General features: G+C 32.8%; 48 protein-coding genes and 1 pseudogene (1 of these 49 running past the window's edge). 28 read left to right on the forward strand and 21 right to left on the reverse strand.

What is annotated here, in order from left to right; translation table 11 throughout:
* Window positions 1–556: pseudogene (locus tag AC2A1C_RS06110) on the forward strand (hypothetical protein); the annotation flags it as partial.
* Between the two features lie 53 nt (window positions 557–609).
* Window positions 610–3,156, forward strand: coding sequence for a phosphoenolpyruvate carboxylase (locus tag AC2A1C_RS06115; protein ID WP_484024384.1), 2,547 nt, complete (start codon window positions 610–612; stop codon window positions 3,154–3,156).
* Between the two features lie 117 nt (window positions 3,157–3,273).
* Here AC2A1C_RS06115 and AC2A1C_RS06120 read toward each other — a convergent pair whose 3' ends face one another.
* Window positions 3,274–4,455 (reverse strand): acyl-CoA dehydrogenase family protein, encoded by a 1,182-nt coding sequence (locus AC2A1C_RS06120; protein WP_484024386.1) that lies wholly within the window; start codon window positions 4,453–4,455, stop codon window positions 3,274–3,276.
* Between the two features lie 80 nt (window positions 4,456–4,535).
* Here AC2A1C_RS06120 and AC2A1C_RS06125 point away from each other — a divergent pair, with 80 nt between their 5' ends.
* Window positions 4,536–4,892: a hypothetical protein gene (locus AC2A1C_RS06125; protein ID WP_484024387.1), complete on the forward strand. Its 357-nt coding sequence runs from the start codon at window positions 4,536–4,538 to the stop codon at window positions 4,890–4,892.
* A 4-nt stretch (window positions 4,893–4,896) separates the two neighbouring features.
* Here AC2A1C_RS06125 and AC2A1C_RS06130 read toward each other — a convergent pair whose 3' ends face one another.
* Together AC2A1C_RS06130 and AC2A1C_RS06135 are read right to left on the reverse strand one after the other, a co-directional pair.
* The gene (locus tag AC2A1C_RS06130) at window positions 4,897–5,664 is read right to left on the reverse strand and encodes an NUDIX hydrolase (RefSeq protein WP_484024389.1); all 768 of its coding nucleotides are present in this window, start codon (window positions 5,662–5,664) and stop codon (window positions 4,897–4,899) included.
* Window positions 5,665–5,694: 30 nt separating this feature from the next.
* Window positions 5,695–6,795: an MFS transporter gene (locus AC2A1C_RS06135; RefSeq protein ID WP_484024391.1), complete on the reverse strand. Its 1,101-nt coding sequence runs from the start codon at window positions 6,793–6,795 to the stop codon at window positions 5,695–5,697.
* A gap of 253 nt (window positions 6,796–7,048) precedes the next feature.
* Here AC2A1C_RS06135 and AC2A1C_RS06140 point away from each other — a divergent pair, with 253 nt between their 5' ends.
* From AC2A1C_RS06140 to AC2A1C_RS06180, 9 genes are read left to right on the forward strand one after another with little or no spacing between them, the layout of a single operon-like run.
* A complete protein-coding gene (locus tag AC2A1C_RS06140; RefSeq protein WP_484024393.1) occupies window positions 7,049–7,390 on the forward strand; it encodes a TonB-dependent receptor plug domain-containing protein in 342 nt (113 codons plus the stop codon).
* Window positions 7,391–7,402: 12 nt separating this feature from the next.
* Window positions 7,403–9,832, forward strand: coding sequence for a SusC/RagA family TonB-linked outer membrane protein (locus AC2A1C_RS06145; protein WP_484024522.1), 2,430 nt, complete (start codon window positions 7,403–7,405; stop codon window positions 9,830–9,832).
* A gap of 17 nt (window positions 9,833–9,849) precedes the next feature.
* Window positions 9,850–11,313, forward strand: coding sequence for a RagB/SusD family nutrient uptake outer membrane protein (locus AC2A1C_RS06150; RefSeq protein ID WP_484024396.1), 1,464 nt, complete (start codon window positions 9,850–9,852; stop codon window positions 11,311–11,313).
* Window positions 11,313–12,761 (forward strand): glycoside hydrolase family 30 protein, encoded by a 1,449-nt coding sequence (locus tag AC2A1C_RS06155; RefSeq protein ID WP_484024398.1) that lies wholly within the window; start codon window positions 11,313–11,315, stop codon window positions 12,759–12,761. Before AC2A1C_RS06150 ends, AC2A1C_RS06155 begins: the two co-directional genes overlap by 1 nt.
* Before the next feature lie 17 nt (window positions 12,762–12,778).
* Window positions 12,779–15,007 carry a glycoside hydrolase family 3 N-terminal domain-containing protein gene (locus AC2A1C_RS06160; RefSeq protein ID WP_484024400.1) on the forward strand — a complete coding sequence of 743 codons (2,229 nt, stop codon included), beginning with the start codon at window positions 12,779–12,781 and terminating at the stop codon, window positions 15,005–15,007.
* 8 nt (window positions 15,008–15,015) lie between these two features.
* Window positions 15,016–15,486 (forward strand): YdeI/OmpD-associated family protein, encoded by a 471-nt coding sequence (locus AC2A1C_RS06165; RefSeq protein WP_484024402.1) that lies wholly within the window; start codon window positions 15,016–15,018, stop codon window positions 15,484–15,486.
* Window positions 15,486–17,408: a sialate O-acetylesterase gene (locus AC2A1C_RS06170; RefSeq protein WP_484024404.1), complete on the forward strand. Its 1,923-nt coding sequence runs from the start codon at window positions 15,486–15,488 to the stop codon at window positions 17,406–17,408. The genes AC2A1C_RS06165 and AC2A1C_RS06170 overlap by 1 nt, the downstream gene beginning before the upstream one ends.
* A complete protein-coding gene (locus tag AC2A1C_RS06175; protein WP_484024406.1) occupies window positions 17,408–18,223 on the forward strand; it encodes a glycoside hydrolase family 16 protein in 816 nt (271 codons plus the stop codon). The genes AC2A1C_RS06170 and AC2A1C_RS06175 overlap by 1 nt, the downstream gene beginning before the upstream one ends.
* Before the next feature lie 10 nt (window positions 18,224–18,233).
* Window positions 18,234–19,673, forward strand: coding sequence for a glycoside hydrolase family 30 protein (locus AC2A1C_RS06180; protein ID WP_484024408.1), 1,440 nt, complete (start codon window positions 18,234–18,236; stop codon window positions 19,671–19,673).
* Between the two features lie 65 nt (window positions 19,674–19,738).
* On the opposite strand, the gene AC2A1C_RS06185 is transcribed toward AC2A1C_RS06180, so the two are convergent.
* The gene (locus tag AC2A1C_RS06185; RefSeq protein WP_484024410.1) at window positions 19,739–20,230 is read right to left on the reverse strand and encodes a hypothetical protein; all 492 of its coding nucleotides are present in this window, start codon (window positions 20,228–20,230) and stop codon (window positions 19,739–19,741) included.
* A gap of 145 nt (window positions 20,231–20,375) precedes the next feature.
* Between AC2A1C_RS06185 and AC2A1C_RS06190 the strand changes: the two genes are divergently transcribed.
* Entirely contained in the window at window positions 20,376–20,720 is a 345-nt protein-coding gene (locus tag AC2A1C_RS06190) for a hypothetical protein (RefSeq protein ID WP_484024412.1), read from the forward strand.
* A 155-nt stretch (window positions 20,721–20,875) separates the two neighbouring features.
* On the opposite strand, the gene AC2A1C_RS06195 is transcribed toward AC2A1C_RS06190, so the two are convergent.
* The 4 genes from AC2A1C_RS06195 to era all read right to left on the reverse strand — a co-directional run bounded on the left by AC2A1C_RS06195 (window position 20,876) and on the right by era (window position 23,606).
* Window positions 20,876–21,661 (reverse strand): phosphatase PAP2 family protein, encoded by a 786-nt coding sequence (locus AC2A1C_RS06195; protein ID WP_484024414.1) that lies wholly within the window; start codon window positions 21,659–21,661, stop codon window positions 20,876–20,878.
* Between the two features lie 20 nt (window positions 21,662–21,681).
* Window positions 21,682–22,179, reverse strand: a complete 498-nt coding sequence (locus AC2A1C_RS06200) for a hypothetical protein (RefSeq protein ID WP_484024416.1) — start codon at window positions 22,177–22,179, stop codon at window positions 21,682–21,684.
* Window positions 22,180–22,231: 52 nt separating this feature from the next.
* Window positions 22,232–22,663, reverse strand: a complete 432-nt coding sequence (locus AC2A1C_RS06205; protein WP_484024418.1) for a DoxX family protein — start codon at window positions 22,661–22,663, stop codon at window positions 22,232–22,234.
* A 67-nt stretch (window positions 22,664–22,730) separates the two neighbouring features.
* Window positions 22,731–23,606 (reverse strand): GTPase Era, encoded by an 876-nt coding sequence (gene era, locus AC2A1C_RS06210; RefSeq protein WP_484024420.1) that lies wholly within the window; start codon window positions 23,604–23,606, stop codon window positions 22,731–22,733.
* A 236-nt stretch (window positions 23,607–23,842) separates the two neighbouring features.
* Here era and AC2A1C_RS06215 point away from each other — a divergent pair, with 236 nt between their 5' ends.
* Entirely contained in the window at window positions 23,843–25,318 is a 1,476-nt protein-coding gene (locus tag AC2A1C_RS06215) for a T9SS type A sorting domain-containing protein (protein WP_484024422.1), read from the forward strand.
* 62 nt (window positions 25,319–25,380) lie between these two features.
* Window positions 25,381–26,028: a GDSL-type esterase/lipase family protein gene (locus tag AC2A1C_RS06220; RefSeq protein ID WP_484024423.1), complete on the forward strand. Its 648-nt coding sequence runs from the start codon at window positions 25,381–25,383 to the stop codon at window positions 26,026–26,028.
* A gap of 29 nt (window positions 26,029–26,057) precedes the next feature.
* On the opposite strand, the gene AC2A1C_RS06225 is transcribed toward AC2A1C_RS06220, so the two are convergent.
* Window positions 26,058–27,413 (reverse strand): DEAD/DEAH box helicase, encoded by a 1,356-nt coding sequence (locus AC2A1C_RS06225; RefSeq protein WP_484024425.1) that lies wholly within the window; start codon window positions 27,411–27,413, stop codon window positions 26,058–26,060.
* A 123-nt stretch (window positions 27,414–27,536) separates the two neighbouring features.
* Here AC2A1C_RS06225 and AC2A1C_RS06230 point away from each other — a divergent pair, with 123 nt between their 5' ends.
* Together AC2A1C_RS06230 and AC2A1C_RS06235 are read left to right on the forward strand one after the other, a co-directional pair.
* Window positions 27,537–27,884 carry a hypothetical protein gene (locus AC2A1C_RS06230; protein ID WP_484024427.1) on the forward strand — a complete coding sequence of 116 codons (348 nt, stop codon included), beginning with the start codon at window positions 27,537–27,539 and terminating at the stop codon, window positions 27,882–27,884.
* 164 nt (window positions 27,885–28,048) lie between these two features.
* Window positions 28,049–28,954 carry an AraC family transcriptional regulator gene (locus tag AC2A1C_RS06235; RefSeq protein ID WP_484024429.1) on the forward strand — a complete coding sequence of 302 codons (906 nt, stop codon included), beginning with the start codon at window positions 28,049–28,051 and terminating at the stop codon, window positions 28,952–28,954.
* Window positions 28,955–29,119: 165 nt separating this feature from the next.
* On the opposite strand, the gene AC2A1C_RS06240 is transcribed toward AC2A1C_RS06235, so the two are convergent.
* Window positions 29,120–30,046: a malate dehydrogenase gene (locus AC2A1C_RS06240; protein WP_484024431.1), complete on the reverse strand. Its 927-nt coding sequence runs from the start codon at window positions 30,044–30,046 to the stop codon at window positions 29,120–29,122.
* A 106-nt stretch (window positions 30,047–30,152) separates the two neighbouring features.
* Here AC2A1C_RS06240 and AC2A1C_RS06245 point away from each other — a divergent pair, with 106 nt between their 5' ends.
* A complete protein-coding gene (locus tag AC2A1C_RS06245; protein ID WP_484024433.1) occupies window positions 30,153–30,824 on the forward strand; it encodes a TIGR02117 family protein in 672 nt (223 codons plus the stop codon).
* Window positions 30,825–30,826: 2 nt separating this feature from the next.
* Here AC2A1C_RS06245 and AC2A1C_RS06250 read toward each other — a convergent pair whose 3' ends face one another.
* A complete protein-coding gene (locus AC2A1C_RS06250) occupies window positions 30,827–31,840 on the reverse strand; it encodes a nucleoid-associated protein (RefSeq protein ID WP_484024435.1) in 1,014 nt (337 codons plus the stop codon).
* Window positions 31,841–31,902: 62 nt separating this feature from the next.
* Here AC2A1C_RS06250 and AC2A1C_RS06255 point away from each other — a divergent pair, with 62 nt between their 5' ends.
* Entirely contained in the window at window positions 31,903–32,667 is a 765-nt protein-coding gene (locus AC2A1C_RS06255; RefSeq protein ID WP_484024437.1) for an Eco47II family restriction endonuclease, read from the forward strand.
* Here AC2A1C_RS06255 and dcm read toward each other — a convergent pair.
* The 6 genes from dcm to AC2A1C_RS06285 all read right to left on the reverse strand — a co-directional run bounded on the left by dcm (window position 32,643) and on the right by AC2A1C_RS06285 (window position 42,781).
* Window positions 32,643–33,869 carry a DNA (cytosine-5-)-methyltransferase gene (dcm, locus tag AC2A1C_RS06260; RefSeq protein ID WP_484024439.1) on the reverse strand — a complete coding sequence of 409 codons (1,227 nt, stop codon included), beginning with the start codon at window positions 33,867–33,869 and terminating at the stop codon, window positions 32,643–32,645. The two genes, AC2A1C_RS06255 and dcm, sit on opposite strands and share 25 nt — an antisense overlap.
* Before the next feature lie 125 nt (window positions 33,870–33,994).
* Entirely contained in the window at window positions 33,995–35,890 is a 1,896-nt protein-coding gene (gene dnaK / locus AC2A1C_RS06265; protein WP_484024441.1) for a molecular chaperone DnaK, read from the reverse strand.
* A gap of 317 nt (window positions 35,891–36,207) precedes the next feature.
* Window positions 36,208–37,017, reverse strand: coding sequence for a 3-deoxy-8-phosphooctulonate synthase (kdsA, locus tag AC2A1C_RS06270; RefSeq protein WP_484024443.1), 810 nt, complete (start codon window positions 37,015–37,017; stop codon window positions 36,208–36,210).
* A 90-nt stretch (window positions 37,018–37,107) separates the two neighbouring features.
* Entirely contained in the window at window positions 37,108–37,635 is a 528-nt protein-coding gene (locus AC2A1C_RS06275) for a DUF1697 domain-containing protein (RefSeq protein WP_484024445.1), read from the reverse strand.
* Window positions 37,636–37,702: 67 nt separating this feature from the next.
* Window positions 37,703–39,196: a hypothetical protein gene (locus AC2A1C_RS06280; protein ID WP_484024447.1), complete on the reverse strand. Its 1,494-nt coding sequence runs from the start codon at window positions 39,194–39,196 to the stop codon at window positions 37,703–37,705.
* Window positions 39,197–39,280: 84 nt separating this feature from the next.
* Window positions 39,281–42,781 (reverse strand): glycosyltransferase family 117 protein, encoded by a 3,501-nt coding sequence (locus AC2A1C_RS06285; RefSeq protein WP_484024449.1) that lies wholly within the window; start codon window positions 42,779–42,781, stop codon window positions 39,281–39,283.
* Between the two features lie 226 nt (window positions 42,782–43,007).
* Between AC2A1C_RS06285 and AC2A1C_RS06290 the strand changes: the two genes are divergently transcribed.
* Window positions 43,008–44,045 carry a PLP-dependent cysteine synthase family protein gene (locus AC2A1C_RS06290; RefSeq protein WP_484024451.1) on the forward strand — a complete coding sequence of 346 codons (1,038 nt, stop codon included), beginning with the start codon at window positions 43,008–43,010 and terminating at the stop codon, window positions 44,043–44,045.
* A 109-nt stretch (window positions 44,046–44,154) separates the two neighbouring features.
* A complete protein-coding gene (locus tag AC2A1C_RS06295; protein ID WP_484024453.1) occupies window positions 44,155–45,429 on the forward strand; it encodes an aminotransferase class I/II-fold pyridoxal phosphate-dependent enzyme in 1,275 nt (424 codons plus the stop codon).
* A 78-nt stretch (window positions 45,430–45,507) separates the two neighbouring features.
* On the opposite strand, the gene frr is transcribed toward AC2A1C_RS06295, so the two are convergent.
* Complete coding sequence (frr, locus tag AC2A1C_RS06300) at window positions 45,508–46,062, reverse strand: ribosome recycling factor (protein ID WP_484024455.1); 555 nt, start codon at window positions 46,060–46,062, stop codon at window positions 45,508–45,510.
* 98 nt (window positions 46,063–46,160) lie between these two features.
* Window positions 46,161–46,868 carry a UMP kinase gene (pyrH, locus tag AC2A1C_RS06305; protein ID WP_484024457.1) on the reverse strand — a complete coding sequence of 236 codons (708 nt, stop codon included), beginning with the start codon at window positions 46,866–46,868 and terminating at the stop codon, window positions 46,161–46,163.
* Window positions 46,869–47,002: 134 nt separating this feature from the next.
* Between pyrH and porQ the strand changes: the two genes are divergently transcribed.
* From porQ to AC2A1C_RS06335, 6 genes are all read left to right on the forward strand, one after another.
* Window positions 47,003–48,001 (forward strand): type IX secretion system protein PorQ, encoded by a 999-nt coding sequence (porQ, locus tag AC2A1C_RS06310; protein ID WP_484024458.1) that lies wholly within the window; start codon window positions 47,003–47,005, stop codon window positions 47,999–48,001.
* 50 nt (window positions 48,002–48,051) lie between these two features.
* Complete coding sequence (gene cmk / locus AC2A1C_RS06315) at window positions 48,052–48,735, forward strand: (d)CMP kinase (RefSeq protein WP_484024460.1); 684 nt, start codon at window positions 48,052–48,054, stop codon at window positions 48,733–48,735.
* Between the two features lie 79 nt (window positions 48,736–48,814).
* The gene (locus AC2A1C_RS06320; protein WP_484024462.1) at window positions 48,815–49,195 is read left to right on the forward strand and encodes a YtxH domain-containing protein; all 381 of its coding nucleotides are present in this window, start codon (window positions 48,815–48,817) and stop codon (window positions 49,193–49,195) included.
* 75 nt (window positions 49,196–49,270) lie between these two features.
* Window positions 49,271–49,579, forward strand: coding sequence for a phage holin family protein (locus tag AC2A1C_RS06325; RefSeq protein WP_484024464.1), 309 nt, complete (start codon window positions 49,271–49,273; stop codon window positions 49,577–49,579).
* A gap of 3 nt (window positions 49,580–49,582) precedes the next feature.
* Window positions 49,583–50,077 carry a phosphoribosyl-ATP pyrophosphatase gene (locus AC2A1C_RS06330; protein ID WP_484024466.1) on the forward strand — a complete coding sequence of 165 codons (495 nt, stop codon included), beginning with the start codon at window positions 49,583–49,585 and terminating at the stop codon, window positions 50,075–50,077.
* A 97-nt stretch (window positions 50,078–50,174) separates the two neighbouring features.
* Window positions 50,175–50,942: a CHAP domain-containing protein gene (locus tag AC2A1C_RS06335; RefSeq protein WP_484024468.1), complete on the forward strand. Its 768-nt coding sequence runs from the start codon at window positions 50,175–50,177 to the stop codon at window positions 50,940–50,942.
* 51 nt (window positions 50,943–50,993) lie between these two features.
* Here AC2A1C_RS06335 and AC2A1C_RS06340 read toward each other — a convergent pair whose 3' ends face one another.
* Entirely contained in the window at window positions 50,994–51,722 is a 729-nt protein-coding gene (locus AC2A1C_RS06340) for a TrmH family RNA methyltransferase (RefSeq protein ID WP_484024470.1), read from the reverse strand.
* Between AC2A1C_RS06340 and tamL the strand changes: the two genes are divergently transcribed.
* Window positions 51,708–54,290 (forward strand): translocation and assembly module lipoprotein TamL, encoded by a 2,583-nt coding sequence (gene tamL, locus AC2A1C_RS06345; RefSeq protein ID WP_484024472.1) that lies wholly within the window; start codon window positions 51,708–51,710, stop codon window positions 54,288–54,290. The two genes, AC2A1C_RS06340 and tamL, sit on opposite strands and share 15 nt — an antisense overlap.
* Before the next feature lie 128 nt (window positions 54,291–54,418).
* Here the strand turns inward: tamL and AC2A1C_RS06350 are convergent, their stop codons facing one another.
* Window positions 54,419–57,671: the 3' portion of an efflux RND transporter permease subunit gene (locus AC2A1C_RS06350; protein WP_484024474.1), read on the reverse strand. The gene runs 311 nt beyond the window's last position; only the last 3,253 of its 3,564 coding nucleotides appear in the window; the start codon falls outside the window, past its right edge; it ends in the stop codon at window positions 54,419–54,421.

Below are 57,671 nucleotides of genomic sequence, written 5' to 3' on the forward strand. Positions count from 1 at the left end.
TATAGAAGGTTTACCTGGGAAATTATATTGGGATAACGGATTTTTATCTTTCAAAAATGAATTTGAAGTTTTATTTTATCATTTAATATTATATAAAGGAAATTTATTTTCCCTAAAACGAAATTGGGAAGAAGTTCCCAGTCAATTTTATATTGACAAGTACCTGATTCGTAAAAAGGGATTTTTCTCAAAGTTAGATTTTCTTTTTAATGAAAAAATCAAAATATGGTTTTTTCAGAAATGCTTGGATATAGAATTTTTTGTATCAAATAAAGTATACGCTACCCAATTAAAAAACATCCCTCAATCTATATTTATAAACGGAAACCAGACGAGATATATTACTAAAAATGAAAATAATTTTAACACACTTTCTTTTGATTTTGGTAATACAACTATTGATTTGTATAAATCCTTTTTCAGGAGAGGAGTGTTTTATATAAAAGGATTTAAAGAAATTTATTATAAACTATCAGAAAATCAAAAATACTTATTAGAAATAAAATCGGACGGTACAACTTTTAAGTTAGAGCTGACAAAAACGTTTACTTCTTAGAATTTTTTAGAATACAAAATACTTTTAATATTCTAAAATCTTAAATTTGTTCTATGATAAACAACCAAAGAACAGAAAAATTTCGGCAGATTGTAGAGAATAAATTTCAGATTTACAACTCATTGTTCATGAGTTTGCCGTACGATAAAATGACGAATATTGGGATGCTCCTTCCGTTTTTGTATGAAGAAAGTAAGGAAGGATATGAAAAAGAAGGCAAAAGTCCCGAAGAAATTATAGAAACTTTTTTTGCAAAACATACCAATCTGAAAACAGAAGATCAGAAACTGGAGCTTCTTTTCAAAATTGTGCAATATATAGAGAGACAAGTGGTGCTTTTTGATAGTATTGAAGATGCGGCATTCAGCAAGTTGCATTCTGAAAGTGATGCAGGAACTGTAAATCAGCTATACGAAAGAAGTCTTCAGGAACATGAACTGGAAAAAGCTCGTGAAAAACTGAAAGATTTTGCTATAAAAGTGGTTTTTACGGCTCACCCAACTCAATTTTATCCTAATTCTGTTCAGCGGATTATCCATGATTTGAGAACAGCCATTATGGAAGATTCTGTCACGAATATTGATATGCTTTTGCAACAGCTCGGGAAAACTCCTTTTGTAAACAAAGAACGCCCAACTCCTTTAGATGAAGCCATGAGCATCATTTATTATCTGCGTTATGTGTATTATGAAACGATTGGTGAACTTTACAAAAAAATCAAAAATATTTTTGAAACCAAAGATTTTGTTCCGCATCAGGATATTATTCAGTTAGGTTTTTGGCCGGGTGGAGACCGAGACGGAAATCCTTTTGTAACAGCAGAAACTACGCTTCAGGTAGCGGCAGAACTTCGTACCAGTATTCTGAAATGCTATTACGGAAATCTGAAAACATTAAGAAGAAGATTGAGTTTTCGAGGTGTTTCAGCAGTTTTGGAAGATTTGAGCCATGATTTGTATGATGCCATCTTCAAGGAAGAAGTAGAAATTACTTCAGAAGATATCCTAAAAAAACTAGATGCAGCTGATAAAATTTTGACGGAAAACCATAATGGATTATTCAAAAATTTGTTGGATGATTATCGTGATCGGGTGAGAATTTTTGGGACACATTTCGCTACTTTGGATATTCGCCAAGATAGTAGAATTCACCAAAATGTAATTGATGAAATTATTTCCAAAAAATCCGGCTTGGATGTAAATGAGCTTTCCACAGAACAAAAACTGAAATGGATGCTGGAAACCAATATTATCCTAAATCCTGACGAATTTGAAGGCATTACAAATGATACCATAAAAAATGTAATACATGTAAAAACCATTCAAAAAAGAAACGGAGAACGTGGAATGAACCGATACATTATCTCAAATTCCGATGAAGTAAAAGATGTTTTGAATGTTTTTGCTTTGTTCAAAATGTGTGGCTACAAAGATGAAGAAATCAATATGGATATTGTTCCGCTTTTTGAAACGATGGAAGGTCTTGCCAATTCGGAAAATGTAATGCAGGAATTATATCAGCTTCCGGTTTATAAAAAACATTTGGAAAGGCGGGGAAATTACCAAACCATTATGCTTGGATTTTCCGATGGAACCAAAGATGGTGGTTATCTGAAAGCCAATTGGGAAATCTATACTTCTAAAGAAAGGCTTACAAAAATTTCTGAAGAGAATGGTGTAAAAGTAATTTTCTTTGATGGAAGAGGCGGTCCACCAGCAAGAGGAGGCGGAAAAACCCACGATTTCTACGCTTCGCAGGGAAATACAATTGCTAATAACAAAATTGAATTAACGATTCAGGGACAGACCATTACCTCTGTTTTCGGAAATAAAGATCAGGCAAAATATAATTTTGAACAACTTCTTACTGCCGGAATTGAGAATGATATTTTTAAAAGTTCAAAAAAAGATTTGGCTAAAAAAGATCGAGAATTAATCAATGAGCTGGCTGAAATCAGTTTCAGAAAATATTCTGAATTAAAGGCGAATCCGAAATTTGTACCTTATCTTCAGGAAATGAGTACTTTGGAATATTACGGACGAACCAATATCGGAAGCCGCCCATCCAAAAGAGGAGGAGATAATGAACTAAAATTTGAAGATTTGCGGGCAATTCCGTTTGTAGGTTCATGGAGTTTGCTGAAGCAAAATATTCCCGGATTTTATGGTTTCGGAACTGCTTTAGAAGAATTAAAAAAACAAGGAAGATTCCACGAAATAAAAGATTTATATAAAAACTCAGATTTCTTTAAAACGCTCGTACTCAACTCAATGATGAGTATGAACAAAACCTATTTTCCATTGACATATTACATGAAAAACAATGAAAAATTTGGAGAATTCTGGAATATATTGTTTGACGAATTCCAACTTTCTAAAGAAATGATGCTGGAACTTACTGGCTATACAATGCTTCAGGAAGAAGAGCCGCTTTCCAGAAAATCTGTAAAAATCAGGGAGAAAATTGTATTACCGCTTTTAAGCATTCAGCAATATGCCTTAATGAAAATTCAGAAGAATGAGGGAAATAGGGAAGCATACGAAAAATTGGTTATGCGTTCATTATTCGGAAATATCAATGCAAGTAGAAATTCAGCCTAAAAATAACTATCCATAAATGTAGAAACGCGCCAAAAGGCGCGTTCAATTTTATTATTTTCAAAAATTTAAGCATTCTCAAACGTAAGACGTTTGTTTTTATAAATTTTCAAAAATTATTTAAGAAAACGCATTGATTCCCGTTATATCCAATCCGGTAATCAGGAGATGAATATCGTGTGTTCCTTCATAGGTAATTACAGATTCCAGATTGGCAGCGTGACGCATCATCGGAAATTCGCCCATAATTCCCATTCCGCCAAGAATTTGACGGGAATCTCTTGCAATATCTATCGCCATTTTTACATTGTTTCTTTTTGCCATTGAAATCTGAGATGGAGTAGCTTTGTGATCATTCTTAAGATTTCCCAATTGAAGACATAGCAATTGTGCTTTTGTAATTTCTGTTACAAATTCAGCCAATTTTTTCTGTTGAAGCTGATAAGACGCAATTGGTTTTCCAAATTGTTTTCTTTCTTTAGAATATTGTAGAGCAGTACAATAGCAATCAATCGCAGCACCAATTACTCCCCAAGAAATTCCGTAACGAGCAGAATTAAGACAAGAAAGTGGCCCTTTTAATCCGGAAACATTAGGCAAGAGGTTTTCTTTTGGGACTTTTACATTATGAAATACAAGTTCTCCGGTTTTTGAAGCACGAAGACTCCATTTGTTATGAGTTTCAGGAGTAGTAAAACCTTCCATTCCACGTTCCACAATTAGTCCGTGAACTTTTCCTTCTTCATTTTTTGCCCATACTACAGCTATATCACAAAGTGGGGAATTAGTGATCCACATTTTTGCTCCGTTCAATAGATAATGATCTCCCATATCTTTGAAATTAGTCTCCATAGAACCGGGATCAGAACCATGATTGGGCTCTGTTAATCCGAAAGAACCTATAATTTCTCCGGCTGCTAATTTTGGAAGATATTTTCTTTTCTGCTCTTCAGAACCAAACTCATTAATTGGAAACATTACAAGCGAACTTTGTACTGAAGCAGCAGAACGCACAGCCGAATCTCCTCTTTCCAATTCCTGCATAATAAGTCCATAAGAAATCTGATCTAGACCAGAACCTCCATATTCTTCAGGAATGTAAGGTCCCAAAGCTCCGATTTTTCCCAATTCTTTCATCAGATTTGGCAAATCGGTGTGATTTTGAGCAGCTTCATCTATTTTTGGCATCACAAAACTTTCTACCCAATCTCTTACAGATTGACGAATAAGCTTGTGTTCATCGGTAAGTAAAGAATCTATTCCGTAATAATCTGGGATAGAAGTAAGAGGATAATATGACATGAAATTTTTTTGCCTAAAATAAAGTTTTCCGATTAATCAAAAAAATTTATTTTTACGAAAAAGAATCTAAAATGCCATTTATGAAATTTTTTAAATATTTAAAATTCTTAGCTCTTATTGGCTTTATGCTGATCATTAATTGTCAAAATAAAAAAACAACAACAGAAACATGGATGACATTGGATGATTCTACATGGATATTTCAAAATGAAAATGCTGAAAATCCCGAAATAATGAGATTAAAATTTAAAAAAGATGGATATGTTTATGAAGAAAACACTGCTTCAAAATATAAATGGAGTATGTCCGCAGACTATAAAGAGTTTGAAATGGATGGCCATCTATATATGGTAAACGAAATAAGTGCGAGAAAAATGAAAATAACGGATACGAAAAGCGGATCCAAAATTATTTTGTACAAAGAAACTATGGAATAATACTTTAGTAATCCTGAAAATTTATTTCACTTTCTTTGAATTTATAGAGATAAGGCGCTTTATTTGCGGAACCACTATAAAATTTTTCAAGGCGTTCTAATGTATTAAGACTTAGCATTTTTCGTTGGAAATTATTTCTCCTGAATTTTTCTCCTAATACAATTTCATAAAGATTCTGCAAATCATTCATCGTAAATTTTTCCGGCAAAAGATTGTATGCAACAAGCTGTGTATCAATATTTTTTTGAAGATATTTTAGACCAATTTCTATGATCCTTTTATGATCGAAAGCCATTTTGGGTAATTGATCTACGTAAAACCATTCGCAGGTTTCATTAAAGGAATCAGGAAGTGTTTGTACTAAAGTATAGTCAATAAGACTGCAATACCCAACTGTAATAAATCTCTGAAAAATCCAATGATCCGGAGAAACTTCTATTCCTTTATTTTTTAGTAAAATTTGATGTACATTATTTTCGGTTCTGTTTATTCTTCCAAATGTATGAAACTGAGCTAAGAAAAGATTTTTGAGATGAGTACGCTCATAGAGAACTCTTGCTGCAGCCTCCCGAAGATCTTCATCATTGAATACAAAACCTCCCGGAAGTGACCATAAATCCAGATCATGATATTTTAAAAGTAAAACTTTCAGTTTCAATTTCTCTTTATCAAAGCCAAAAATCACACAGTCTACCGAAATATGCGATACAAAATTTTTAGTGTCAATAAGCTCCTGTAGGGATTGCTTATTTTTTGAATCATCTATCTTCATAATATTTCAAAAATAAAAAAAATTATTGTCTCAAAATAAGTCTTTCAAAAAAATAAATGTTAAACCGGATATTAATACCAAAGGAAACGTAGCAAATAAAATAAAATAACGGTCAAGTTCGTATTCAAAAATGTATGACATCCCTATTGAACCAAAAGAACTACCCAAAGAAGAAAATATCACAATAAGAGAAACAAAAATATTGACTTTCTCCTTTTCAATATGTATGAGAAATTTTGAGTTGTAAAGTGGATAAAGAGGTGAGAGAAAAAGTCCAAGAATAGGAAACAATATAAGCAATATCCAAATATTTTCTCCACTATTATTTACCAAAAACTGTGATGCAATCATCAATACAAGGAGTGTAACAAGACAAAATAGAATATAGCGAAACCATAAAAATTTTGCAATAATTTTGCTTGTTAAAAATCTTCCCAAAAAAGAAAAAAGAGCGAGAAATGCACTAGATTGCAAAGCGTAAAACGAATTTACATTCAGATTTTTTTTATAGAATGTAGGAAGCCATGAGTTGAAACATTGTTCCAAGAATACAATAAAAAAGAGAATTATAAAAAATAATATATTTCTCATGGTGAAAATGTTTCCTATTCCCCGAAAATTTTGAAGGCTTTGCGATGCAGTTTCTTCATAATCTGATTTTCGTAATTTAAATAAAGTAAAAACTGATAAAAATGCGATAAACCAAAATCCAAATTTCCAGTAGCTTTCATATTGGCTACTAAGAAGCCATCCAAATCCCAAGTTCACACAAAAAATTCCGATCATAAACGAAGCTTCCACACGATTCATTACTTTAGAAAGTTCTTTTTCTCTTTTAATATTATTCCGGATTATTCCAAAAACTGAAATCTTTGCAATAGCGAAAGATACTCCTATTGCTACAAACCATATTTTGAAAAACCAAAATTCACCAAGAAAAGGGAGCAGTATGCAACAAATAAAAACAACAGAAAGTGATAGCATTAAAGCATTTTTGGTTCCTATTTTATTGATGAAATTGATTGAAAGCAATGAAACTAAAGCAATAGGTATATCTTTAAAAGCCTCTAAAATCCCTAACTTTTGATACGATATATCTGATCCTGAATATTTTAGAATTACAATACCCATACAATTCAATAGCATTGAGAATATAAGAAAAGAGAGTTGCAGAGGATAATAATTTTGGAAATTGTCGGGTATTTTCTTATCCATCATTAAAAAAGTTAATTAATAATTCACAAAATTAGAAGGCACTAATCAAAAATTCATACGTCAAACATAGACAAATAAACGAAAAGTTTAAAAAAATTAAAATATTTTTTGTGTTAAAAAAAAATTAATATCTTTATTGTCTCAAAATGAGATAACATAATTAAACTATATGAACAAAAACTATTCTAAAAGTATCTGCCTTATTGCAGCATTGTATTTCTCAGCAAATATAAATGCACAGGTAAAACAAGATACTGCCGCAAAAGAAAAAAAGATTGAGGAAGTAGTGCTTATTGGTTATGGAGGTGTAAAAAAACAAAACCTAACCAGTGCTGTTTCTACTATTAAGTCTGATGCATTTGATAATAGACCTATTTATAATGTAGGACAAGCATTACAAGGAAATGCTGCTGGTGTAAATGTTGTACAACCATCAGGAAAACCTGGTTCAGCATTGGAAATTAAGATCAGAGGTAATAATTCTGTGAATTCTAGTACTTCTCCTTTATAAGTAGTAGATGGTATTCAGACGTATGATATTTCAGGTATTAATCCAGATGATATTGTGGATATGACCATCTTGAAAGATGGTACAAGTGCGGCGATCTATGGTGTAAATGGAAGTAGTGGGGTAGTAATTATCACTACTAAAAGAGCTAAGGCAAATAAAGGCCAACTTTCTTTTAATGCTTATTTAGGGGTTTCGAAAGTAGTAAAAACTTTGGATGTTTTAAATATAGATCAATATAAATCTCTTTTAAAAGAGATCAATATGTCTAATTATGATACAGCAAATAATCCAAGATATGCAGGGATTGATACAGATTGGCAGAACGAAATCTATCAGACAGGATTTGATCAGAATTATAATGTTGGATATTCTTTTGGAAATGAAAAAGTAAGAGCATATACATCATTTGGATATCAGGGAATTCAAGGAGTAATAAAACCATCTAAGTTTGATAGAATTTCCACTAAAATTAATTTAGATGCTGATTTAGCATCTTGGCTAAAATTAAATGCGTCTTTAAATTATTTTAATACTCAGCTAGCAAATACTTCAGACAACTTAAGTACTGCAAGAGGAGGTGTTGTATTGTCTTCACTGGTTACACCAAGATTTTTACCAGTATATGGAAGCCAGATTAATTTCATTAGTGGAGATACTGCGGTTTATAATACTGATGGAACTGTAAAAGATGGATATAATCCGGGACAGTTTACTCCGAATCCTTTTCAATCTTCATGGGAAAATCCTGTAGCTTATCAATCTTCTACCGATGATACTTCCAAGAACAGATTTATGAGTAATTTGGGGTTTGAAGTAAAATTAATAAAAGGACTTACATGGAAACCTACTATTTCGTATGATGTAACAGATTCTTACCAAACAGTTTTCCAAGATGGATATCAGACTAACTATGGAAGACAAAATAAAGGGATTGGGTTTAGAGAAAATGTAACTAACTCCAATTATAACTTTGAAAATACGTTAAGTTATAATCTCAAAAAAGAGTCACACGATCTATCTTTATTAGGAGGTTTTTCTTTTCAGGAATTTTACTACAAGAGAGACAGATTCAATGGAAGGGAATTTGAATCTGGAATTACTACCTTTAATTATGATTTAGCTAAAACAAAAACTGAAAATCTTCTTAAAGAAAAAAATAGATTTGAATCTTTCTACGGAAGGATTGTCTATACCTATGGAAACAAGTACACAATTATGGGAGTGATGAGAGCAACAGGTGCATCTGCTTTGGCTCCGGGAAATAAATGGGGATTTTTTCCAGGGGTTTCGGCGTCTTGGCTAATATCTAATGAAGATTTCTTAAAAAATAACTCAACTATTTCAGAACTTAAACTGAGAGGAGGTTGGGGTAGAACAGGTAATGTTTCGGGAATCCCTGCCTATTCTCATTTTGATTTGCAAAGGGAATCTTTTCTTGGTTCTGGAGTTTGGAATTATTCTCAAACAGGCAGTAATGATTTGACTTGGGAAACAACAGATGATATCAATTTTGGGGTCGACTTAGGTTTATTAAATAATAGAGTTAAACTGTCTACAGATTTCTTTAAAAGAAAGACTAAAGATTTGTTAATGAAAATTCAACTTATTGCGAATCAAGACATTCTGTATAACACGGGAAGTATGGAAAACAAAGGGATGGAATTCAATATAGATACCAAAAATTTTAAAACTGAAGACTTCACTTGGAATACCAACTTTAATATTTCTTTTTATAAAAACAAAATAATAGATACAGGTTCATATCAGCCATTTATAGATAAAGCCACATTCGAAACAGTAGGAGAAGATGCAGTACGTTTACAAAATGGACAACCTGTAGGTGCTTTCTTCGGATATATGATAGATAAAGTAAACCCCGCGAATGGAGAATTACTATATAAAGATTTGAATGGAAATGGTTATTTTGATACTGGTGACAGAACCACTATTGGTAATCCAAATCCGGATTTTACCTTTGGTTTTTCTAACAATTTTAAATACAAAAATTGGTATTTAGACGTTTTGGTTACAGGCTCTGAAGGAAATGATATTCTAAATGCTTCCAGACTGGATTTAGAACTAATGAGTGATTTCAAAAATCAGTCTACAGCTGTACTCAATCGTTGGACAACGCCGGGACAAATAACTGATGTACCAAAAGCTGGCACACCTACTGCACAACACATATCAGATCGTTTTATAGAAGACGGTTCTTATATAAAGTTAAAAGCAGTAACTTTAGGGTACAATTTCAAGAAATCATTTAAAGGAATTAGTAATTTAAATCTGTATGTAACAGGGCAAAATTTACATACTTGGACTAAGTATTCGGGATTTGACCCAGAAGTAAATTATACAACAACACAAGGTGTTTTAGGAATAGATTACGGAACTTTTCCACAGGTGAGAACATTTATTTTTGGTTTAAAAGCCAGTTTTTAATTCTTTAATTTAAAAAAATGAAACATAATACTAAAATTTTAATTGGTGTATTGGCTTTTACGATGTCAAGCTTTGCACTTACTTCTTGTAACAGGTATTTAGATACAGAACCAATTACAGATAGAGAACAACAAGACGCACAAGGAATTGTGGTAAAAGATGCGGCAGATGCAGAATCTAAAATGAAATCCATCTATTCAGAATTTGGAGGAGAGTATTTTCAGTTAGATTACTTTTTTAACGGAGATGCTCAAACTGATATTGCTTATGCAGGAGCAGATAACGTTCAAAATTTTCAACAGGATGAATACCGTATTTTATCTACCAATACCAATGTAAATAGAGATTGGAATTACCTTTCAGGGATTATCTATAAATGTAACCTATTGATAAATTATATAGATCAGGCTAAAGATCTAAGTTCCACGAGAAAAGCTGAAATTTTAGCAGAAGCTAAAACGATGAGAGCATTGGCTAATTTTCATGGAGTTCAACTTTGGGGAGATTATCCAATTGTTACTAAAGCCTATACATCTGTAGGGTCAGAAAATTTTGATGAAGCCTATTCTCAATTATATCCTACAAGAAAATCAGTTTCTGAGGTGTATGCTTTTATCATTTCAGAATTAGAATCAGTGATTTCTACGGCTCCTGCAAGTTCTAATAAATTTAAGGTGAATAAAGGAGCTATTTTGTCTATGCTAGCAAAAGCCTATGCTACAAAACCAAGCCCAGATTATGCTAAATCTTTACAATATTGTAATCAGGTAATGGCAGAAGGATACTCTTTAGTTCCAACATATGAATTTTTGTTTGATAATGCCCATGAAGGAAACTCAGAGTCTATTTGGGAAGCCAATGGAGAAGGATGGGGAAGTACTATCGGTGCATGGGGAACTTTTATGTTCTATTGTACAGATTGGAAAAAATTCAATACTCCTTCCAATGATTTAGTAAAAACATTTAATGATGAAGGTGATACACAAAGAAAAGCCTCTTCCGTTTGGTTCTCAACTTCTACAGTAAACTGGTCAGATGCTTTTTGGTCTTCCAATAATTACCCTTTCATGTATAAACAAAGAGATACTGATGGTAAACAAAATTTCTATCTTTTCAGATTAGCAGATATATTACTTTTAAAAGCAGAAGCTCAAGCAAAAACTGGAGATGTTTCAGGAGCAGCAACTACAGTTAATTTGGTAAGAAGCAGAGTAGGTTTGGCAGATGTCACTTTTTCTTCCGTTGATGACGCTATCAATAAAATTTTAAAAGAAAGAAAAATGGAATTGGCGTTTGAAGGACACCGTTGGTTTGATTTAAAGAGAACAGGAAAAGCGGTTGAAATTCTTTCTCAACAAAAAGATGGAAATGGAACTGTTCTTTCTTATGCAGGAAATATTAACCAAAATAGATTATTATGGCCGGTTCCACAAGCTCAGATAGATAAGAATTCAAATCTTACTCAAAATTCCGGATATTAATGTTGCATAGACATTCATACAAATTATTATATAAAATTGCTGCACTTTGCGGTGCAGCAATTTTTTCTTTAAATTCTTGCGGAAATAGAAATTCTGCAACTACAGATGAAAATCATATATCGTCCAATAGTATAGAATCTTGGATGACAAAAGCAGATGAATCGGTAAAACTTCAAAAGCAACCGGTAATTAATTTTTCTACCACTTCAAACAATTATCAAAATATTGAAATTGATGATACCAAAAAATTTCAATATATTGACGGATTTGGATTTTCACTTACAGGTGGAAGTGTGCAAGTTATCAATTCTTTGGCTTCGACTAAAAGGCAAGAACTTTTACAGGAGGTTTTTGGAAATTCATCTTCAGCAATTGGTGTAAGCTATCTAAGATTAAGTATTGGAGCATCCGATTTAAACAGCGATGTTTTTTCGTATGACGATATGCCTTCTGGGCAAACAGATCCTACACTTTCGCATTTCAGTATTGCAAAAGATCAGCCTTTAATCAATATGTTGAAGGAAATTTTAGCCATTAATCCCAACATCAAAATCATTGCAACACCATGGTCGCCTCCCGTTTGGATGAAAGACAACGGAAATTCCATCGGTGGAAGTCTGAAACCTGAGTATTATGGAGTGTATGCACAATACTTTGTGAAATACATTAAGGCAATGAAACAAGAGGGAATAAACATAGATGCTATAACCCCTCAAAATGAACCTTTACATCCAGGCAATAATCCCAGTATGTTGATGACTTCGGATCAGCAAAAAGAATTTATAAAAAATTACTTGGGACTGGCTTTTCAGACGGCAGGAATTGCAACCAAAATAGTAACTTACGATCACAATTGCGATAAACCTGATTATCCGATGAACATACTTGCAGATACAGATGCTGCAAAATATGTGGACGGTTCAGCATTTCATTTGTATGCAGGAGATATTTCGGCATTAAGTACCGTAAAAAACGCTTATCCTAATAAAAATCTGTATTTTACAGAACAATGGACAGGTTCTACAGGAACATTTTCAGGAGATTTGCTGTGGCATACCCGAAATGTAATTATTGGCTCCATGCGAAACTGGAGCAAAATTGCTTTGGAATGGAACCTTGCGAATGATGCACAGTATAATCCACATACCAGCGGAGGTTGTACAGAATGTAAAGGAGCCATTACAGTGAACTCATACACAACTTTTACAAAAAATGTTGCTTTTTACATTATAGCCCATGCTTCTAAATTTATTCCTCAAAATTCCGTAAGAATTGCTTCTTCCCAAAATGGGAATTTAAGAAATGTTGCATTCAAAACACCACAAGGAAAAATTGCTCTTATTGTGCTTAATGATGGAAACACCCCGCAAAACTTCAATATCAAATATAATGGAAAAACAGCAACTGCTTCTTTGGATGGAGGTACAGTTGCAACCTATATTTTCTAAAAAATAAACAAAAATTCATGAAAAAATTTCTTCTTTCGATATGTATTGTGAGCTTTAGTTTTTCTGTCTATGCTCAAAAAAGTATAAATGACAAAGTAAATGAATTGCTTTCAAAAATGACTTTGGAAGAAAAAGCAGGACAGCTCAGTCAGCTCAATTCCGATTGGGAAGATCTTACCGGACCCATTTTGCAGAAAAAAGATGAAGATAAAGTAGCACTTATCAAAGCAGGAAAACTGGGATCAATTCTTAATGTACGTTCTGTTGCACAAACAAGAATGCTTCAGGAATATGCCATGCAATCCCGTTTAAAAATTCCTTTGCTTTTTGGGCAGGATGTTATTCATGGATTTAGAACTACGTTTCCTGTAAATTTAGGTCAGGCTGCAACTTGGGACATGAATTTAATTGAAAAATCCGAAAGAATTGCCGCTACTGAAGCCGCAGCTTTTGGAATCCATTGGACATTTGCACCGATGGTAGATATTGCGAGAGATCCGAGATGGGGCAGAGTAATGGAAGGAGCAGGCGAAGACACCTATTTGGGAACTCAAATTTCTAAAGCAAGAGTGAAAGGTTTTCAGGGAAAAGGACTTGGAAATGTGGATGCGGTGATGGCTTGTGCAAAACATTTTGCAGCGTATGGAGCAGCAGTCGGTGGAAGAGATTACAATTCTGTAGATATGAGCTTGAGACAGCTTAACGAAACCTATTTACCACCCTTCAAAGCAGCTGCAGAAGCAGGAGTTGCTACATTTATGAACTCCTTCAATGATATCAACGGAATTCCGGCAACAGGCAACAAATATATTTTGAGAGACCTTCTGAAAGGGAAATGGAACTTTAAAGGTTTTGTGGTTTCAGACTGGGGAAGTATAGACGAAATGGTAGCTCACGGATATGCAAAAAATAATGCAGAAGCCGGAGAAAAAGCAATTTTAGCAGGATCGGATATGGATATGGAAAGCAGAATCTACATGAATGATCTTCCAAAATTAGTGAAAGACGGAAAAGTAGATATAAAATTTGTAGATGATGCGGTAAGAAGAATTTTAACCAAAAAATTTGAATTAGGACTGTTCGATGATCCGTTCAGATTTTGTAATGACGAAAGACAACAACAGCAAACCAATAATGCCGAAAACAGAAAATTCGGAAGAGAATTTGGCTCGAAAAGTATTGTTTTACTAAAAAATAAAGACCATATTTTACCCCTTTCAAAATCTACAAAAACGATAGCTTTAATTGGACCTTTCGGGAAAGAAACCATTCCAATGCACGGTTTTTGGTCAGTTCCTTTTAAAGATGATGCTCAAAGAATTATTACACAATTCGACGGAATTAAAAACCAGTTAGACAAAAATTCGACCTTGCTTTATGCAAAAGGCTGTAATGTGGACGATCAAGACAAATCCATGTTTGCAGAAGCGCTGGAAACTGCAAAAAAAGCGGATGTTGTGATTATGACTTTAGGTGAAGGTCACGCTATGAGTGGAGAAGCAAAAAGTAGAAGTAATATTCATTTCTCCGGAGTTCAGGAAGATTTACTGAAAGAAATTTATAAAACCGGAAAACCGATTGTTCTTATGATAAATGCAGGAAGACCATTGGTTTTTGATTGGGCTGCAGATACCATTCCTACTATTCTTTATACATGGTGGTTAGGAACAGAAGCCGGAAATTCTATTGCAGATGTTTTGTTTGGAAATGTAAATCCCGGTGCAAAAATTACCATGACTTTCCCAAGAACAGAAGGGCAAATTCCTATTTACTACAACCATTACAATACAGGAAGACCAGCTCAAAAATCAACCGACAGAAACTACGTTTCAGCTTATATCGATTTGGATAATGATCCAAAATTTCCTTTCGGTTACGGATTGAGTTATACTACATTTAAATATTCGGATTTTAACTTAAGTTCTGCTAATCTTACAGGAAATCAGACTTTGGATATTAATGTAACTATTTCAAACACTGGAAATTATGATGGGGAAGAAGTAGTACAACTTTATGTAAGAGATTTATATGGAAAAGTGATTCATCCTGTAAAAGAATTAAAAGGCTTCCAGAAAATATCCCTGAAAAAAGGAGAAAGCAAAACCGTGAACTTTAAATTGACTCCGGAAGATTTAAAATTTTATGACGACCAACTCAATTACGACTGGGAAGGAGGAGAGTTTGATGTAATGGTGGGAACCAATTCTCAGGATGTTCAGACCAAAAGAATTACATGGAATAAATAGAATTTACAATGGAAAAACCATTAGTAAATAAAGAATATCTTTTAAAAAAAATACCGGGAAAAGGAGGATGGACGTATGCAGAAATCCCGGAAATAGTGCAAAATAAAAATTCACCATTTGGCTGGGTGAAAGTACGAGGAAGCATAGATGAATATGAAATCAAAAACTATCGTTTGCAACCTATGGGAAACGGAAAACTTTTCCTTCCTGTAAAAGCCGAAATCCGGAAAAAAATAAAAAAAGAAGCAGGAGATATAATAAAAGTGGTCTTATATGAAGATAAAACTCCTTTGGAAATCCCTGAAGAATTAATGCTTTGTCTTAAAGAAGATTCTTTTGTATTTGAGAATTTTTTAAGCCTTAAAGAAAATGAGCAGGAAAAACATATTAAATGGATTTACTCCGCAAAAACTGATGATACCAAAATAAAAAGAATAAACTCTGTGATTGATGATCTATTAAAACTAAAAGAAAAATAATGAAGAAACAACTCATACTTATTATGGTTATAGTTTTTGGAATGACAAAGGCTCATGTTTCCATGCCGTTTTTCTTTTCAGATAATATGGTCTTACAAAGAAACGCCAAAATTCCGGTTTGGGGTTTTGCTAATCCCAATGAAAAAGTTACGGTTAGTTTCAAAAATCAGACAGAGTCGGTAATTGCAAACCAAAACGGAGATTGGAAAATTGTATTGAACGAAGAAAAAGCAGGAGGACCTTTTGAAATGAAAATTTCAGGAGAAAACCAATTGACCATAAAAAATATTTTAATTGGCGATGTTTGGCTGTGTAGCGGACAAAGTAATATGGAATGGACTTTGGCACAAAGTGAAGGCTACGAAAACGAACGCAATCAGAAAGACTTTTCTTTAATTAGGCATATAAAAATTTCTCATCAGATAAATACCACGCCTCAAAATAATACAGAGAAATCAGAATGGAAAATCGCCGATCTGTCTACGGTAGGGGATTTTTCGGGAGTTGCATACTTTTTTGCTAAGAAAATATATGAAAAAACAAAAGTTCCGATTGGTCTTATCAATTCTTCATGGGGTGGAACCAATATAGAAACCTGGATTCCAAGGGAAGCCTTCGAAAATTCTGAAGATTTTAAAAGCATGATTTCCAAAATGCCAAAAATCAGTATAAAAGATTTGGAAAAATTGGCTCTTCAATCGAAAGTAAATCTAATAGAAAATAAGACCCAATCAGGAATTGGTAAATATAAAAAAGAAGAACTTTTAGATTTCGGTTTCGATGAAAATGTAATGAGCAATATCCAAGCTCCTCAAGTTTGGGAAGAACAAATAACAGATTTCGATGGCATTGCTTGGTACAGAAAGACCATAGAACTTACCGCCGAAGATATTCAAAATGATGCACAACTTAGTTTAGGACAGATTGACGATAATGATGTAACCTACTTCAATGGAGTAAAAATAGGAGAAACCAATCAGTTTGATGCAATAAGAAAATACACCATTCCTAAAAATGTATTAAAAATTGGGAAAAATGTAATTGCCATTCAGGTAACCGATACAGGAGGTGGTGGCGGAATTTGGGGAGATCCGGAAAATTTAAAACTAACAACTGCCAAAAACATCCTATCATTAGTCGGAAACTGGAAATTTGCTGTGCAAGAAATTCAAAGTAAAATTAATGAAAACCAATTCCCAAGTCTTTGCTACAACAGCATGATTGCACCTTTGGTTCCCTTTGCTGTTAAAGGTTTTATCTGGTATCAAGGCGAGAGCAATGCAAAAAGAGCAACTGAGTATAAAAAAAGTTTTCCTTTATTGATTAATACTTGGAGAGAAAAATTTGGGAAAGATCTGCCATTTTATTTCGTACAATTAGCAACTTTTACTACAAAAGGAAACAGCAACGAAGGCTGCGATTGGTGTGAACTTCGGGAGGCACAAACCAATACCCTGAAACTGAAAAATACAGGAATGGCAGTAACTACCGACATCGGAAATCCGAAAGACATTCATCCCAGAAACAAAAAAAGCGTAGGAGAGAGGTTGGCAAATTTGGCTTTAAATAATGGTACAAAAAGTCCTGTTTTAAATAATTTTAAAATAGAAGGAAAGAAGGTAGTTGTTTCATTCGCTCCTGAATTTAAGTTAAAAACAACAGATGAATCCGGAAATATAAAAGGTTTTGAATTAGCGGGAAGCGACCAAAAATTTTATCCTACTACAGCCAAAATCATAAATAATAGAGTAGAAGTATATTCGGAGAATGTTACAAATCCTGTTGCAGTACGGTTTGGCTGGAAAGGTGATGATTCTGATTGCAATCTCTTTACAGAAGACGGACTGCCTGTTTCACCTTTCAGAACAGATGATTTCAAAACCATCACGAAAGATGAAAAATATAAAATTGTGATTGAATAATGCTTCCAAAGAAATCGACATATAAAAATATAGGATTAGGACTTTCAATGGCAATACTCACATTGTCAGGCTGTAATTCCGTTTCGCAAATAAAAGATGGGAAAAAGTTGGTTTGGAGTGATGAGTTCAACTATAAAGGTTTGCCCGATTCCTCAAAATGGAATTACGATGTAGGTGGAGACGGTTATGGAAATAATGAAGCACAGTTTTATACCAAAAACCGCCTTGAAAATGCCCGAGTAGAAAACGGAAATCTTATCATAGAAGCCCGAAAAGAACATTGGGAGAAAAATAAATATACATCTGCAAGACTTTTAACTCGGGGAAAATATTCCTTTAAATACGGAACGTTAGAAGTGAGGGCAAAACTTCCAAAAGGACGCGGAACCTGGCCTGCAATATGGATGATGAGCGAAAATATGAAAGAATGGCCGGATGATGGAGAATTGGACATTATGGAACATGTAGGTTTTCATCAGGGATTTATTCATGCTTCGGTTCATACCAAAAAATACAATTGGGTGATGAATTCCCAGAAAACGGACACACTCGAAGTAAAAGATGTTTCAGAAAAATTTCACGTCTATAAAGCAGACTGGAGTCCGGAAAAAATAGATATTTATGTAGATAATATTAAATATTTTACTTACGAAAATAAAGAAAAAACCTATGAAGCATGGCCTTTTGACCAACCTTTTTTCCTGATTCTTAATTTAGCAATAGGAGGAAACTGGGGTGGAAAAGAGGGAATAGATGATGCTATATTTCCACAGAAATTTTATATAGATTATGTAAGAGTCTATCAAAATAAATAATAGATTAAATATGAAAAAAATAGTTGTAAGTTGTCTTTTTGTTGGAGTTGTTTTTAATGCAAATGCGCAAAATTATTGGAAGAAAAATGCAGGGAAAACCGCAAAAGTATTTATGACCAATTCTAAAGCCAATGAAAAACTCGCAGATAAAGGAATCATAAAATTTGAAAAAATGGATCAACCGAAAGAAGTGGATGCCTGTATTTTTGTAGATCCGGATTTTAAATATCAAAAATTAGTAGGAATAGGAGGAGCGATTACTGATGCAGCTGCAGAAACATTGTACAAACTGCCCCAAAATAAGCAAAAAGAAATATTAGAAGCCTATTACGGAAAAAGCGGTTTGGGATATAATGTGGTTCGTACCAACATGAATTCCTGCGATTTTTCAAGCGATTCTTATTCGTATGTGAATGATAATGATGCATCATTGAAATCTTTTTCAGTTGCACACGACGAAAAGTATAAGATTCCGATGATAAAAGAAGCGCAAAAATTAATAGGAAATAATTTCACTTTATTTTTTTCGCCTTGGAGTCCGCCTGCATGGATGAAATCCAACAAAAATATGCTGAAAGGAGGAAGGCTGGAAAATCAATACTACCAGACTTGGGCAGATTATTATGTAAAATTTATCCGCGAATATGAAAAAAGAGGCATCAAAGTTTGGGGATTAACCATCCAAAATGAACCGATGGCAACGCAAACTTGGGAATCTTGTATTTACACTGCTGAAGAAGAAGGAGAATTTCTTAAAAAGAATTTAGGACCAACACTTTGGAAAAATGGGTATAAAGATAAAAAAGTAATCATTTGGGATCACAACCGAGATTTGATTTATCAAAGAGCCACTACTACTTTAAGCGATCCCGAAACTTCAAAATATGCTTCCGGAATTGGCTATCATTGGTACGAAACATGGAATAACAAAACCCAGCTTTTTGACAATTTATCAGAAACCCAGAAAGCATTTCCCAATAAGTTTTTAGCCTTCACAGAAGGTTGCAAAGAAAAGTTTGATTTTTCTAAAATTTATGATGTAAGTTTAGGCGAATTGTACGGCAGAAATATGCTGAATGATTTCAACAAAGGAACCGCATTATGGACAGACTGGAATGTTCTTTTAGACGAAACAGGAGGTCCAAATCATGTTGGGAATTTATGTTTTGCGCCCATTATTGCAGATACAAAAACAGGAGAGGTTCATTACACGTATGAATATTATTACATCGGGCAGGTTTCAAAATTTGTAAAACCCAATGCACAGAGAATCGGAAATTCTTCAAACAGAGCAGATTTGATTTCCACTGCTTTTATGAACGAAAACGGACAGTTAGTAACCGTTATTATGAACGAGTCTGATAAAGACACCGATGTAAACCTTTGGATTGAAGGGATGTCTGCAAAACTTTCTGCACCTGCACATTCTATACAGACTATAATTTTATAGCTTTTTTATATTAACATTTTTATTTTTCTTCAAAGACAATGCAGCTTTTAGAGCTGCATTGTTGATTATAGACCTTTTTCAATTGTTTTGCAATCTACGGCTTTAAGGATATGTCCATTTTCAAATTTTACACTTTTTGCATCGGTATAATTTTCTCCGGTTGCATCGTATTTTCCGATTCCTTCAATCAATTCATCTTTCTTTTTAAGAAACCAAATTTCCCGATTTTTAGAAGAGCCATCAGTTTCAGAGGTATAAGTAATTTTTAATGTATCACCACTCAATAATCCGGAAAATTCTCCTTTAGAATTCTCTTTTCGAGAATTTTTGAAGGACATCTTTCCTGTAATGGTTCCTAAATTATCTTCATAGGATAAAAAAAGCGTGTCATTTTCGGAAATTGCTGCATAACAATTCGTTACAATAGGTTCTGTTGTTGGAGTTGCATTGACACTGGTACTGTCAAAATCAGGTTTTAAAATTGCATCTTGATTGTTTTTCTTTTTGCAACTAACAATAATGCTGACTAATGCAGCAATAAACAAAATTCTTTTCATAAATTTATTTTTCAATTACTGAAATTTGAGCCCAATTTACAAATAAAATAAATTTTAATATTATGTTAAATAAAGAATTTACTATAAAATTTCTAATCGCTGAGAATCCGTTAAAAAAAATTTAATCTTATAAAGTGACGTATAAATGAAGAATAAGCATTTAGTATATATTGGCATTTTTTTAATTTTTATTTGTTGTTCAAAAACGAAGATCAATTCATCGGATCTTGTTGCCAATAATGATGTTTGGATCTTAAGCAGTAAAGATCTCGCAAATCCTGGGAAATTGAAAACAGTTTATTTGAGGTTTAATGAAAATGGATATGCATACGAAGAAAATACAATTTTAAAGTATCCTTATGATTTGCATTGGAGTTCAGAAATTTTTGAATTTAATTATAGTGACTATAAGATACTGGAGTCTTCCAAAAACCGAATAATTATGGTGAATCTGAAAACAGGAATTGAGTTAAATTTACAAAAGAGATAAATGTCCTATAATTTATATTATGTTAAATTGTATTTGTTATCATATTTGATTAACTTACATAAATCATTATTACATCATACTCTTCAAATAAATCTTAAAGGTCTTGAAAACATTGACTCCATTTTGATAAGCATAAATAAACTTTCAAAATTTGTTTAAAAATTTTTTACAAGACCAATTCCAAAATTTCCTTGCTGGTAAAATGGTAAAATCATGGTTTGGCGAGAATTTCTATTTTTAGAATTTAAAATTGAATTTATTTTTGGATATAGCCAATAAGCCAACTCTGTGGATAAAATTCCAAAACCTGCTCCTGCAACAACATCTCCAACCCAATGTTTATTATTGATCGATCTGTAAATCCCTGTAAAAATTGCAAAAGAATATCCGGAAATACTTAACCAAAAATTTATATTTTCATATTCTCTAAACATAAACTGCGCAGATGCAAAAGCTATTGCAGTATGACCGGAAGGAAATGATAAATTATTAGAATTGTCTGGTCTTTCTTCTTTTACAATGTGCTTTAGCGGAATTACTAAGGAAGACGTAATCAGTAAAGACGTTGTATATATAATAGTTCTGACTCTAAAATTGTGCTCTCCTTTTACTCCTAATTCATTAAGACCATATAAAAGAATTGCGGGTGCAAATTGTGTATAGTTATCTAATTTTGTTCTATTGAGCTTATCTTCTAAAACTTCGTATTTTGTTGAAAAATTAAGTTGCTTAAGACCAGAAATCTCCAAACTGGCAAATCCATAGCCTATCAAAATGGCAGGAACAATTAATCTTTTATATTTGAATTTACCATTTTGGGATTCTAAAATTCTCAGACTGTCATTTTTGGAAACATTACTTGAATCAATATTTTGTGCAAAAATGTTACTCCCAAAAGTAACCATCAGTATACATAGTATTTTCCAAAAATATTGAAGCATTTTATTGATTTTTTTTTATTCTATAAATTCAGAATTTCCAGCTTTTGCTTGCATCGTAAGATAGCTTCTTTCGCTTTTTCGATCAAGGAATTGTCATAAAGAGTTAAAGCATATTCTTTGTATTTTTCAATGGCTTTATCATACTGTTTTGTATCTTCAAAATAATATCCCCATTCACGAGCCAGATTGGTTCTATTGACATCGGTAATATTTTCAGCATTTCTAAGCAGTTGTTCCAGTTCTCCGAATCTCTTTTCTTCAGATAAAAGATAAGCATAATTCATATAAGTAGCACCATATTCCGGTGTAAGTTCCAATGCTTGCTTGTAGTGATTTTCTGCAACTCTCGGATTATTTTCCTTGGTTTTATAAATCCATCCAAGGTGATTATGAGCTTTTCCATATTTCGGATCTTCCTCCAAAATACTGTTGAGTACTGCTTTTCCCTCTTCTATCAACTCTTGAGATATAAGATCATCTGCTCTATCAAATTCTGAGTCTAAATAACTGTCATTCATTGTATTAATATATTTAAATTATAAAAAAGCCTTGTTATTAAAAGCATAATTTTTACCAGTGCGAAGTTTCTTTTCGCTTACTGATCATTCCATCTACCGAAAATTTCCCTGATCCGAAGGCTATTATCATCAAATAAATAGAAAGATAAAGCAAACTCATTTCTTGTTTATCAAAACTATCGGAGCTGTTTATTACCAATAACGCAATGGCTGTTGTAAAAAATGTGAAAAATGCTGCCAATCTTGTGAAAAGTCCCAAAATTAAAAATATGGAACAAACAAATTCAGCAAAAACAAAAAGAATCAATGTACTCTTATCTCCTAATCCTAAAAAATTAAAAAACAGGATTTTTTTACCCGAAAGTAGCATCTGAAGTTTTGGATAGCCATGAGAAAGCATAGCGAACCCTATAAAAACTCTCACTAATAAAAGAACTATATTGCAAAAAGCCTTATTAGTTTTTATAGATGTAAGATAGCTCATTTCATCGTATTTTCATCAAATATATAAAATACTTTTCTGAAAAAACGCTTTTATATAGGGATTTATTTTAGCGGTATCCGAAGTTTTTAAGATCTCTTTCATTTTTTCTCCAATCTTTTTTCACTTTTACAAAAAGATTAAGATGAATTTTTTTCCCGAAGAATTTTTCAAGATCCTGCCTTGCTTCTGTTCCCACTTTTTTAATAGCTTCACCTTTGTGCCCAATAATAATACCTTTTTGTGTGTCACGCTCTACATATATAATAGAATCAATAAAGATGATGCCTTCTTTCTCCTTAAACTGTTCTGTTACTACCTCTACAGAATACGGAATTTCTTTTTCATAATTCAGAAGGATTTTTTCACGGACAGCTTCATTTACAAAAAAGCGTTCCGGTTTGTCGGTGAATTGGTCTTTATCGTAATAAGGCGGATTTTCCGGAAGCAGAGATTTTAATTTTGGAAGGATAATATCTGTATTAAAAGAATTAAGGGCAGAAATAGGAAGTATCTCAGCTTTTGGAATTCTTTCATGCCACTCTCCTACTATTTTTTCAAGATTTTCCTGATCGGTTTGGTCTATTTTATTTAAAAGTAAAAGTACAGGAACAGGAATTTTGTTCAGTTTTTCGATTAAAAATTCTGAAGGCTCGGATTTGTCTGTAACGTCTACAATAAAAAGGAAAACATCTGCATCCTGCAAAGAATCTTTTACAAAATCCATCATTTTTTCCTGAAGCACGTATTTCGGATCCAAAACTCCGGGAGTATCAGAAAAAACAATTTGCAAATCGTCTTCATTATAAATACCAAAAATTCTATGACGGGTGGTCTGTGCTTTTTGGGTAACAATTGCCAACTTCTCTCCCATCAGATGATTGAGAAGTGTTGATTTTCCTGCATTGGGTTTTCCGACAATGTTTACAAATCCTGCTTTGTGCATACTTAAATTTATATAAGATGCAAAGTTAAGACTTTTTTATATAAACTCTTAAAGGCAATAAATAACGAGAAAACAGAAAAATACCATAAACATGGTAGTGATTAAAAAAAATATATTTCTTATTTTTAATTTTAAATTCGTAATAAAAACATTTTTTTTATTGATTTTATATTGAAAATCTATCATTTTTAATATGTTTTTCTTAATTTTGACAAATAATTATAAAATTTATATCTATGAAAAAAACTTTATTATTTTTTATCTTTCTAATTATAAGCCATTTTTCTTTTGCACAAAACCAGATTTTACTAAATAAAAACTGGCAAATTAAAGCAGTAGTAGATGGCTTTAATGTAATTGCCGCTCCTGCTGAACCTGAAGTTTATTATATTAATTTCAAGCCTACATCTACATTTTCATTTTTTTCAAGTATTTGTTCCAGTATTTGGGGAAATATTAATTTTAATTCAAATAACCAAGACTTTATAATTACTTCTACAAATAAAAGCTATACAAATTGTGGAAATTCCGAAACCAGTAATTTTGAGAATATTTATTTCCAATTCTTTACTGAAAATGCATCAGGAATAAATAAATTTAATTATTCATTTTCTTCCACATCTACTGGATATAAAATGGTAATTACCAATGCTTCTGGAAAAAAAGTATTTTATACATATAATTTTCCGAAGAGTGAAATATCTTCTTCGAGCTGGACTTTAGAATCTTTAGAAATTTCAGGAACTAACTATACTAAACCAAGTCCTGCTTATTCAGAAGGAAGTTCAAATTTTAAAAGTTCTGAATTTAACACCTCTTATCTTAATAGTACTATGTCTTCAGTAGGATATTTGCAAAACCAAAAATTTCATATTTTAGAAGGAGCTACTACTTTGATTGCTGATGATAATATTGAAGTCAATTACTTTGATTCTCTTTATCACAATAAATTTTTAAGAAATGCATCATATTTCAATAATCCTTTTTCGTATGAAATATCTGGCAATCAACTTGTCATTAGTAATATGAAAGGAGACAAAGCTTTCTATAATAAAACTTCAAATACTGAAGGAACAGCAATTAAGAAAGATTGGTATTTGAGAAGTATGACCTTCAATAATCAGACATATTATCCAACATTGGTTGATAAAAAAGCAAGTTTCGGTAATGATAATTGTACAGTCTATTATTTTAATAGTCTGAACAGTTCTATTTTATATGAAAATGGAAACAAATTTCAAATATACAATACATCTGTTACTTTTATAGATCCATGGGATCAACCTGAAGTTGCAACTTTTAATTCTATTTATTTAGAAAACTTCTTTGGAACTAGAAATAGCGATAACGAAAATGGAATGATGATTGTCCCGAATAATCCTTTCACTTATACCCTTTCAAATGATGGAAAAACACTCACAATAAAAAATAATAAGGGAGATATTGCTGTATATAGTAGTGAATCGCTTTCCACAAATGAAGTTTCAAAATCTTCATTCAAAACTTATCCAAATCCTGCAAATGATGTGATAAACATTTCCGGAAATGAAAAAATAAATTCACTTTCCATTACCGATTCTTCAGGGAAACAAGTTTTGAGCAAGACATTAAATGCAGAGAAAAAAGCATCCTTAAATATTAAGCATCTTTCTCCGGGACTCTATTACCTGACTGTCAATCAAAAAGAAGTTCATAAGATATTAAAACAATAAAAAAACAAAGCCGCTTCACTTTCCTGAAGCGGTTTTTTGTAATTTTATATAAATTTAGTTTTATGAAAAAGCTACTTTCAATACTATTTCTGACAATTTCCATAATCCTTTTTGCACAAGAAAAACCTGCTTTTTGGGATGACATTCAGAATTTTAAAAAATTAAATAAAGATAATCCACCCTCTGAAAATGCTATCCTATTCTTAGGAAGTTCCTCGTTTACAAAATGGACGGATGTTTCGGACTATTTTCCGGGAAAAAATATTGTTAATCGTGGTTTCGGTGGTTCTACACTTTATGATCTCAATTTATACTCCAAAGAGTTATTAGAGCCATATCATCCAAGACAAATTATTATCTATTGCGGTGAAAATGACATTGCTAATCATATAAAACCCAAAATGGTTCTTGATCGTTTTAAAAATTTTTATAAGGAAATACGAAAATATTATCCAAATATTCCTGTAGATTATGTTTCTATGAAATATTCTCCAAGTCGCGAAATATTTTGGCCACAGATAGCAAAGGCAAATAAACTAATTGAACGATACATTTTAAAACAAAAAAATGCTCATTATATAGACATTACTGTAGCAATGCAGGATTCTAATGGAAAAGTACGGAATGATCTTTTCCTCGAAGACATGCTTCATATGAAACCTGAAGGCTACAAAATTTGGGCAGAAGTAATGAATCCATATTTGAAATAATACATAAAAACCTCAGAAATTTCTGAGGTTTATTTTTTTCGTTTGCTTTTTGATTTTGCTTTTTGCTGAGCTCTATTAGCTCCATATTTTTTCGGTGGTTTTCTTTTAGAAGGACCACCTAAGTTTATTTTCTTGTTTTTATCTTTTTTCTCGTGAAAAGCACTTTCTCCTTCATTTAGCTTTACTTTTACAGGGTTTTTCATGGTAATTTCCTCTTTTTCGGAGGCTATTTTCTGTGGATTGATTTTTATATTTTCAGGAAAATCAATTAATGAAAGTTCTTTATCCATCAGCATTTCAATTTCCAAAAGCGGCATTTCTTCTTTTTTGGTAACAAAAGTAATGGCTTTACCGTCTTTATCTGCACGTCCTGTTCTACCGATTCTGTGGATGTATTGTTCCGGAATTTCAGGAACTTCAAAATTGATGACATGGGTAATATCGGAAATATCCAAACCTCTTGCCATTACATCAGTAGTAATTAAACCACGAATCTCCTCACTTCCAAATTTTTTCATCGCTTTGAGACGATAGTTCTGCGACTTATTGGAGTGTATTACATCAAATTCTTCAGGAAAAAGTTCATCTATTTTTGTAAAAAGCAAATCTACATGTCTTTTATTGTTGCAAAAAATTAAAACTTTTGAAAGCTCTGCATCAGTTTTTAATAAATGTTCAAGCAAATTAATTTTTGTATTGAAATTCGCCACTTTGTAAACCGATTGCTCTATTTTTTCTAACGGAGTTCCTGATTTTGCTAATGAAATTTCTACAGGATTTGCAAAATATTCGTCCAACATTTCATCAACAGCTTCTGTCATGGTTGCAGAAAAAAGTATATTTTGTCTTTTTTCTTTCATCATTTCAAAAATATGGGTGAGCTGCGGTCGGAAACCAAGATTCAGCATTTCGTCAAATTCATCAATAACTAATTTCTGAACTTCTTTTAGAGAAATAGCATTATCAATAGCCAAATCCATCACTCTTCCCGGAGTTCCCACAAGAATATCGCAACCATTATCAAAAAGAAGTTTTTGAGTATTGATGTTTTTTCCACCATATACTCCAATTACTCTGGTTGTGATATTTTCTGTAAGTTTTTCTAAAACTTCCGTTACCTGAACCACAAGTTCTCTTGTAGGAACCAAAATCAAAACTGTAGGATTTCCGTTTTTGCTGTATTTCCAGTTTTTCAGTATTGGCAAAAGATAGGCTAATGTCTTTCCTGTTCCGGTTTGTGCAATCCCCATAATATCACGACCGGAAAGTATGGGTTTAAAACTTTTTTCCTGAATTGGTGTGGGTTCAAAAAGTTCCAGATCAGCGAGTATATCAAGGATTTTTTCAGGCAAATCGAAATCAGCAAAGGTGGTTTTATTTATCATCTTTATAAAAAATTAAATGCTTAAAAATCTAAACATTTTTGCAAAGATACGCTTTGTAAATATTTTGAAAGAATAACCATTTGTAAACGGATATTTTGTACCTTTATCAATATTGCTTTACTAATGAATTGTCTTGAGTGTGGTAAAAAAATAATCGGGCGTTCCGATAAAAAATTTTGCAATGATGATTGTAGAAATTCTTACAATAACAAATTGAATAAGGATTCTACCAACCTGATGCGAAATATCAACAATCGTTTGCGCAAAAATTACAGGATTCTTTATGAGCAGAATTTTTTAGAAGGAAAAGCCAAAACTAACCGTTCAAAATTGCTTGCAGAAGGTTTTGACTTTGACTATTTCACCAATATTAAGGTTTACAAAAACGGTGCAGAATACCGATTTATTTATGGAATTGGCTATAAATTTCTTGAAGAAGACTGGATTTTAATTGTAAAAAAGTCTGAATAATTTTCTGCATAATAGAGAAACGGAAAGTTTTACATTTATCGTTTTTGGTACATTTTCAATCAACACTTCACCAAATCTCCACTACCATTATTTCATTTAAAAACAAAAAAGCAATAATGGACAAGTATGAATCAATCATATAATTTATTTTAGTCAAAAAAATAGTGGGAGAAAATATAGAACATATCAAAAGAATAAGAAGAGTTTTAGATTACATAGAAAATAATCTTCAATCAGAATTATCATTGAAAAAAATTGCAGGTGAAGGTTACTACTCTCCTTTTCATTTTCATAGAATTTTTAATGCGATTATTGGAGAAACTCTTCAAGAATTTATTACCAGAAAAAGACTCGAAAAATGTGCATTGCAGTTGTCTAAAAATAAAGATAAACCGCTCGTGGAAATATACATGGAATCCGGTTTTAACAGCCATTCCACTTTCAGCAAAAAATTTAAAAAATTTTATGGTTTATCTCCCACTGCTTTCAGAAAAATATCTCCTGAACATTTTAGCAAGATTTCACCAATCAATAGCAATAATGAACATAATCAGGTAGTTTTTGAGCAATACATTTACAATGTTAAACAAATAGAAAAAATTATGCAAAACGCTAAAATCGAAGTGAAGTTAATGCCCGAAATGCATCTTGCTTCTGTAACAAGCATTGGTGTACAAAATGTAGAAAATGCTTTTAAAAAAGTGATGAATTGGGGAATTTCAAAAAATTTATTTCCGAAAGAAAATGTGAAAATGATTTCGGTTTATCATGACAGTTTTAAAGTGACATCTCCGGATAAAGTTAGAATCAATGCATGTATGTTATTGGACAAGCCTATTAAAAATGAAGGTGAAATTTTTCCTGAAATCCTGCCATCGGGAAAATATATAGTTGGTAATTATTTTATTGGAATTGATGAATTTGAACAAGCATGGAATGGATTATTTCTATGGATGAATGAGAAGGGATACCAATTCAGAAAATCATTTCCTTATGAAATTTATCACACAAATTACAAAGAACATCCGGAAGGGAAAATGAATGTTGATTTTTGTATTCCGATTAATTAAAATGAAGTTTAGAGCTTTTTTGATAAAAAATAGATAGGCACAATTAATATCAAAACCTGATCTAAAAAATTAATTGCAATAAAAGAAAAAAATGAATGATTAATGTATGTAAAAACGAACACGCCTTTAAAAAGGCGTGTTCTTATATTTTATGTTTTAATTAATTTAAAACTTCAAATCTCCGTTTATTTCTCTTACTGCATTTGCAGCAGTGGCAAAACTTTCTTTTTCTGCGTCTGTCAACGGAACATCTACAATTTTTTCAACACCATTTTTCCCAATAATAGCAGGAACTCCGAGGCAAATATCACTTTGCCCATATTCTCCGTCTAACATTAATGAGCAAGGAATCATTTTTTTCTGGTCGCAAACAATAGATTGTACCAATACAGAAACTGCAGCACCTGGAGCATACCAAGCAGAAGTTCCTAATAATTTTGTCAAAGTTGCACCTCCCACTTTTGTTTCTTCCACTACATAATTTTGCTTTTCTTCACTCAAAAATTCTGAAACAGGAACTCCGTTTCTTGTAGCTTTGCTCATTAAAGGAACCATTCCTGTATCGCTGTGAGCCGCAACTACCATTCCATCAACATCAGAAATAGGGCAATCCAATGCTTCTGCCAATCTGTATTTGAAACGTGCAGAATCCAAAGCTCCACCCATTCCGATAATTCTTTCTTTAGGTAATCCCGAAGTTTTGTGAACCAGATATGCCATTGTATCCATCGGATTAGAAACCACAATAATAATAACATCAGGAGAATGTTTTACCAGATTTTCCGTAACTTCTTTTACGATTCCTGCATTGATGCCGATTAATTCCTCTCTTGTCATTCCTGGTTTTCTTGGAATTCCGGAAGTGATAACAGCAACAGCAGAACCGGCTGTTTTAGAATAATCTCCTGTTGTCCCTGAAATTTTGGTGTCAAAACCATTCAAAGAAGCAGTCTGCATCAAATCCATAGCTTTACCTTCGGCAAAACCTTCTTTAATGTCTACTAATACAACTTCTGATGCAAAATTTTTCATCGCAATGTATTCGGCACAACTTGCACCTACTGCTCCTGCTCCTACTACGGTTACTTTCATTTATTTTATTATTTTTAACTTCCTCAAAAATAATCATAATTTATAAAAAATCAAAAAATTAACAAAATTTATAAAAAAGTATTATTTTCGTTAAAAAATGTAAATTATGAAGCGAGTGTTTAGGATTTTATTAAAAAGTATTGGCTGTCTTATATTATTTTTAGCAATTTATTTATTAGCAGCGTTTTTGCTTCCAGTAATTGCCGTTAATTCCGATCATCAAAGTAAACCTGAGATTCCTATATACATATTGACTAATGGTGTACATACCGACATTGTAATGCCCACTAAAACCGAAATGAAAGATTGGAGTCAGGATTTTCCATTTGAAAATATTTCTTCAAAAAAATCAGACTATCAATATACTGCTGTTGGTTGGGGCGACAAAGGTTTTTATCTTAATACTCCAACTTGGGCAGATCTCAAATTTAGCACAGCTTTCAAGGCAGCTTTTTGGTTAAGTGAATCTGCCATCCACGAAACCTACTATCAGCAAATGATGGAAGGTGAAGATTGCAAAAAAATAATGATAAGCAAAGAAGAATATCGTAATCTAATCCATTTTGTCGAAAATTCTTTAAATAAAATGAATGGTAAAAATATTTTTATCCCAACCAAAGCTGTCTATGGTAATAACGACGCTTTTTATGAAGCTAAAGGCAGCTACAATTTATTTTATTCTTGCAACACATGGGCAAATGACGCACTAAAAAGTGCAAATCAAAAAGCTGCATTTTGGACGGTTAGAGATAAGGGAATTTTCAGACATTATGAATAAAACTACTTCTCTTCTTCGAAATAAAGTCTGTAATATTTTCCTTTTTCATCCTGCCCGGTTTCAATAAGTTTCCGATCTCCATGGATGTAAATATGGAAATTTTTGTCTAATTTGATGATGCTTTTAAAATGCCTTTGCTGTTTTTTTACGGCGGCTGTATTGATAGGAAATTCTTCGGAAATGTTAATCTGCATATCCTGTTCGTAATCTGTTTTGAAATTCACAAAACTTTCTATCACATTTTTATCTTCTAATACCTCATTGGTAAATTCTTCAAAATCAAATTGTTCTTTTTCTTTAAAAAAGTTGATTGATTTATTGAGAAAATCTGCCTGATCTGCTTTGGAAACTTCAAATTCCTGCGGAAGCTGTTTGGTGATGTAATCTTTATATACCATCAATGTTTCCTGAGTGTGAAAATATTCGTCGTCACGCTGTTTTACTTTCAGAAAATCTTCAAACCAATAATACATATCTCCATTTTTATTATTGTCTACCACCGAAAGCACATATCCGTTTTCTTTACTGTTATTGTAAATTAAAGCTGCCTTGTCGATTTTATAAAGACTGATTCCCTGATCTTTTTCTATGTCAAATGTTTCATTTTGCGGGAAAATTTTCAGGAAAGATTCTCTTTTTTCAGTTTTGAAAATCCCTATGGAATCTATTTTCCCGGCATCGGTTTCTTCGCCTTCAAAATATACAATAAACAATTCACCTGACTGAACTCTTGGATTTTCGGCAATTTCATAAAGATGTTTGGCGATGTTTTCAGACTCCCATTGGAATTTGGTCTTGTCTTCAAAAATTTCAGAAATAGAACTGTAAACCGGATTATTCACCAAATATGAATCGCTGTAAAACTGATATTGTTCCTCCGTTTTGAAGGCACCTAAAAAATAATTTTCAAGCAATTCTGCCATTCCTTCATCCAACTGCAATTCTTCTTGCGAAAGAATTAAAGATTCACCGTTTATTTTATTTCCTACTCTATGAACTGTAATTTTTGAAAACATTATTTTTTGTTTAGGATTGCAAAAATAAATATTTTATTTTAGCATTGTAAACTTTAAAAAGAATGAAAAATAAATACGTTGATTTCATTTCGGATGAGCATTTTTTAGATTGCATAGCCAATCTTCACAGCGCTTATCTGAAAGCTAAAAATAACATTACAAAAAGGAATTTTTATTCCAATAAAGTTGACACTATAAAACTGACCTTTGATTCAAAATTCAATGATATAGATGAAGAAAGCCTGATACAGGCAGAAATTCTACGGCAAATTGATAAATCTATTAATAATTCTATTGGTACTTTTCACGAACAAATATTAGGAGGAATTGAGGGTTTTGAAGTGGGTAAATTAAGTGGCTTCGATATAAAAGCGAATGATGATACCCTTTTTGCCGATATTAAAAACAAACACAATACAATGAATAGTAGCTCTGCCGAAGCTCTTTTCCAAAAACTGGCAAGATATGCTGATTCTTATAAAAAATCTAAATGTTATTGGGTTCAGATTTTAGCAAAAAATAGCTTTTGCGAACTTTGGAAAGGAGAAATTAATGGTAAAGAATACAGCCACAGTAGGGTTTACAAAATTTCTGGAGATCAATTCTATGCTTTACTTTCAGGACAGGAAGATGCTCTTTTTCAGCTTTATAAAAGTCTTCCAATTGCTATAAAAGATTATCTTAATTCTATTGAAAAAAATGAATCTGCAAAAGAAAATTCGGCATTAAACGAAATTAGATCCGAAACCGAAATTTCTCAAAGAACAATTTTAGACCAAATAACTTTTGAAAATTATGGCTACTATTTGGGTTTTGATAAGTTATAATAGCTATTCAGGAATTTAATAATAGAATACCCCACCTCTTTTCCTAAATTTACAGGAACGGCATTACCAATTTGTTTATACTGTTGTGCAATAGATCCTGCGAATTGCCAATCGTCCGGAAAGGTTTGTATTCTAGCATATTCCCTGACTGTAAACGGTCGTGTTTCTTCGGGATGGCACCTTTCCGTCTGTTTCTGTGCAGGACTACAAGTGAGAGTAAGGCAAGGTTCGTCCCAACCAATTCTTCTCGCAATTCCTGTTTTACCACCACCCAAATGGAAACTTCCACCCATGAATTTTTTCTGAATATCTAAAGGCAAATCTCGCCAGTATCCTTTTTGTGGAACTAACTTCAAAACATCTATTTTACTTTTAGGGTATTTTGCACCCTCAGATTTCGGAACATCACAATCAAATAATTCTCCTTTTTTTAGGGCATCTTTTAAATTATATATTTTTTTGTAAGGTTTTGGATATTCGTATTGTACGTTAATATCTTTTCTAACGCCTACCAAAACCAATCGCTCTCTTTTTTGTGGAACATTAAAATTAATAGCTTTTAAAACTTCTACAGGAACAACATTATATCCGATTTCATCCAATATGGAAATCATTCCTTGAAGTGTTTTTCCGTTGTCGTGGCTAAGTAAACCACGCACATTTTCGCCTATGCAAATTGGAGGATTTACTTCTTTTACCACTCTTGCAAATTCATAAAACAAAGTTCCTCTAGCATCGGCAAGCCCCAGTTTTTTTCCTGCATAACTAAATGCCTGACAAGGAAATCCACCTGTTACCACATCTATTTTATTTTTATATTCGGAAAAATTAAAATCTTTAATATCGCCTTCTAAAACATTCCAATTTGGCCTGTTTCTTCGTAATGTTTGACAAGCCCATTTATCAATCTCATTCAGTGCAGTGCATTTTAATCCTGCTTTTTCCATCCCAACAGCCAAACCTCCTGCTCCTGCAAAAAGTTCTAAAACTGTGTAATCATTGTCCGGTTCTACATAATTCGAGGTAGTTTCTTCTATGTCTCTGTCTAAAAAATATGCAAATAAAGCATCAACATCTGATTTTTTATAAACTCTGTAATTACTTACCGGTTCACGAACAGCAATCAGTTTACCTTCTTTATCCCAACGTCTTAATGTTTCTTTACTTTTACCAATATATTCAGATGTTTCTGATAACGTCATATATTCTTTCATAACCCAATTATCTAACCTTACACAATGGTTACAAATTTAAATTATTTTTTTATTAAAACAAAAATCCCAACTTTTCAGTCGGGATTAAATTTATTGTTTGATTCGCTAAATCTTTACTTCACTTCTTCAAAATCCGCATCTTGTACATCTTCCGTACCTCCTGCATTTCCTGCGTTAGCATCAGCTCCAGGATTTCCCTGAGCTTGTTGTCCTGCTGCATATAATTCTTCTGAAGCTGCCATCCAAGCTGCGTCTAAAGCTTCTGTTTTAGCTTTCACATCATCTGAATTTTTAGCTTCAAAAGCAGTTTTTAATTCTGCGTGAGCACTTTCGATCGCTGCTTTTTTGTCAGCAGAAAGTTTATCTCCAAATTCTTTTAATTGCTTTTCAGTCTGGAAAATTAATCCGTCAGCTTTATTGAAAATTTCAACTTCTTCTTTTCTCTTAGCATCTGCTGCAGAATTTTCCTGAGCTTCTTTTTTCATTCTTTCAATTTCTTCGTCAGAAAGACCTGAAGAAGCCTGTATTTTGATAGACTGCTCTTTTCCTGTTCCTTTATCTTTTGCAGAAACGTGAAGAATACCATTTGCATCAATATCAAATGTTACTTCAATCTGAGGAACTCCTCTTGGTGCAGGTGGAATATCTGTAAGATCAAATCTACCGATTTCTTTATTGTCATTGAACATTGGTCTCTCTCCTTGTCCTACTCTGATGCTTACAGCCGGTTGGTTGTCTGAAGCTGTAGAGAACACCTCAGATTTTTTAGTTGGGATGGTAGTATTCGCCTCAATTAATTTAGTGAAAACAGACCCCATCGTTTCTATACCTAAAGAAAGCGGAGTAACGTCAAGAAGCAATACATCTTTTACATCACCTGTTAATACACCACCTTGAATAGCAGCACCGATAGCTACAACTTCATCAGGATTTACTCCTTTAGATGGTTTTTTACCGAAGAATTTTTCTACTTCTTCCTGAATGATCGGGATTCTTGTAGAACCACCTACCAAAATTACTTCGTCGATATCTGAAGTTGATAAACCTGCATCTTTCAACGCTTTCGCAACTGGTTCCATTGATCTTCTTACCAAATCAGCAGATAATTGCTCGAATTTAGCTTTAGTTAAAGTTTTAACCAAGTGTTTAGGACCTGTAGCTGTAGCTGTAATATAAGGAAGGTTGATTTCAGTTTGTGGAGAAGAAGACAATTCTATTTTTGCTTTTTCAGCAGCTTCTTTCAAACGTTGAAGAGCAATTGCATCAGCTTTTAAATCTACTCCTTCTTCACTTTGAAATTCTGAAGCCATCCAATTAATAATCACGTCATCAAAATCGTCACCTCCTAAATGTGTATCACCATTTGTAGACAATACCTCGAATACACCGTCTCCCAAATCAAGGATAGAAATATCAAAAGTACCACCTCCTAAATCATAAACCGCAATTTTTTGGTCTTTATGGTTTTTATCCAAACCGTAAGCTAATGCAGCAGCAGTTGGCTCGTTGATGATTCTTTCTACTTTAAGACCTGCAATTTCTCCGGCTTCTTTAGTAGCCTGTCTTTGCGCATCGTTAAAGTAAGCAGGAACAGTGATTACCGCTCTCGTTACTTCCTGACCAAGATAATCTTCCGCAGTTTTCTTCATTTTTTGAAGAATCATTGCAGAAATTTCCTGTGGAGTATATTCTCTATCGTCGATTTTTACTTTTACAGTATCATTTGGTCCACTTACTACCTGATAAGGAACTCTGGAAACCTCAGAAGCATCATCTTTAAAATGAGTTCCGATAAATCTTTTGATTGAATAAACTGTTTTTTTAGGGTTAGTTACAGCTTGTCTTTTAGCAGGATCTCCTACTTTTCTTTCTCCATCTTCTGTAAATGCCACAATAGATGGCGTCGTTCTTTTACCTTCTGCATTAGGAATAACAACAGGGTCTTTTCCCTCCATTACAGCAACACAAGAGTTGGTTGTTCCTAAGTCAATTCCAATTATTTTACTCATGATAATGTTATGTATTTTTTTATTTTAAATTAAAACTTATGCTTTCATTTTTTCCAATTTTATACCATAAAGGTAAATATGACAAATTGACACAATAAAAAATAATTTAAAAACAAAAAGCCGGACAAACTCATAAGAGATGAACCGGCTTATTTTTATTTCTAAAATTTATGCTGTACAATTTACATAAATTATATCGAATGTTATTTACTTGATTTCAGGAAAATACATGTACAGTATTTGATGAATTATCTTATTATAACAAGTTTTAAAACGTATTAGGATTATTTGACACCAATACCGATAGATGACAATTATTACAAAATAGCTTCCCTCACTTTTGTCAATTTTCCGAGCAAGTTATCCAGTAAATCTAATTTCAACATATTTGCTCCATCGGATTTTGCATTTTCAGGATTGGGATGGGTTTCGATGAAAATTCCATCGGCTCCCACTGCAATTCCGGCTTTTGCAATAGTTTCAATTAGTTCTGGTCTTCCTCCGGTCACTCCAGAATTCTGATTTGGCTGCTGAAGCGAATGTGTTACATCCAAAATTACTGGAGCGTAATTTCTCATTGTAGGAATTCCTCTAAAATCGACAACCAAATCCGTATATCCAAAAGAATTTCCCCTTTCTATAATGGCAACTTTATTATTTCCGGAATCCCGAACTTTCTGCACTGCAAATTTCATGGATTCGGGGGAAAGAAATTGCCCTTTTTTCAAAGTAACTGCTTTTCCAGTTTCAGCAGCAGCAATCAATAAGTCTGTTTGGCGAACCAAAAAAGCCGGAATTTGTAAAACGTCTACATATTTTGCTGCTAAAGCAGCATGCTCATTTTCATGAATATCTGTAGTTGTAGGAATGTTGAACGTCTCTCCTACTTTTTTTAAAATTTCCAATGCTTTTACATCACCAATTCCCGTAAAAGAATCTACTCTTGAACGATTCGCTTTTTTAAAACTTCCTTTAAAAATATATGGAATCTCATATTTATTAGAAAGTTGAACTATCTTTTCTGCAATTTCCAAAGCCATTTCTTCTCCTTCAATTGCACAAGGTCCCGCAATAAGGAAAAAGTTTCTGGAATCTTTATGATGAATTTTTTCTAAATGTTGTATCATTTTCGTTTTTAATAAATTTATGCAAATATAGAAATAATAAGATGGGTTTTATTTAAAGCTGAACACGCCTTTGTGGCGTGTTCCTACAATTTATTTAAACTTATTGATGATTTTCTCAAAAGTATTGATATTTCTGGAAGTAAATTTGTCTTTCAAATTTTTACGACCAAGAATTTTACCAAATTCCGAATCCAAAGTATTTCCTTTTGGAACTTTCCAATAAAATGCATTTCCAATTATCTGAGCTTTTTCATCTTCTGCTTTTGTTGATTTTTCAAATTCTTCCATCAAGATTTTTTCAGTTCCCGGAAGTGAAATAAAAACATAATTATGAAAACCATCCTCTTTCTCAAAAGGCATTTGCTGAAGCATTTCAGAAATTTCAGATTTACATTTTATGAATAAAAATGCCTCATAACTGAATGCTTCAGACATTTTTTCTTCCAAAACTTTCTTTAACTCGCTTACTGGTTTTTCAGACTGAAAAAGAATATTTCCCGATGCCAAAACTGAACTCACATTCTGCATTTCTGCATTTCTAAAAACATTGCAAACATCCACCATTTTCATGTTGGTTCCTTTTACATTTACACCACGGAGAAAAGCGCAATAGTCCATTGTAATGAGTAATTAGAAATTAGTGATTAGCAATTATTTTTTATTTTTGTTCAGTGTTGATTACTGATTACTTGATTTTTTCATAAAGGTTATAATCTGTTCCGGAAGGCTTCATTTTGTAAATTTTATCCAAAATTTTATTGTCACTTTTCAGATAATCTTTAATTCTAAATTCTTTCAGTAATTTATAATGAGCTTTATAGTATTCCGCATCTTTTCCTTCAAATAAATCTTCATAAGAAAGTAAATATTTGGGCTGCCTATGTTTCACAGTATTAATCCAATAATTTGGTTTGTCTTTTTTTATCTCATTCTGAATTTCTTTATCTACCAAACCAACTTCGTCAATCGCTTTCAAGTGAGAAAAATACGGAACATAACCGGCAGGTTCCAGCAAAATCCATTGCTTTTTATCTTTTTCATACTTATTCAGAAACAAGCCGATACTTCGTCTGTAATTCCATTCACCATTTCCTGATGCAATAGAATGTACAGTCTGAAAAGCCAACATTGGCAAAATATAAAATGCAAATAAAAGCGAAAGCCAAAGGTATTTTCTTTTTTTCTGCTCAAGAACAAATACCAAAACAGGAACGAAAAGGAGAATTTGCGGTACCCAATAATACCAATCGAAATAGCTTTTCTGAGAGATGAAAATAATTTGTTTTACCCATCCAAAAAGAAAAATGATCCAAAGAAAATAATTTCTTGATTTTTTAATCTTCATCAAATAAATAAAACACAAAAATTCAAAAACCAAAACTAAAATGGTAAAAGGATTAAAATCTCCCGGAAGTTTGAGCATTCCCCAATAGTTTCCATAATTTTTAAGGAAATAGATCCAGCTTATTCTTGGTGTAAATTCCTGATCGTATCTTAATTTTTTGGCAAGAATTGTATTATTCACCATTTCATGGAAATAGAACCAGTTGAAACTCATTACAGCCAAAATTCCTAAAAATCCACCTAAAATATAGAACCATTTTATCTTCTTGTTCCAAAAAATATCTACCAGAAAAATTATTCCCAGAAAAATTACAGTATCAATCCTTGTAAATAAAATAAGAATCGGAAAAATAATCTGAGCCCATTTCAAATTTTTTAAAAATCCGAAATACAATAAGCTCATTTCCAGAAAGAAGAGAATTCCGTACTCCATCCCTAAAATTGAAATTTTAATTGCAGGTGGCAAAATCCCGAAAAGAAAAATAAATAAAGCCTGTAATACCGGATTTTTCAAAACCATTTTGGAAAGAAAATAGCTCCCAATGGTAAATAAAGCGGAATTGAAAATCAAGAGAGGTTCAATAAAATTCTCTTTTCCGAAAATTAGATTGAAAAAATAGGAAACAAAAACATACAAATGTGTAGTAGAAGCCGAAATTTTCGTTTCTCCGTTAAATCCTATTACACAGTAATCCAAAAGATTTTGTGCTACCCTCCAAGTGATGAATGCATCTTCCTGAATATGATGGGTAAGAAGAAATAAGAGCTTTACCAGAACCGTAAAAACAACTGCAAATAGAGGAAGATTACGGAATTTTGTATCGTTTTGTTCCAAAACTTAATATTTTAATAAAAAGATTCAGCAAATATAACTCTAAATTCCTACAAGAAAAAACGGGCATTGAAGCCCGTTCTCATTTTATTGTGTTGCTTTTATAATAGCATTGGTAATTTGGTTTTCTTTTTCCGCAGCATACGTAGAATCATAAGGATTCATAACTTCAAAAATATATTGGTAAAATGGCGTTATTTTTTGCACATTCTCAGATTGTTTCATAGCTTTTTCTTTGCCCATCATCTGTAGATCTTTGATGAAGCTATTGAATCTTTTATCTATCGGCTCAATGGATTTTACCAAATAAGAATACGCTTTATCATTTTGTCCGATTTTTTTATAGGCATCTGAAACTGCACCCAAAACAAGAGAATATTCCAGAGGTTTAGTTCTCATTTGTTTTCCAAGATATTTTTGATCTGAAAGCGGAAGACTGGTGTAATAGTCGTATTCTTCAAAAATTCCTTTTTTCAATTCTTCGGCCAGCTTCAGTCCTTTTTGTTCTTGTCCCGAAACAATATATCCGTAAACTATAGAGCTTAATGAACGTGGATCATTATATTTTTTCACAGGAATTTCTCTGGAAGCCAAATCCAGAATTTCTACAGCTTTCTGTTTTTGTCCGGATAAAGCCAGAGCTTCAGCAGCACGACTTGCAGAACTTCTGTAGCCAATAATATTTTGCTGTGCCGTTCCATCAAAATGAACGCTGGTATCTTTAAAATTGCCCCATTTAAAATTTTTGACAATAGTGTACAACTGATCTGCATCTACTCTTCCCATTTCTCCATCTTCACGTTCAGGAGTTTTGATAGGAACTAATTTGTAACTGAATCCTTCAAACTGAAGATAATCGCCCAAGTAAAAAATATTTTCGCTATCGTATATTCCGCCTGAAGAAAAATTGATGGAACGTTTCCAGTCGAAATTTGCGAGAATATCCAGCATCATCAGATTATTCTTAAACATAGAACTGCTTTTGTATGTAATTGGAATATAATCTACAACATTAGGCAGATCTTTTTGGGTAATTATCCCAGCTTTCAGTGCATTAGCTTTGTTTACAGGTAATATAAATTTGGAAACCGGAAGAAAGTTCATTCTTTCATATTTTTCTCCATAAAGCATTTTTAAAATTTCATCCTTTTCTTCAGATTTCATTTTCAGGAACTTCACTGCATCTTTCAATGTCATAGAATCTTGTACAAGATATTTTCTGAATTGTGCAAATGCATCTTCAGGAGCATTTTGATCTTTCAGATTGGCAAAAACATTTTCCCAATCTTCTTTAGTCATCACATAAATCTGATCATTGGTGCCGTCACGATATTCTTCATGTGTTAATTCGGAAGGAACACCCATTGCATTATAAGTTTTTCGTTTTACCTGATCGATATTCCAAGGTGTGGAAATGAGCGTAAAGTTTACTACTTTTACATCATCACGAAAACGTTCCGTTTCTTGTATGCCCCAGATTGGATATGTATCATTATCTCCGTAAACAAATAAAATATTATCTTTTGGTAGCGATTTTAAAGTAGAATAAGCATAATCATAAGCAGCATAACGTTTACTTCTGTCATGCACATTATAATTTTGAAATCCCATCATAAAAGGAATTCCGAGAAGCACTATTCCAAAGGCAAGATTGGCAGCATTGGATTTTACCTTACTTTGTAAAAACCATAAAATAGCAGCAGCTCCCAATCCTATCCAGATCGCAAACGCATAAAAAGAACCTACCATTGCATAATCCCTTTCTCTTACTTCAAAAGGTTTTACGCCGGTATAGAAAACAATTCCTACACTTGTTAAAATAAAAAGAGAAAGGATAGCATAAAATCTTCCGAAATCTTTATTCAATTGGAAGAAAAACCCGATGAGTCCCAAAATAAAAGGCAGAAAGAAAAATTTAACTGTAGATTCGTTATAAAATTTTGATGGAGCTTTATCTACACTTCCTACGTTCATTTCGTCAATAAAAGGAATTCCCGAAATCCAATTTCCGTTAGTGATTTCCATATTTCCTTCCAGATCATTTTGTCTTCCTACGAAATTCCATAATAAGTAACGGAAGAAATAATAACCATTCTGAAAAGTAACGAAATAATCCAAATTCTGAGCAAAAGAAGGTCTTTGAACATTGATTAAATCATATTGACGAATCTGAAGATAATCTTTTGCTTTGATGGAATGATCTTCGTATTTTTTGTGAAGTTCATCAAAAAGCTGTTGTGCTTCCGGGCTGTCTGCAACATCTTCATTTCCATAATTCAATGTAAAATCCGGAGCTCCATACATGGAAATATAATTCTGCATTACATCATTATCTTCACTGAACATTCTCGGGAAAAAACTTACATGATCTTTGCTGAAAATATAATTAAAACGCTCTCCTACTTTTCTGTAAGTTCCTGTTTTTTCATCTTTTTCATAGATGTCACCAAATTTCATCAAACCTTCATCTTTCTTAGTTTTATAGCTTCCGTCTTCATTTTTTTCAATTCCTTTTGCATCAAGAAAAGCAGTATAATTTTGTCCATAAATAGTTGGCCAATCTCCATATTGTTCCCTGTTATAATAATCCAGCATTCCGATAGCGTTATCAGGATCATTCAAATTCATTGGCGGATTTGCATTTGCACGAATCGGGATCACCATCCAACACGAGAATCCGATAATCATATAAACTATTGAAAGAGCAATGGTTTGATAAATATTTTTCTTGGCATTTCTGGCATATTTTATTCCGAAATAGCAAACCGCCACCAAAATCAAAAATGCTATAATAGTTCCTGAATGGAAAGGAAGACCAAGTCCGTTTACCGCAAAAATCTCGATTTTCCCGAAAAGTGACATGATCAATGGGAAAATCACTTTAAAAACAATTGCAAGAATAATTAAAGTAATAAAATTTGCCCAAAGAAAACTTTTCCAAGAAAATTGATAATTTCTGGCATAATAAATAAGACAAACACAAGGTAAAGCCAACATACACATCATATGTACACCTACCGAAAGCCCAATAATAAAAAATAATAAAACAATCCATCTTTCATTATCAGAAGCGTGATATTCGTTTTCCCATTTAGTAATAATCCAAACTAAAAGGGCAATAAACATGGATGCCATTGAATATACCTCTCCTTCAACTGCCGAGAACCAAAAAGTATCTGAAAAAGTAAAACACAAAGCACCAATCAACCCTGAAAATAAAATGGAAATTTCCTGACTTTTTGTGATTTCGTCAAAATCTTTATTTAGCAGCCTTCTCACAAGATGAGTTATCGTCCAAAACAAAAACAGAATGGTAAAAGCACTGAAAAGTGCCGACATAGCATTGATTACTACGGAATAATGATGTCCGTTCCCAAAAGCAAATGTAGCTGCAACTGCCCCCATTAATTGAAACAATGCTGCACCAGGAGCATGGGTTACTTCCAATTTTACTGCGGAAGAAATATATTCTCCACAATCCCAAAAACTGAAATTAGGTTCAATAGTAGAAAGATACGTAAAAAATGCTATAATGAAAACCACCCATCCTAAAACAGTGTTCCATTTTTTAAAAGACCAGTTTCTCATAAAGTGTTAAAAAAATTCAATGTTGCGAAAATAATGCTTTTTAATGGTATAACCCTGATTTTAACATAATTTAAAAATTTTGGTCTGAAATTTGTGATTTCCTACAAGTTACATTGCAAAACAAAGATTGAATAATAGACTATCAATCACAATCTTAACAAAAAAATAATTACTATTTATTTTTTTCGTATTTTTGCAATCGGTTTTTAGAGAAAAATATTAGAAAATGATTAATGTTTACGAGAATATTCTTGGTTTAATCGGGAACACTCCAATGGTAAAACTTAATTCGGTTACCAGTGAAATTCCAGCGACAGTATATGCGAAGCTGGAGTCTTACAATCCCGGTCATTCTACTAAAGACAGGATAGCTTTACACATTATTGAAAATGCAGAAAAAAAAGGATTACTGAAAAAAGATTCAATAATTGTAGAAACAACATCCGGAAATACAGGTTTTTCTATAGCTATGGTTTGTATCATCAAAGGTTATAAATGTATACTTGCTGTAAGCGACAAAACAAAAGCTGAAAAAATTGCATATCTTAAAGCATTAGGAGCAACTGTTTATGTTTGTCCTGCTAATGTAGCTGCGGATGATCCGAGAAGTTATTATGAAGTTGCTAGAAAAATAGCAGAAGAAACTCCAAACTCTGTATACATCAATCAATATTTTAACGAACTGAATATTGATGCTCATTACCAAACAACAGGGCCAGAAATTTGGGAACAAACTGAAGGAAAAATCACCCATCTTTTCGCTTGTACAGGAACTGGAGGAACTCTTTCAGGTTCAGCAAAATTTTTAAAAGAAAAAAATCCGGATATCAAAATTATAGGTGTAGATGCAGATGGTTCTATTTTAAAAGGATATCACGAGACAGGAAAAATCAATAAACTTGATATTCATCCTTATCAAATTGAAGGAATGGGAAAAAATCTGATTCCGACTGCTTTGCTTTTTGATAAAATTGATGAATTTGTAAGAGTAAATGACGAAATGTCTGCATACAGAACTCGTGAGATTGCTTTAAAAGAAGCAATAATGGGAGGCTATACAACAGGAGCTGTAACTCAGGCATTGTTGCAATATGCCAATTCTCATAAATTTACAAAAGATGATGTTGTGGTTCTCATATATCCTGATCATGGTTCTCGCTACATCACCAAAGTTTATAGTGATAAATGGATGGAAGAACAAGGATTCATCAATAATTGTTTTCACAATTACGATGAGGTTTTCAAAACTGAACATATTAAGTAAAAATATTCAATATAAACAAAGCCTTTTGAAGCATGACAAAAGGCTTTTTTAATCATTTATATTTTAATTAAATTTGTCTGTAAATTATAAATAATTCAAACATAAAAAAATGGTAGATATATTTGAAAGAATAAAGCAAAATCCTGGTCCACTTGGACAATTTGCTGATTATGGTGAAGGATATTTTATTTTTCCAAGACTGGAAGGCCCGATTGGTCCAAGAATGAAATTTCAGGGAAAAGAAGTGATCTTTTGGAGTGCAAACGATTATTTGGGACTTTGTAATCATCCTGAAGTTTTAGAAGCTGATGCAAAAGCTGCTGCGGAATACGGAATGTTTTATCCGATGGGAGCAAGAGCAATGTCCGGAGAAACCGATCAGCATTTGGAATTGGAAAGACAGCTTGCAGATTTTGTTCAGAAAGAATCTGCCTATCTTCTAAATTTTGGATATCAGGGAATGCTTTCTACTATTGAAGCATTGGTAAACAGACATGATGTTATAGTATATGATGTAGATTCTCATGCTTGTATTGTAGATGGTGTAAGAATGCATTTCGGAAAAAGTTTTACCTACCGTCACAATGACATGGAAAGCCTTGAAAAAAATCTTCAGAGGGCTACAAAAGTTGCGGAAGAAAACGGAGGTGGAATTCTTGTAATTACAGAAGGTGTTTTTGGAATGCGAGGACAACAAGGAAAATTGAAAGAAATTTGTGCTCTTAAAGAAAAATATAATTTCAGACTTTTAGTAGATGATGCTCATGGTTTTGGAACTCTCGGAAAAACAGGAGCCGGAGCCGGAGAAGAGCAAGGATGTCAGGATCAGATTGATGTTTACTTCTCCACTTTTGCAAAATCTATGGCTGGTTTTGGAGCTTTTATTGCCGGAAACAAAGATGTAATTCGTTTTCTTAAATTTAATCTTCGTTCTCAAATTTTTGCAAAATCTTTGACAATGCCAATGGTAATCGGAGGATTGAAAAGATTAGAACTTCTCAGAACAAGACCGGAAATCAAAGCTAAACTTTGGGAAAATGTAAATAAACTTCAAAACGGTCTATTAGAAAGAGGATTTAATATTGGAGATACCAATACATGTGTTACACCTGTAATGATGCAGGGAACACCTGTAGAAGCTACTCTTTTGGTAAAAGATCTAAGAGAAAATTTTGGAATTTTTACATCAGTTGTAGTATACCCTGTAATTCCAAAAGGAATGATTCTTTTAAGATTAATTCCAACTGCTTCTCATACTGATACAGAAATTAATGAGACTTTATCTGCTTTTGAAGCCATCCATGACAAACTTGTGAACGGCCATTATAAAGCTGCGGCTGAAAAATTATTAGCTGAACAAGGATTAGAATTCAAGCCAATTTAATATTGATTGATCTACTTATAAATAAAAACCCGTTTCAAAATCATATTGAAACGGGTTTTATATTTTTTCATTATTTTATTATACCTTCATAATATCAGTCTCTTTCGCTTTCACATGCTCATCAACTAATTTTACATATTTATCGGTAAGCTCTTGAATATCCGCTTCTACATTTTTTATTAAATCTTCAGAAACTCCATCAAGTTTTTTTAGTTCTTTCATTCCATCTTGTCTTGCATTTCGGATGGTTACTTTTGTTTGTTCACCTTCCGATTTGGCTTGTTTAGAAAGATCCCTTCTTCTTTCTTCTGTTAATGGTGGAACATTCAAAATAATATATTCACCATTATTGGATGGAGCAAATCCTAAATTTGAAATGATAATTGCCTTTTCAATAGCATTAATCGCTGTTCTGTCCCATGGTTGAATAGAAATTGTCATTGCATCCGGAACCGAAACATTCGCCACCTGATTGATTGGTGTCATTGCTCCATAATATTCTACCATCACATCCTGAACCATAGAAGTTGAAGCTCTTCCAGCTCTAATTTTTTGAAATGCATGATCCAAATGTTTTATAGCGGCATCCATTTCCTGTTTTACGGTTTCTACAATAAGATCTAATTCTTCCATTATATATTTAAAATTTGATAGGTTACACATTTTATGAGCAATAAGTCATTAGTAATCAGCAAATACTATTTTTTTATTTAATTGCTCTTTTACTTGTTTTATAAATCTACTAATGTTCCGATCTTTTCTCCCTGAACTAATTTCAGTAGGTTATTTTCCTTATTCATATCGAAAACAATAATAGGCAACTTATTTTCATGGCTTAAAGTAAAGGCTGTCATATCCATCACTTTTAAGTCTTTTTCAAAAACTTCTTCAAAAGTAAGAGAATTATATTTCACGGCATCAGCATTTTTTTCAGGATCACTGTCATAGATTCCATCTACTCTAGTTCCTTTTAAGATAACATCTGCATCAATTTCGATTGCTCTCAAAGTAGCTGCTGTGTCAGTTGTAAAATATGGATTTCCGGTTCCTGCTCCAAAAATCACTACTCTTCCTTTTTCCAAATGTCTCACTGCTCTTCTTTTGATGAAAGGTTCGGCTACTTTATCCATTTCAATAGCGCTTTGCAAGCGGGTTTTAATTCCTGCATCTTCCAAAGCTCCCTGTAAAGCCATACCATTAATTACTGTTGCAAGCATTCCCATATAATCACCCTGAACTCTATCCATTCCTTTTGCTGCACCAGCCAATCCTCTGAAAATATTTCCTCCTCCAATTACAATGGCAACTTCACATCCAAGATCCACTACTTTTTTAATTTCTGCGGCATATTCTTTAAGGCGTTCGTTGTCAATTCCATATTGTCTGTTTCCCATTAATGCCTCTCCACTAAGTTTCAGAAGAATTCTTTTGTATTTCATTTCTACTTTTATAAAAAATATTTGTGCTGCAAATATAAGGAATCACAAATAATTTCGTTAATAGATTTATATTTACAGAGAAAAATTTTATACCCTCTGAAAAAAAATTATTTTTGCAAAGCTAAAGTTTCATTTTGAAGAAGTTTTCCATTTTTTCATTTTTACTCTGCTCTTGGTTTTCATTCGCTCAGGATGGAACTACAGTGTATCCTTTTATGAATATTCCTGTCTCAGCAAGACAAGCTGCTTTAGGAGGAGACGCTGTTTCTATAAGAGATAATGATGTGAGTTTTTCAGGAATCAATCCTGCACTCATGAATTTGGAACAGGATAAAATGCTTTCTATTAATTACGCATCGTATCTTGCAGATTCCAATTACGGCACAATCAGCTATGTAAGAGATTTGCAATACGGGCATTTGCTTTCCATCAATGCACGATATATGGATTATGGAAAAACGCCGAGAACGGATGAAGCCGCCAATATTTCCGGAGAATTCAGTGCAATGGATGCTGCTTTTGGTGTAGGATATGCCTATCAATTCGAAGATGAATGGACAATAGGAACAAATGTAAATTTTGTGACCTCAAAAATTGACACGTATACTTCAATGGCAGTTGCAGCAAGTGCAGGTGTTACCTATCATTTTGAAAAAACCAATGAAACTCTTTCTTTAGTTGCCAGAAATTTTGGATATCAAATCCGTCCTTATAATGGAGTTCGTGAAAAACTTCCTTTCAGAATAGACTTGGGATACACCAAAATTTTGGACGAGTTTCCACTTGCTCTTACTATTACTGCCCATGATCTACAGAAATTTAACATTTCTCAAGATTATAATATTAACGGGCAGGAAGTACGATGGACACGCAAAGCTTTCGATCATCTTTCCTTTGGTGCAGAGATTTTTCCGCAACAATCCTTTAATATTAGGTTTGGCTATAATGTAAAAAGAGGAAATGAGCTTGCTGTTATTGATCAGCGTAGTTTTTCCGGGCTGTCTGCTGGTTTTGGTATCAAAATTTCGTATTTCAAATTTGATTATGCTCATGTTCGTTACCACAATTCTTCCAATGTAAATATGTTTGGACTGACAATGGATTTGATAGAACTTGGCGGAAATCGAAGATAAAATCTGCTTTTCTATTTTTTTCGTTTCAAAAAAATCAGCACTTTTGTGGTATGAAAAATTTGGTGATTGCCATTGACGGATTTTCTTCTACAGGAAAAAGTTCCATTTCTAAAATTATTGCAAAAAAATTGGGTCTTGTTCATCTGGATACCGGAGCTTTATATAGAGGTGTAACTTATTTTGCAATAGAAAATTGCCTTGATAGTAACAATGAAATAGATCTTCTGACTCTTTTTTCAAAATTTGAAAATATTAATCTGGAATTTAGAAATGAAAACGGAGAAATGATTCTCTACCTCAATGACAAAAATATTTCCAAAGAAATCCGTGAACAAAGAGTTTCTGATAACGTAAGCCTCATTGCAAAGCAAAAAGAAGTGCGCGATTTTCTCCTGAATACACAAAGAAAAATGGCAGAAAAAGGAGGTGTGATAATGGACGGAAGAGATATCGGAACCGTAATTCTTCCGGATGCTGATTACAAATTTTTCCTCACAGCCAGTGTAGACGAAAGAGCAAAAAGAAGATTTCTTGAATTGCAGGGAATGGAAATAGAAACAGATCTGAATACAGTAAAAGAAAATCTGATTTCACGAGACAAAATAGACAGTGAAAGAGAAATTGCTCCTTTGAAACAAGCAGAAGATGCTATTTTAATTGATAATACCTTCCTTACCAAAAAAGAAACAATAGATCTTATACTTTCCAAAATCAATACAATTAACAAACTTTAAGATTTATAATTATTTCCTTTGGTATATAAATTGTAACTTTAATTCAACTCTATTTAATAACTTTTAAAAACAAGAGAAAATGTCAAAAAAAAGAAATAATACAGCCGGTGTACTTGCAGGATTATTGGCAGGTGCAGCAGCAGGTGTGGTTTTAGGAATGCTTTATGCTCCTGAAGAAGGAAAAGAAACCAGAAAAAAAATAAAGAAAAAAGCTGAAGATTTCAGAGATCAGGCTGTAGATCAGTACGGAAAAGTGTCTGAAAAGGCAAAAAATCAGTACCAAGATGTGTCTGAAAAAGTAAAAAGCCAATATAACCATCTTTCTGAACAGGTAAAAGAAACTGCTGATAGAGTGGCATCTTCCGTAAAGGAAGGTTATGAAAAATATAAAGATCAGGCTATATCTAAAACGACAGATGTGGTAAAAGATGTAGAAAACGAATTAGATAGCTTACAATAAACCTTTCTTTTAAAAACAATAAAAGGAACTTGTTTCGAGTTCCTTTTTTTTGTACCTTCGAAATTATTCGTATTTATGATTGAGATTCTAAAAGAATACAGCTCCAAAAGACTTGAGCTTTTAAAACTCACTGCAACTGAAAAAACTTCAGTAGGTTCAGGTTTAATTGTTTTTTCGGTTTTAGTTTTCATTGCCCTATCTTTTTTTATACTTCTGCTCAATATAGCGGTTGGTTTTTTTATTGGTCATTACTTAGGAAATTATGGATATGGTTTTCTCATTCTTTCCATTTTTTATTTTGTCATTTTTATTTTTATTCTGATATTCAGAAAAGTCATTATGAAAAGTGTAGCTAACAAAATCATTGAACTTTTAAACGATTAAAAAATGTCTCTACGATACAGCAACCTTACAGAACTTCAAAGAAAAAAAGAACTTTTAAAAAAGGACATTAAAGACCTGGAAAATCTTATTACTTTTGAAAATACTAAAGAAAGTTTGAGCGCTATGACGCATGGATTTACAGATCAATACATTAAGGAAAATATACAGGAAGACGGAACCTCTAAACTTTCTTTGAAAACAGGAAACATTATCAAAGACGTAAGTGCCAAAATAAAAGATAATGTCAATAAAAATTCTGTTGTAGGATTTGCAACCGGTGATACAGGAACTGCTCTTGCAGAAAATGCTATCAAAATAGCACTAGTGGCTTTTGCCGGAAATTATGCTAAAAAAAATCTTGCACATTCCAGTTGGAAGAAAAAAGCTATTGGTTTTGCTATGATCTATATTGCGCCAATTGCTCTGAAATTTGTTCGCCAAAAACTGGAACAATACCAAAAAAATAAAGCTACTTCGAGTTTGGAACAGTTGATTTAACTCTCATTTTTTTAACAAAATTGCGTTAAAAAACCCTAAAAACTTATAGTTAGGTTTTCATAAATTAGTATTCTAAAATTAAAAAACTACTAATCTTATGAAATACCCTAATCGAATTATCAAAAAAGGCGAAAAAGATAAAAAAATAGTAACCGCCGTTCAAAATCAGCTTCTAAAAGTAAACTGTGGTCCGTTAGAAGTAGACGGAGATTTTGGAAATCAAACTTTTGCTTCTGTAAAATTATTTCAATCAAGAAATACCGACATTAATGGTGTTCCTTTGATTGTTGATGGAAAAATTGGCCCTATTACTTGGCAAATTTTATTTAAAGAAAGCGATACTCCTCAAATTGATACTCCTACAAATGATTTATTTAAAGAAGTAATTAAAATCGCAAACTCCCAATTAGGAGTTCGGGAAGATCCACCTAATAGCAATAGAGGAAAAGACGTTGCCAAATTTTTGAAATCGGTAGGATTGGATGCAAACTCAGGTAGTTTTCCTTGGTGTATGGCATTTGTCTACTGGTGCTTTGATGAGGCTTCCAAAAAAATCGGAAAACCTAATCCAATGATAAAAACAGGAGGAGTTTTAAGACAATGGAATGAGACAAAAAATAAGAAAATAAAAAAAGCTGATGCTGTAAACAACCCATCTTTACTAAAACCCGGCTTTGTATTTATCCGAAATTATGGAGGCGGAAAAGGACACACCGGTATTATCACAGCTGTAAATGGTGGCTATATTGAAACTATAGAAGGAAACTCTAATAACAACGGAAGTCGTGAAGGTGTCGGCGTTTTTAAATTGACACGAAAAATAAATTCTATCGAAAACGGTTTTATTGATTTTAAAAGTACATAATCAAGATTTCTATAAAAAAAATACCTGTTTAAAAATTGAGCAGGTATTTTTTTATTTACCCGAAAATATTTGCCCTAAAATAATTCCAGCAGCCATAGAAACATTAAGACTTTCTGTGATTTTTTTGCTTCCGAATCTGGGAATAGTAATTTTTTTATGCAATAATTTTTCGGTTTCGGGACGTATTCCATTTCCTTCGTTTCCTAAAATCAGATTGAATTTTTCAGGAACACCCCAAGAAAAAATATTTTCACCATCCATGTCTGTTCCGATATTTTGATTAGGTGTTGTTTTCAAAAATTCATCCAGATCTTTATATACAATATTCACCCTTGTGAAAGATCCCATGCTTGCTTGTATTACTTTAGGATTATAAAAATCAACAGTATCGTTGCTGCAAATAATTTGTTCAATTCCAAACCAATCGGCAAGACGGATAATTGTACCCATATTTCCGGGATCTTGAATTCCGTCAAGAACAATTTGTCGTGCAACATTTTCTAAAAACTTGTTTTCATAAAGTTCACATATTGCAGCAGAGTCTTTAGGATTTTGCAAAAAACTTATTTTTTTTAAATCTTGATCAGAAATTTTTACTATTTTTTCTTCATTAAAGTCAAGAGAGTCAGGATTTATGGAAAATATTTCTCGAACTTTGAAATGTGTATTAGGAAGCTCTTTTATAATTTTATTACCTTCTACCAAAAACAAGTTGTATTTTTGTCTAAACTTTTTTTTGTCTAAAGACTTTAAAATCTTGATTGTATGAGCTGTAAGCATTTTATAAAATATCTCCAAAAGTATTATTTATTTTTCTCTTCTGCAACCACCTTTATTGTGCTTTTAGCCTGTAGTACAACGAAAAAAGTTCCGGATGGAAACTATCTGCTTACCAAAAACGATTTCAAGTATGAAGGAAAAAAAATTTTCGCCAATGAAATTCCTAATTATGTAAATCAGAAACCTAATAAAAAACAACTTTTTCTTTTACCGATTGGGCTTTGGCTTTACAATGGTTCTAATCCGAAATACGATTCTATTTTAAATGAATATTCTACCTTTCCCAGTGAAATGAGAAATCAGAAACTTCGTGATTCTTTATCTATAAAATCTGGACATCCAGAATATGTTGGAAAAAATATGTTTTTCAGTAGGTTTCGTCACAATTTTGGACAGCCTCCGGTAATTCTAGATCAGGCAAAAACGGAGAACAGTGCCAATTCTATTAGAAAATATTTAGTTTACAGAGGCTATTGGGATACAGAAACTAAATTTACTCATAAATTGGATTCGGCTAATAAAAAAGCTGAAGTTACATATTATATAAATCCAAAAGATGCTACTTATATTGATGGATATTATTATGACATACCAGATCCAGCAATTAAATGGATTTACAAAGAAGATCTTACCAAAAGTCTGATAAAAAATAAGCAAATCCTCGATCAGACTGTTTTGGAAAAAGAAGTAAAAAGAATTAATGATTTGATGAAGGATTATGGATATTACAAATTCAATTCTGATAATGAAGATATCTATTTTACTGCCGATACTTTGCAAAGCAGAAAACAAGTACCATTAACACTTGAAATTCATAAAGATTCTATTGACTCTCCTTATAAAAGAACCACAATCGGAGATATAAAAGTTTATCTTCTGGAAAAATTGGCAGATTCTGCTGTTGCTCAAAAAGACTCAATGCGAGATGGTATACAAGTGTACCGTTTGGATGATCAATATTCCCAAATGTCATTATGGAGACCCATCATTCTTAAAAACGGTGATATCTACAAGCAACGGAATTTGGATTTATCTAAAAGAAATATAGCTTCTACAAACAATTTCAGTATTATAAGCTACAAAGAAACTATCCGGAAAAATATGGATAGCATTTTGGATGTTTCTTACTTTTTAGCTCCTCTTCCTAAATATGAATTTAAGGCTGCTGCAGATATTAATTATTCTCAGATTTTAAACTTTGGAATTTCACCTTCTTTAGACCTCACTTCCAGAAATGTATTTGGAGATGCAGAAAATATTACTACTTCTATTGCCGGAACATTCGGTTCGGTAGTAGATACCAAAGACATCAATAAGAGAGCCCTTGCTTATGAAGTCTCCACACAAGTTGCACTAAATGTTCCTAAATTATTTCTGCCGTTTAAATATGACAAGCTCATTCCTAAAAGATATTCTCCTTCTTCATCTATAGTTTTGGGAGCTTCCATTCAGGATAATATTGGTTTGGGAAGAATAGGTTTTAATGGGAGTTTGAATTATTTTGCTAATGTAAATGATATTGTTTCACATCGACTTACGCTTTTCAATACACAATTCAGCTTGACACGAAATAAAGAAAAATATTACGATTATTTCACAGGAGAAAGAGATATTGTAAGCCGTATTCATGAAGAATATTTTAAAATACATCCGGAACTTTATCCAGACTATCTCTCTGGGAATATTACATTTGATGACGCATCTTTACTGGCTCTGGAAAGTCAGGAGTTAATAGAAAATTTTGTAATCAATTCCGCAGAAAATCAGAACTTATATTATGGTTTTCTACAATCTCTACTAAATAAAGAAAGACAAACACAAGATGTACTGATCAGTTCTTTGATTTATAATTTTATCTATAATGAAATTGGAAAAAAAGATCACCCCAATCCTTTTTATTTTAATGCTAAATTTGAAATGGCAGGAAACCTGCTTGGATTATTGAGTAATAATGAAGGTTCCGGTCTCACCTCAGGGAAATTCAAAACGCTTTTTGGGATTCCGTATTCACAATTTGTAAAATTTGATTTTGATGTGAGAAAGTATTTCAATTTTTTTGATCATCATACATTAGTATTACGCCAGTTCATCGGTTTAGGAATTCCATACGGAAATTCCAGCGCTATGCCTTTTGTACGATCTTATCTGAATGGAGGCTCCAACGATATCCGTGCATGGAGAGTTTTTGGAGGATTGGGCCCTGCAGATTTGCAAACCGATGTAAGAGTGAGATCGTATCTTATGGATAATGTAAAACTTACTACCAATATCGAATATAGAATGCCTTTTAATAACATGTTTGAAGGAGCATTTTTTGTAGATGCAGGAAACATTTGGAGCTTAAAAGACAGTGGTTTTGGAGATCAGTTTAGATTCAATAAATTTATTAGTCAAATGGGTGTCGGAACTGGAGTTGGACTTCGGATAAATGTTGCTTATATTACACTAAGACTTGATGCAGCTTATAAAGTTTATGATCCCAATCAAGCAATAGGTGATCGTTGGGTAATTGGAAAATGGCAGCCTTTAAAACCTGTTCTGAATTTTGCATTTGGATATCCTTTTTAATGAAATATTGTTACGATAATTTTGTGAAAAAATTGAAAGGTTAAAGCGTATTTTTAAATTGATAAAAATTTAGATTGGCTTTAATTAAAAAAGGGACTGTATATAAAATATGCAGTCCCTTTTTCTTCTTATGATTCTAAATCTGGAGTCGATTTTTTGTGATATTCAAACTCTCCTGGATAGAGTTTTTTTAATCTTTCTTGTTCTGCTGCATCTTTTTCTGCATCATGTGCGTGTTTTTCAACATACTTTCTTCTTCTTTTGATTTTTCGTTTAGAAATAATGTAGAACATTACCGGAACGATAATCAATGTTAAGAAAGTTGCAAATGAAAGTCCGAAAATAATGGTCCATGCTAATGGTCCCCAAAACATTACATTGTCTCCTCCCAATGAAAAATGAGGATTAAGCGTAGTAAGGAAAGAAGCAACATCAAAATTCAATCCTACTGCTAACGGAATTAATCCTAAAATTGCCGTAGTTGCTGTTAATAATACAGGTCTCAAACGCTCTTTTCCAGATTCTACAATAATTTCTTTTACTTCTTCCAACTCAAGATCATCATGGGTTTCTACTCCTTTTTGGGCTACTTTTTCGTCAAGTCTTAGCACAAAGAAATCCATGAGAACGATACCGTTTTTCACCACAACTCCTGCAAGAGAGATAATTCCCATCATGGTCATCAAAATCACGAAATCCATCCCAAAAATTGACAAACCTAAAAATACCCCTGCAAAACTCAAGAAAATAGTGGTCATAATAATAAGGGTTTTAGAAAGTGAATTGAACTGGAATACAATAATAGCCGTAACCATAGCCATTGCCAGAAATAGTGCAAACAATAGGAAATTCATATTTTTTCCCTGTTCTTCCTGTTCACCACCAAAACCATATGTAATTCCTTCAGGAGTTTTGTAATTTTTCAAAGATGTCTTAATTTTTTCTACAACTTCATTATTATTATACCCTTTCAATACATTAGAATAGATCATAATTGTTCTGGTATTGTCTTTTCTCTTGATTTTATTGAAAGTATTTTCTTCTTTCATGGTAGAGAAAGTAGACATAGGTACTAAAACTGATCCAAAAGGTCCTTGAAGTGTAATTGGCTGATTGAACAACAAACTGGTATTTCTTCTCTGATCTTGTTGCAACCTTACGGAAATATCATAATCGTCTTTCGTATCTTTGAAAGTAGAAATATCTTGCCCAAACAAAGCTCTACGAAGAGTAATTCCTGTATAAGCAGTATTAACACCCATATTTCCTGCGGTTTCCCTGTCAATATCAATGATAAGTTCCGGACTTTCTTTATTAATATCGGACTGAAGTTTTTCTATACCGGAAATGCCTTGTCCATTAACATAAGTAATCATCTTTTGTGCTTCCGTAAGCAGATCGTCATAGTTGTCGCCTTTCAATTCAATAGAAATTGGATAACCAACCGGCGGTCCTGCCGCATCTTTTTCTACTGTAAAAGTAAAACCCGGAATATTAGGAATTGCCTTTCTAATATCTTCCATTACATCGCCTGTATCAATACCATTACGTTTTGCAAATTCTACATAAGTGATGGTAATTTTAGATTTGAAAGGTGTATCTGCTTGTGAACCTGCATCTACTTGAGGATTGATAGCACCTTTTCCAACTTGGGTTACCATGGATTCAACCAAAAGATTTTTACCAGTTTTAGGATTTTTATATTTATTAATAACATTAAGAATCTTCGCTTCTACCTGTTTTGTAGCACTATTAGTTTTTGCAATATCTGTTCCTTGAGGATATTCTAAATAAACGATGGTTTGTTTTGGTGTGTTTTCCGGAAAGAAAAGTACCTTAGAACGTCCTATACTGGTCATTACACCATATAAAATAAATGAAAAAAATAGTACACCTACTACTCCTAAAAAGGCATTTCTCGGTTTTTTTCCTTGTAAAAGATTTCTTAAAAATACCTGATATTTTTTAGCCAAATTTGGGAAAAATGTATACTGAAAATGCTCTATTCTGTCATGGAAAAAGTTTTTGTAAAGCCAAATAGCGGCAATAGCCAACACAGATAAGGTTACACCTGCCAAGAAAAAATCAATTTTTGTAAGTATTCTTATTATTCCAAAGAAAACTCCGGTAATGATAAAAATTAACGTATACTTTTTTGCCTGACCTTGTGACAGGTTCTTATTATCAAGTGACATACCTCCTGCCGTCATAGAAGCATTGATTACCAATGCTACAAAAAGTGATGCTAAAAGTGTAACGGTAAGAGTAATAGGAAAATACTTCATAAATTCTCCCATAATTCCCGGCCAAAGAAGCATCGGCAAGAATGCGAAAACCGTTGTTAAAGTAGAAGTAATTACAGGAAATGCAATTTCGCCGATTCCAAATTTGGAAGCCTCTCTTCTTTTGTATCCTTTTTCCATATTGGCGTAAACATTGTCTACCACTACAATTCCATCATCTACCAACATACCGAGTCCCATTACCATTGCAAAAAGTACCATTGTATTCAATGTAACTCCGAAAGCACTTAATACCGCAAAAGCAATTAACATGGAAAGCGGAATTGCTGTTCCAACAAATAATGCATTTTTAAGCCCCATTGAAAAACTCAATACGCACATTACCAAAAGAATACCTATTAATATGTGATTAGCAAGTTCGTTCACCTGATGTTCTACATCGGTAGATTGGTCTGAAGTAAGCGAAATATCCAAATCTTTCGGAAGATAAGTTTCCTGAGCTTTTTTTATTTTTTCTTTAGCTTGTTCTATGGCAGCAATCATATTGCTTCCCGATCTTTTTTTCAGGTTAATCATTACTACATCTTTTCCGGATTCTCTTGCGTATGTAGTTTTTTCTTTTTCTTTAAAGGCTACAGTTGCAATGTCCTGTATTTTTACACCAGGCTTTACTAAAAACTGATTAAGATCTGAAGGTTTTGAGATCTGGCCTTTTATTCTCACATTTTCACGGTTGCCTTCTGTAATGAGATTTCCTCCGGAAATGGTAATGTTTTCGTTTCTTATGGCATTGATAACTTGATCGAAACTTACTCCAGCCGCATTCATTTTAAATAAATCTAATGCTACTTCCACTTCATTATCATCAACTCCTAAAACAACAGCTTCTTTTACTTCAGAAATGTCTTCCAAATCATCTTTGATATCATCAGCATATTGCTTTAAAGTAAATTTTGGATAATTTCCTTTAACGTTTATATTCAGAATAGGCATTTCTTCAGAAATGTTAAGATCAAAAACACTTGGCTCTACCTTTGATCCGGAATCTACAGTAGGCCAATCCTGGTCTCCTTTTGCTTCGTCTACTTTATCTTTTATCCTTTGTTTTGCTTCTGCTAAAGGAACTTTTTCATCGAAT

Source organism: Chryseobacterium sp. HNCC26DJ241, assembly GCF_057180505.1.

Bases quoted from the DNA above. Each gene is read 5' to 3' on its own strand.
- AC2A1C_RS06115 (WP_484024384.1), top strand. From the start codon at position 610: ATGATAAACAACCAAAGAACAGAAAAATTTCGGCAGATTGTAGAGAAT.
- AC2A1C_RS06120 (WP_484024386.1), bottom strand. From the start codon at position 4,455: ATGTCATATTATCCTCTTACTTCTATCCCAGATTATTACGGAATAGAT.
- AC2A1C_RS06125 (WP_484024387.1), top strand. From the start codon at position 4,536: ATGAAATTTTTTAAATATTTAAAATTCTTAGCTCTTATTGGCTTTATG.
- AC2A1C_RS06130 (WP_484024389.1), bottom strand. From the start codon at position 5,664: ATGAAGATAGATGATTCAAAAAATAAGCAATCCCTACAGGAGCTTATT.
- AC2A1C_RS06135 (WP_484024391.1), bottom strand. From the start codon at position 6,795: ATGGGTATTGTAATTCTAAAATATTCAGGATCAGATATATCGTATCAA.
- AC2A1C_RS06140 (WP_484024393.1), top strand. From the start codon at position 7,049: ATGAACAAAAACTATTCTAAAAGTATCTGCCTTATTGCAGCATTGTAT.
- AC2A1C_RS06150 (WP_484024396.1), top strand. From the start codon at position 9,850: ATGAAACATAATACTAAAATTTTAATTGGTGTATTGGCTTTTACGATG.
- AC2A1C_RS06155 (WP_484024398.1), top strand. From the start codon at position 11,313: ATGTTGCATAGACATTCATACAAATTATTATATAAAATTGCTGCACTT.
- AC2A1C_RS06160 (WP_484024400.1), top strand. From the start codon at position 12,779: ATGAAAAAATTTCTTCTTTCGATATGTATTGTGAGCTTTAGTTTTTCT.
- AC2A1C_RS06165 (WP_484024402.1), top strand. From the start codon at position 15,016: ATGGAAAAACCATTAGTAAATAAAGAATATCTTTTAAAAAAAATACCG.
- AC2A1C_RS06170 (WP_484024404.1), top strand. From the start codon at position 15,486: ATGAAGAAACAACTCATACTTATTATGGTTATAGTTTTTGGAATGACA.
- AC2A1C_RS06175 (WP_484024406.1), top strand. From the start codon at position 17,408: ATGCTTCCAAAGAAATCGACATATAAAAATATAGGATTAGGACTTTCA.
- AC2A1C_RS06180 (WP_484024408.1), top strand. From the start codon at position 18,234: ATGAAAAAAATAGTTGTAAGTTGTCTTTTTGTTGGAGTTGTTTTTAAT.
- AC2A1C_RS06185 (WP_484024410.1), bottom strand. From the start codon at position 20,230: ATGAAAAGAATTTTGTTTATTGCTGCATTAGTCAGCATTATTGTTAGT.
- AC2A1C_RS06190 (WP_484024412.1), top strand. From the start codon at position 20,376: ATGAAGAATAAGCATTTAGTATATATTGGCATTTTTTTAATTTTTATT.
- AC2A1C_RS06195 (WP_484024414.1), bottom strand. From the start codon at position 21,661: ATGCTTCAATATTTTTGGAAAATACTATGTATACTGATGGTTACTTTT.
- AC2A1C_RS06200 (WP_484024416.1), bottom strand. From the start codon at position 22,179: ATGAATGACAGTTATTTAGACTCAGAATTTGATAGAGCAGATGATCTT.
- AC2A1C_RS06205 (WP_484024418.1), bottom strand. From the start codon at position 22,663: ATGAGCTATCTTACATCTATAAAAACTAATAAGGCTTTTTGCAATATA.
- era (WP_484024420.1), bottom strand. From the start codon at position 23,606: ATGCACAAAGCAGGATTTGTAAACATTGTCGGAAAACCCAATGCAGGA.
- AC2A1C_RS06215 (WP_484024422.1), top strand. From the start codon at position 23,843: ATGAAAAAAACTTTATTATTTTTTATCTTTCTAATTATAAGCCATTTT.
- AC2A1C_RS06220 (WP_484024423.1), top strand. From the start codon at position 25,381: ATGAAAAAGCTACTTTCAATACTATTTCTGACAATTTCCATAATCCTT.
- AC2A1C_RS06225 (WP_484024425.1), bottom strand. From the start codon at position 27,413: ATGATAAATAAAACCACCTTTGCTGATTTCGATTTGCCTGAAAAAATC.
- AC2A1C_RS06230 (WP_484024427.1), top strand. From the start codon at position 27,537: ATGAATTGTCTTGAGTGTGGTAAAAAAATAATCGGGCGTTCCGATAAA.
- AC2A1C_RS06240 (WP_484024431.1), bottom strand. From the start codon at position 30,046: ATGAAAGTAACCGTAGTAGGAGCAGGAGCAGTAGGTGCAAGTTGTGCC.
- AC2A1C_RS06245 (WP_484024433.1), top strand. From the start codon at position 30,153: ATGAAGCGAGTGTTTAGGATTTTATTAAAAAGTATTGGCTGTCTTATA.
- AC2A1C_RS06250 (WP_484024435.1), bottom strand. From the start codon at position 31,840: ATGTTTTCAAAAATTACAGTTCATAGAGTAGGAAATAAAATAAACGGT.
- AC2A1C_RS06255 (WP_484024437.1), top strand. From the start codon at position 31,903: ATGAAAAATAAATACGTTGATTTCATTTCGGATGAGCATTTTTTAGAT.
- dcm (WP_484024439.1), bottom strand. From the start codon at position 33,869: ATGACGTTATCAGAAACATCTGAATATATTGGTAAAAGTAAAGAAACA.
- dnaK (WP_484024441.1), bottom strand. From the start codon at position 35,890: ATGAGTAAAATAATTGGAATTGACTTAGGAACAACCAACTCTTGTGTT.
- kdsA (WP_484024443.1), bottom strand. From the start codon at position 37,017: ATGATACAACATTTAGAAAAAATTCATCATAAAGATTCCAGAAACTTT.
- AC2A1C_RS06275 (WP_484024445.1), bottom strand. From the start codon at position 37,635: ATGGACTATTGCGCTTTTCTCCGTGGTGTAAATGTAAAAGGAACCAAC.
- AC2A1C_RS06285 (WP_484024449.1), bottom strand. From the start codon at position 42,781: ATGAGAAACTGGTCTTTTAAAAAATGGAACACTGTTTTAGGATGGGTG.
- AC2A1C_RS06290 (WP_484024451.1), top strand. From the start codon at position 43,008: ATGATTAATGTTTACGAGAATATTCTTGGTTTAATCGGGAACACTCCA.
- AC2A1C_RS06295 (WP_484024453.1), top strand. From the start codon at position 44,155: ATGGTAGATATATTTGAAAGAATAAAGCAAAATCCTGGTCCACTTGGA.
- frr (WP_484024455.1), bottom strand. From the start codon at position 46,062: ATGGAAGAATTAGATCTTATTGTAGAAACCGTAAAACAGGAAATGGAT.
- pyrH (WP_484024457.1), bottom strand. From the start codon at position 46,868: ATGAAATACAAAAGAATTCTTCTGAAACTTAGTGGAGAGGCATTAATG.
- cmk (WP_484024460.1), top strand. From the start codon at position 48,052: ATGAAAAATTTGGTGATTGCCATTGACGGATTTTCTTCTACAGGAAAA.
- AC2A1C_RS06320 (WP_484024462.1), top strand. From the start codon at position 48,815: ATGTCAAAAAAAAGAAATAATACAGCCGGTGTACTTGCAGGATTATTG.
- AC2A1C_RS06325 (WP_484024464.1), top strand. From the start codon at position 49,271: ATGATTGAGATTCTAAAAGAATACAGCTCCAAAAGACTTGAGCTTTTA.
- AC2A1C_RS06330 (WP_484024466.1), top strand. From the start codon at position 49,583: ATGTCTCTACGATACAGCAACCTTACAGAACTTCAAAGAAAAAAAGAA.
- AC2A1C_RS06335 (WP_484024468.1), top strand. From the start codon at position 50,175: ATGAAATACCCTAATCGAATTATCAAAAAAGGCGAAAAAGATAAAAAA.
- tamL (WP_484024472.1), top strand. From the start codon at position 51,708: ATGAGCTGTAAGCATTTTATAAAATATCTCCAAAAGTATTATTTATTT.
- AC2A1C_RS06340 (WP_484024470.1), bottom strand. From the start codon at position 51,722: ATGCTTACAGCTCATACAATCAAGATTTTAAAGTCTTTAGACAAAAAA.